Here is a 56,738-nt window from a genome sequence, read left to right as displayed (position 1 = left end):
CCTGCGCAACAACCTTTGCCGGCGCCGCCATCGAACGGCGTCCAGCAAGATGCTGCGAACGCCAGGCATTGGGAGTGGACGGTGCACGAGGTTGAAGGGTTCCCAATTGCGATCATCGATGAAGATTACGAAGGCAAGAACGCTGCTGGACGGGGCATGCAGCAGCTCGCTGCCGCAATCGAGAAAGAAGGCTTCCGCGTCGTCGGCGGCCTTAACTACGAGGATGCCCGGCGACTTGTCAAAATCTTCAACAACGAATCCTGCTGGCTGATCTCCGTCGACGGATCGGAAGACGTCGCGACGCGATGGCAGGTGCTTGAGGAAGTGCTGGCGGCCAAGCGCAGCCGCAACGAACGCTTGCCGATCTTCCTCTTCGGCGACGAACTCACCGCGGAGATGGTCCCGATCAGCGTGCTGAAGCACGCCAACGCCTTTATGCGGCTCTTCGAGGACTCGCCCGAGTTCATGGCACGAGCGATCGTGCGCGCGGCGCAGCTCTATCTCGAGGGACTTCCCCCGCCGATGTTCAAGGCGCTGATGGAGTATACATTGCAGGCCAGCTACTCCTGGCACACGCCCGGTCACGGCGGCGGCGTCGCGTTCCGCAAGAGCCCGGTCGGGCAACTCTTCTATCAATTCTTCGGCGAGAACACCTTGCGGTCCGATATCTCCGTATCGGTCGGTAAGCTAGGCTCGCTTCTCGACCACACCGGTCCGATCGCCGAAGGCGAGCGCAACGCCGCCCGCATTTTCGGGGCGGACGAGACACTGTTCGTCGTTGGCGGCACGTCGACGGCCAACAAGATCGTCTGGCACGGGACCGTGAGCCGCGGTGACCTGGTCCTGTGCGACCGCAATTGCCACAAGTCGATCCTGCACTCGCTGATCATGACGGGCGCCGTACCGATCTATCTCATCCCGTCGCGCAATGGTCTTGGCATCATCGGCCCGATATCGAGGGACCAGTTCACGCAGCAATCCATCAAGAAAAAGATCGCGACAAATCCGTTCGCCAAGGGGAGCAATGGCAAGGTCCGCCTAATGGTGATCACGAACTCGACCTATGACGGCCTCTGCTACAATGTTGATGCGATAAAGAAAACGATCGGTAGTTCGGTCGAAGTGCTCCACTTCGATGAGGCCTGGTACGCCTACGCCAATTTCCATGAATTCTACGACGGCTATCACGGCATCTCGTCCGCTGATCCGACCCGATCGCCCAACGCGATCACTTTCGCCACGCATTCGACGCACAAGCTTCTCGCTGCCTGGTCACAGGCGTCGATGATCCACGTCCAGCATGGCGAGAACAAGCGGCTGGACATGGCCCGCTTCAATGATGCCTTCATGATGCACACGTCGACATCTCCGCAATACGGCATCATCGCGTCCTGCGACGTCGCCGCGGCAATGATGGAGCAACCGGCGGGCCGTGCTCTCGTTCAGGAGACGATAGAAGAGGCGCTGAGCTTTCGTCGCGCCATGACGGCGGTCAGAAATCAAGTCAAGGACTCCTGGTGGTTCGACGTGTGGCAGCCGGACGCCATCGCCAAACGGCCAGCCGAGAGCAAGGCGGAGTGGGTCTTGAAGCCCGGCGGTCGATGGCATGGCTTCGAGGGTCTGGCCGAGAACCATGTGCTGGTGGATCCGATCAAGGTCACGATCCTTAGCCCGGGGTTATCGGCAAACGGTGACATGCAGGAACATGGCATCCCGGCAGCGGTGGTCGTCAAATTCCTGTCGGCGCGCCGCATCGAGATTGAAAAGACCGGGCTTTATTCCTTCCTTGTCCTGTTCTCAATGGGCATAACCAAGGGCAAGTGGAGCACGCTGGTAACCGAGCTCCTCAATTTCAAGGAGCTGTACGATCAGAACGCGCCGCTGAAGAATGTGCTGCCTGCGCTGGTCGACGCGCATCCCGCAGACTACGGCGAAATGGGCCTCAAGGACCTATGTGAGCAGGTGCACAAGGTCTATCGCCAGGACAATCTGCCGAGGGCGCAGCGGGAGATGTACACGACATTGCCGGAGATGGCGATGAAGCCGTGCGATGCCTATGAGAACCTCGTGCGTGGCCGTGTGGAAAGCGTTGAGATCGACGGGCTGATGGGGCGCACGCTCGGGGTGATGGTGGTGCCATATCCGCCGGGCATTCCGCTGATCATGCCTGGCGAACGCCTCACCAAAGCTACCAAGTCGATTCACGACTACCTGCTCTACGCGCGCGATTTCGACACGAAATTCCCCGGTTTCGAAACGGATATTCACGGACTGCGCTTCGAGCCGACGCCGACCGGACGCCGCTACCTGATCGACTGCATAGTGGAGGGGTGACAGATGATCCCGCGTGACGTCAAATCACCGACCACTGCGGTTCCCTTCCACAAACTGCTCAAGATCGTCGCGATTGTCGACGACACCAATCCCCAGACAAAAGTTCTGCTCGACCAGATTGCGGCCGAAGGCTTCGAGATCGAGATTGCCGACAGTCCCGATCGTGACGTCTCGGAGGATGCCTCGGTGGGCGCCTACATCGCATCGATCGACGGGGATCGCCTCGAAGGCGCACGCAGCCTGGGCAGGGCGGTGCGGGGCATCGGGTTCCGTACGCCGCTTTGGGCGCTGGCCGACACAAGGCAACTCGCCGACATGGCGGTGCTCGCCCAGACCGGCGAGGTCGACGGCTATATCTACCTTGGCCAGCAGACCCCTGCCTTCTATGCGAAGCAGGTCGTTGCCAGCCTACTGATGTACGGAAAGACCCTTTTGCCTCCATTTTTCGGGGGGCTGATGGCTTATGACGGGGAGGCCAACATCGCTTTCGACTGCCCCGGCCACCAGGGCGGCCAGTTCTACCGAAAGTCGCCAACCGGTCAGCTGTTCTTCAAACACTTCGGCGAGAACATCTTCCGCAACGATCTGTGCAACGCCGATGTCGATCTCGGAGACCTCCTCATCCACGAAGGTCCGGCGGTCGAGGCACAGCGCTACGCCGCTCGCGTGTTCGGCGCCGACAAGACATACTTCGTCCTGAACGGCACCAGCTCCTCCAACAAGATCGTTGCCAACGCCGTGCTGAAGCGCGGCGACCTGGTACTGTTCGACCGCAACAACCACAAATCGTTGCATCAGGGCGCCCTGGTGCAAGCCGGCGCGATACCGACCTTCCTGCCGACCGCGCGCAACTCGTTCGGCATGATCGGCGCCGTCGACTGGAGTGCCTGGGACGAGGACTATCTGCGCGAGCAAATCCGCAACAATCCGCTGGTCGATGACCCGGAGAGGTACAAGGCCAAGCGGCCGTTCCGCCTCGCCTGCATCCAACTCGCTACCTATGACGGCACCGTCTACAACGTTCGCAAGGTGATGGAGAAAATCGGACACCTCTGCGACTACGTACTGTGGGATGAAGCCTGGATCGGCTACAACGCTTTCCACCCGCTGTTCGAAGACCACAGTCCCATGCGTATCGAGGATCTGGGGCCAGAGATGCCGGGGCTGTTCTCGACCCAGTCCGTCCACAAGCAGGGCGCCGGTTTTTCGCAGGCCTCGCAGATCCACAAGCGCGACGAGCATATCAGCGGCCAGCGTCGGTTCGTCGAGCACAAGCGCTTCAACGAATCGTTCCTGATGAATGCCTCTACCTCGCCCTTCTATCCCTTGTTCGCCTCGCTGGAGGTGAACGCCAAGATGCATGAGGGCAAGGCCGGCGAGATGCTGTGGGACCGCTGCATCGCGCTTGGAATCGAATGCCGCAAGAAACTGCGCGAATTCAGCCGCTTCTATGAGGAGAATGGAGAGGGTGACGAAGAGAAGTGGTTCTTCGACCCATTCGTGCCGGACAGGGTGACAATCCGCAACTCGGCCTTTTCCCCGGACGTCGAAGACGTGCCTTGGGAAAGCCTGCCGACGGATGTGCTCAAACGGGAGCAGCAGTGCTGGAATTTCCATCCGCAAGCCAAGTGGCACGGCTATTCCGGCTACGTCGACGGCTACGCGATGGTCGATCCCAACAAGCTGGCGCTACTGACCCCCGGGATCAACCGCAAGACCGGCGACTATCTCGACTTCGGCGTTCCCGCGACGGTGGTCGCCAACTATCTGCGCGAGCAGCGGGTCGTGCCGGAGAAGTGCGACCTGAACAGTTTGCTGTTCCTGATGACTCCGGCCGAAGACGAGAGCAAGCTCAACACGCTGATCGCGAAGCTGGTCAAGTTCAAGAACCTGTGGGATCGCGATGCGCCATTGCCCGAGATCCTGCCGACCGTGAGCGCGGCGCACAGCCAGCGCTATGCCGGGTATACGATCCGCAAGATCTGCAAGGAGATGCACGATTTCTACCGTGCGGCGAACGTCAAGGACCTGCAGCGGCAGAGCTTCAGGGCGTCCAGCTTCCCCGAGCTCGCGATGTCTTCCGAGAAGGCATACGAGGCGCTGGTCGCGAACGACGTCGACTACGTCCCGCTGGACGCCATCAAGGGCCGCATCTCGGCCACGCTTGCGCTGATCTACCCGCCAGGCATCGGCGTGGTGGTCCCGGGCGAGCGCTGGGATGAGAAAGCCCGGCCGATGCTCGATTACTTCCTTGCATTCGAGGAGTCGTTCAATCGCTTTCCCGGATTCAATTACGAAGTGCAGGGCGTCTACCAGGAGAGGATCGACGGCCGCATCAAGTTCCACACCTACGTGGTCAAAGAGTGAGGGCCGGATCCACACCGGAGGAGGAGCACCATGCCACAAGAACCGCAGCCGAAACGCATGAATTTGATGCAGCTGACCTTCATCGTGGCGGTCAACATGATGGGCTCCGGCATTATCATGCTGCCAACCAATATGGCAAAGGTCGGTGCGATATCCCTGCTGTCGTGGATTGTCACGGCGCTCGGTTCAATGGCAATCGCGTACGGCTTTGCCCAGGCCGGCCTTTTCAATCAGCGTCCGGGCGGCATGTCGGCATACGCCGAGGATGCATATGGCAAGTCGGGGTACTTCCTCGTCTTCATCCTGTATTTCCTGTCCCTTGCGATCGGAAACGTCGCCATCGGCATATCGGCTGTCGGATACCTGTCGTCGTTCTTGCCCGCGCTTTCGGCGACGCCGGTGGCGACATGTGTCAGCCTGATCTTCCTGCTTTGGCTTACGACAGTTGCCAACTTCGGCGGCCCAAGCATAACCGGGCGTATCGGGTCGATCACGGTTTGGGGCGTCATTATCCCGGTGGGCCTGCTGTCTGTCTTCGGCTGGTTCTGGTTTAGCCCCAGCACTTTCGGCGCGGCCTGGAATCCGCACGGGCTGAGCCTGGGTGAGGGTATGGGCTCCAGCATCGCGCTGACGCTTTGGGCTTTCCTGGGGATGGAATCTGCCGCCCAGAACTCCGCCGCGGTCGAGAACCCAAAACGCGACGTGCCTTTGGCATGCCTGTTCGGAACGCTTGGGGCCGCAGCGATCTACATTTTGTCGACCACTGTGATTCAGGGCATCGTGCCGAACGAGGAACTAGCCAAGTCGACCGGGCCGTTCGGCCTGGCCTATGCGCATATGTTCAACCCGTTCGTGGGATCGATCATCATGGCTCTGGCCGTCATGGCATGTCTGGGCTCGCTGCTCGGCTGGCAATTCACGATCGCCCAGACCGGCAAGGCGGCGGCCGACGAAAGGATGTTCCCAGCATTCTTCACCAAGGTGAACCGCATGGGGGCGCCGGTTACCGGCATGATCGTGATGGCTGTCGTGCAATCGCTGCTCGCACTGATGACGATCTCACCGACACTAAGCGAACAGTTCGCAGCGTTGGTGAACCTGGCGGTCGTCACCAACGTGCTGCCATACATCATAGCGCTATCGGCTCTCGTGATCATGATGAAGTCGGCAGGCGTGTCCGGATCGAAGTACGCATTCAACGTGTTCATCGTGACGGTGGCGATGCTCTACAGCACCTATGCACTCTACGCCTCGGGCCACTCGGCGGTGATGGGCGGCATGCTGGTGACGGCGCTCGCTTTCCTCATTTGGGGTTTCCTTGCGCCTCGTTTCAGCGGGCAGGCAGGCACGCCGGCGCGTGCAGCGGCAGCCTGAACTGGGGCATGGCAATGCGCTCGACAGGAGGACAACACATGCAAGCCGCACAGCAGAAAGCCGCTCGCCGGCATGGTATCGGTGCCCTTGGCCTCCTTGCCGTGGGCATCGGCGTTGGCCTTGCGCTCCTTGACGCGATCCCGGCTTCAGCCGCTACCCTCGATCGGGTTCGCCAAGCCGGGAAACTTGTATTCGGCTATCGCGCCGACGCCCGGCCGTTCTCGTTCGACGACGGGGGCAAGCCCACCGGGTATTCGATTACGCTTTGCCAAAACGTGGCAGACGAAGTCAAAACAGAGCTTGGCATTGCCGACCTGAAAGTTGAATGGGTTCCGGTCGCTGTCGAAGATCGCTTTGCTACGCTCGAGCAGGGCAAGATCGATCTCCTATGCGGTGCAGAGGTCACGCTGGAAAGACGGAAGCAGGTGTCGTTTTCCATACCCATCTTTCCCGGTGGCATCGCTGCGATGCTCAGGTCGGATGCTCCGCGGGCGCTGCAGGATGTCCTCGCTGGCCGGCCGGCATCCGGCCCCATCTGGCGTGGTTCGCCGGCGCAGATCCTCGAGGACAAGACCTTCTCGGTCGTTTCCGGCACTACTGGGCAGTCATGGCTTGAGAAGCGGTTGAACGAATTCCAACTGACGGCAGAGGTAGTTCCTGTGGAGAGCTACGATGCCGGCACGATGCGAGTGCTGGACCGCACGAGCGACGTGTTCTTCGGGGATCGGTCGATCCTCGTTGAAGCCGCTGCCGGCAACCCGTCAGGTGCCGACTTGATGGTTCTCGACAGGCAGTTCACCTCTCAGCCGATTGCGCTAACGATGGCGCGAAACGACGATGATTTTCGCTTGGTCGTGGATCGATCCCTTAGCCTGCAATTCTCATCAAAGGAGTTTCGCGATCTGTACACGAAATGGTTCGGGGCACCAGATGACGAGGTAACAGCCTTTTTCCGTCAGAGCGCATTGCCAGAATAGTTCTCACGTAGAATATATATTACCACGCTAGATGAGCAGGTGGTGCCTATCGGCACGTCGCCAGCCAAAAAATGAGATAGCGCAGTCAATGCAGCCGCCATCCTGATTGCAGGGCGAGCCTGCGCTCATGACGAGGAGCTTGGGCCTGAGACGCCGCCGGCGCCGATGCCCCAGGATATCGTTGCAATTCCGCAGGTTCCTTCAACGTCTCTTTTGGGGCTGCCTTTACGACCGACTACGTGTCGCGCGGCATCACCAATTCCAACAGTAGACCGGCAATACAGGGCTACGTTGAACCAAGTGTCGAACTCCCGACTGTCGGACGTGAAGAGCTGGATGTCCGAGGAGTAAGACACCTGCGCATTTCATAGCTTGCAGCGCAGCTGCAGAGCGCAATCCGTGGCCAATCGCCCGCGTGCGATCATTCGCCCCTGCTCACCTGGTGCCGGAGCTCCCGGCAAGGGGCAGGGAACGCTACGGTAACTTACTCCCTGATCCTTGATTGCGACGTCGCCGACGACAATCAATGCTTCAAGCGCCAGTTCTCCTTGGTCCGATGTCAGACACAGCGAGCCGTTCGGGAGAACGAGTATTCGGTGGCGTGTGCCGTCTCGCGGCGCAGGACTTCATACGTGATCGCGGGCTGGGCCACGCCAGTACCTTGAAGGACGAGGGGCATGAGGACAGTTGGGGTGCATTCGGAGGTAGGCAAGCTGCGGACGGTCATGGTCTGCAAACCTTCTCTCGCTCATCAACGCCTGACGCCGGGGAACTGCCATGATCTGCTTTTCGATGACGTGCTCTGGGTCCACGAGGCCCAGAAGGATCATTTCGACTTCGTGCTCAAAATGCAGCAGCGGGGGATCGAAGTCCTTGAATTGCATGACCTTCTTGCCGAGACCCTGGAGCAGGCCGACGGGCGTCGGTTCGTGCTCGACAGGCTGATCACGCCGAATTCGGTCGGCTTCCAGAACGCTTCGTTTATGCGGCCTTGGCTGGACGAGCTTGAGGCGACGCGACTTGGCAAGCACCTCATCGGCGGGATTACGATCTCCGACCTGCCTGACGGGATCGGCAAGGCGATGATGGTCGAGGCCTTCGGAGGAGTTGAATTCATCCTGCCGCCGATACCCAACACCTTGTTCCAGCGCGACCCGTCGTGCTGGATTTATAACGGCGTCACCTGCAACCCCATGTACTGGCCCGCGCGCAAGCCGGAAACGCTGCTTCAGCGTGCGATCTACAAATTCCATCCGTCGTTCCGAGAGGCTGACTTCAAGATCTGGTGGGGCGACTCCGACGAGTCGTTCGCCAGCGCGTCGATCGAGGGCGGAGACGTCATGCCGATCGGTAACGGCGTCGTCCTCGTCGGCCTGGGCGAACGGACGACCCATGAGGCCGTGGGCCAGTTGGCTCTCGAGCTCTTTCGCAACAAGGCCGCCACGCGCGTCGTCGGGTGCCTCATGCCCAAGAGCCGGGCAGCGATGCATCTCGACACCGTGTTCACGTTCTGCGACCGCGATCTGGTCACGATCTTCGAGGAAGTCGTCAATCAGGTCAGGTGCTTCAGCATACACCCCCTGGACGACGAAGGGCATTTCGAAGTCCGTCGCGACGAGCAGCCGCTTCTCGCGGTCGTACAAGAGGCACTTGGCTTGAAACGGCTCCGCTCCGTGCCGACCGGCGGCAACGCATTTGAGGCCGAACGCGAGCAATGGGACGATGGCAATAATGTCGTCGCCCTCGAGCCTGGGGTGGTCGTTGCATACGACCGCAACACCTACACCAACACGCTTCTGAGAAAGGCCGGCGTGGAAGTCATCACCATCCGGGGCGCCGAGCTTGGGCGAGGCCGTGGCGGCGGGCACTGCATGACCTGTCCTGTCTGGCGTGACCCTGTCGACTGAACCGGTCACCACTTCTCAAGGGAGAGAACGCATGAGCTTCAACCTCCGCAACCGCTCGCTGTTGACGGTACAGGACTATACGCCGCGCGAGTTTCAGCATCTGCTCGACCTCGCCCGCGACCTGAAGCGCGCCAAATATGCCCGCACCGAGCAGATGCATCTTCGAGGCAAGGAGATCTGCCTGATCTTCGAGAAGACCTCGACGCGCACGCGCTGCTCTTTCGAGGTCGCCTGCTACGATCAGGGCGCCAACGTCACCTATCTCGATCCGGCCGGCTCCCAGATCGGGCACAAGGAGTCCTTCAAGGACACAGCGCGCGTGTTGGGACGCATGTTCGACGCGATCGAGTATCGGGGATCGGCGCAAAAGGGGGTGGAGGACCTCGCAAGATATGCCGGAGTTCCGGTCTACAACGGGCTGACCGACGAATACCACCCGACTCAGATGCTCGCCGACGTCATGACCATGCGCGAGAATGGCGACAGGCCGATCACCGACATCAAATACGCTTACGTCGGAGACACCCGCTCCAACATGGGGCACTCGCTCATGATTGTCGGATGCCTGATGGGAATGGATGTGCGTATCTGCGGTCCCAAGGAACTCTGGCCGTCCGATGAATATACGAGCATCGCCAAGAAGCTGGCTGAGAAATCCGGCGCGAGATTGACGATCACTGCGGACGTCAAGGCCGCGGTGAAGGACGTGCATTTCATCCATACGGACGTTTGGGTCTCGATGGGCGAGTCCAAGGAGGTCTGGGGCGAGCGTATCAAGCTGCTCAAGCCCTACCAAGTGAACTCTGCCATGATGAAAGCCAGCGGCAACCCGCAGGTGAAGTTCATGCACTGCCTCCCTGCGTTCCACGACACGGAAACCGTCCTTGGCAAGCAAATCGCCGAGAACTACGGCATGGCTGACGGACTCGAGGTTACCAACGACGTGTTCGAGTCGGAAGCCAACGTCGCGTTCGAGCAAGCGGAGAACCGAATGCACACGATCAAGGCACTTCTCGTCGCGACTTTGGGGGACTGACCGAATGCGGGTCGTGATCGCGCTTGGCGGCAACGCGCTTTTGAAACGCGGCGAACCGATGACGGCGGAAGTCCAGCGCAGGAACATCCGTACCGCGGCTATAGCTATGGCGCCGGTTGCCTCCGCACACCAGCTGGTCATCAGCCATGGCAATGGTCCGCAGGTTGGCCTGCTCGCATTGCAAGGGGCAGCCTATAAGGCGGACGAGGCCTACCCGCTGGATGTCTTGGGTGCTGAGACGGAAGGCATGATCGGCTACATGATCGAACAGGAGCTCGGCAATCTGCTGCCGTTCGAGGTACCATTCGCCACACTGCTGACCATGGTCGAGGTCGACGGTAACGACCCAGGGTTCAAGAATCCAACCAAGTTTGTCGGCCCTGTCTACGACGAGGCGCAAGCGCAACAGATCAAGGCCGAAAAGGGATGGACGTTCAAGCTCGACGGCACAATGTGGCGCCGCGTCGTTCCATCGCCGCAACCGAAGCGCATCTTCGAGATGCGGCCGATACGCTGGCTGCTGGATCAAGGTACGGTCGTCATTTGCGCCGGTGGTGGCGGCATTCCTACGATGTACGCGCCCGATTCCGACCGCAAGCTCGTTGGCGTCGAGGCGGTCATCGACAAGGACCTCTGTACGGAGCTCCTTGCCCGCGAGCTTGATGCCGACCTGCTCGTGATGGCGACCGACGCGGAGGCGGTATTCCTGGGGTGGGGCACGCCGCAGGCCAAGGCGATCCACAGGGCCAGTCCAGAAGCAATTTCGGAGCACACGTTCCCCGCCGGCTCGATGGGTCCGAAGGTCGATGCTGCCTGTCAATTTGCGAGGGCGACGGGTCACATGGCAGCCATCGGCGCACTTGCCGACATCGAGGCGATCGTGCGGGGCGAGAAGGGCACAATTATCGGTGGGGGCTTCACGGGCCTTAGCTACCACTAGGCATCTCCCGCCCAACAGATTGGAATTCTTGGTAATGCAAGCCTTGGATCCGACCAAAAGCGAAACCGCCACCGGGCGAGTCGTTTCCGCACCCGAACAGGGCCTGCCACCGCATTCGGAAAGCCGCAAAAGCCTCGGGATAGCGGCGTGCACGGCGATTGTGGTCGGTAACATGGTCGGGTCGGGTTTCTACCTGTCGCCCGCTGCCGTCGCCCCCTATGGCAACCTTGCGATCCTGACCTGGATTGTAATGGGCGCAGGGGCAATCTGTCTGGGGCTGACCTTCGCCAGACTGGCGCGTTTGGCTCCGGCGACGGGCGGACCTTACGCCTATACCCGCCTGGCCTATGGCGACTTTCCCGGCTTTCTCATCGCGTGGGGCTACTGGATATCGATCTGGGCTTCGCTGCCGGTAATCGCCGTCGCCCTTGCTGGGGCTGTGGTCGACCTGTTCCCGATGCTGCGGGGTCGTGGGATGGTCGTCGCCCTTACCTTGAGCGCGATCTGGGTTGTCGTGTTCGTCAACCTGCGAGGGGTAGGCGCCGCCGGCCTCATGTCGCAGGTCACAACCTACGCCAAGCTAGTGCCGTTCGGAGCCGTCGCGGTGGTGGGCCTGCTCTACGTCGACACCTCGCACTTCAGCGAGTTCAATCCGAGCGGCCTGCCAATCCTGCAAGCAGGCGCGGCGCTTGCGCCGCTGACAATGTTCGCTTTCCTGGGGCTCGAGTCGGCCACTGTCCCTGCCGGCGATGTCCGCGACCCGGAGCGCACGATTCCCCGCTCAACGGTGCTGGGGATCACAATCGCAGCGACCCTCTATGTGTTAGGAACGATCGTGGTCATGGGCGTCTTGCCGCGGCAGGAACTCGTCCATTCGATCGCTCCGTTCTCCGACGCAGCTCGTGTGATGTGGGGGCGCGCAGGCGCGATCTCGATTGCGATCGCGGTGATCCTGTCATCGATCGGTGCGCTGAATGGCTGGACCTTGCTGATGGGGCAGGTGCCGATGGCGGCGGCGCGCGACGGGCTGTTCCCACCGCTTTTCGGCAGCCTGTCGACGCGAAATGTCCCGGCGATCGGAATCGTGGTCTCGGCTGTGTTGGCGACCCTGCTCGTTCTCGTTCAGGCTGCCGGGTCAGGAGGCTTCTCGGCGTTCTACACACTGGTCGTTGGCTTGAGCACGATGGCAGCGGTCATCCCTTACGCCTTCTGCGCCTTGGCAGGCAGCCTTGTCTCGGCACGTGTCAGCGGCGGCGCGCGTATCCCGCGCGTGACCGCCGTCGAACTTGTGGCGTTCGTATTCGCCATGTTCACGCTCTATGGTTGTGGAGCAGAGCCGGTCCTCTATGGCTTGGTCCTGTTGCTGCTCGGTATTCCGGTGTACGTCTGGCAGCGGCGACGCGCCATCACGATGGCCTGATAGGGGCTCCAGTCATGCCGATCGGTGGTCCTCTCCTGGAATCGGACAACCCTACGCCGCTGCCCAGCGTTCCAGCGGTGACCTCGCGGCATCAGGACCTTGGGCGGATCACGTTGACCGTGCTGTTCATCGGCGGTCTGCTTGTTACCAGCATCTGGATCATGCGGCCGTTCCTGCCGGCGCTCCTTTGGGCTACGACGCTGGTTCTCGCGACCTGGCCATTGTTGCTTCGCGTACAGCACTACGCCGGCAACCGCCGTGGCATTGCGGTATTAGTGATGACCTTGGCGGTGCTGCTGGTTCTTATCGTGCCGCTTTGGGCGGCGGTGAGCACAGTCGTCACCAACATAGATGTAATCGGCGACATGGCGCGCACGCTGCTGTCCCTGCGGGTACCGCCCCCCCCGGATTGGCTGGCCGGAATTCCCGTGGTTGGGGCTCGGGCCGCCGAGGCATGGGGCAGGTTGTCTTCGGCTGGCCTGGATGAACTGGCACCCAAGCTTACTCCCTATGCTGGCGCGCTGACACAGTGGATCGCATCGGCTGCCGGAGGCCTCGGCAGCATGCTCCTGCAATTCCTGCTGACTGCCGCCATCGCGGCGGTAATGTACGCCAAGGGGGAACAGGCGGCGGCTGCGATGATACTCTTCGGCCGACGATTGGCCGGCGATCGTGGAGAGAAGGCCATTTATTTGGCGGGTCAGGCGATTCGCAGTGTGGCGCTGGGGGTAGTTGTGACGGCCTTGGCACAGAGCATCATAGCCGGCATCGGCCTGCGGCTGGTCGGCCTGCCATTCGCGGTGCTGCTCACAGCGCTGATGTTCGTGCTCTGCCTGATACAACTCGGTCCAGGCTTGGTGCTTATCCCGGCAGTAATCTGGATGTACTATTCAGGCAGCACCCTCGGCGCGACCGTTCTGCTGCTCTTCGCAATTGTCGCCATGACGATCGACCAGTTCATTCGACCGATCCTGATCCGGAGAGGGGCCGACTTGCCCTTGCTTCTGATCCTTGCCGGGGTGGTTGGCGGGCTGATTGCGTTCGGCATCCTCGGCATCTTCATAGGCCCTACCGTCCTAGCCGTGGCCTATACCCTGCTGAACGCCTGGATGCAGGAAGATCCGACGCCTGTCGTGGCGAGGCAGTGATACGCCGATAGCGCGGCGATGTAGCAAGAAGCGTCTTCGTCAACAACCTGCACGTCCGCGGGAGATCAGCGGATGGAAACGGGGGCCTGACGGGAGATGCCGGCAGCGAGCGGAGCCTCGACCGAGGAGGACAACATCTGAGCCGCCGAACGACGGCCAGCAGCTGTGCCTTGTGCTACCGTAACTTACCTTCTGCTTCTTGATCGTGGCGGGTGACACCGCGATCAATATAGCAGAGCAAACTGCAGGCTCTTTCAGCGCTCGGCTACAGCGCCCGCATAATCCGGCGACGGCCGCAGCCCACCCCACATGGGAACGGGTCATGTCGCATTTCCGCCTTTTGAAACAGACCCGACAGATGACCGAGTACTCCTGCGGCGCATCGGCCTTGCAGTCGGTGTTCAGCTATTGGGGCCAGGAGATGGAAGAGGAGGCTCTGATGAGGCTCCTCGGCACTAACCCCGAGGTTGGCACCTTTCCTCAAGATCTGGTTCGTGGTGCTCGTTCGCTGGGTTTCGATGCCGAGATGAAAGAGAACTCTAGTCTCGACGATCTGGAGCGGTTCACGTCCGCCGGTCATCCGGTGATCGCGTTGGGGCAGGTCTGGAGGAGCGAGAAGGACACGCCGGAATCGGCGGCCGACGAGTGGGATTGCGGGCACTACATTGTGGTTCTCTCGGTCGACGCCGACTACGTCTACTTCCAGGACCCGTACATACGGATGGGCAAGGGCTTCGTGCCCAGATCGGCATTCGACGAGCATTGGCATCAGATCATGGGAGGCATCGCGCATGCCAGGTCTGCCGAAATGCATCGCGTCGCAATATTCATAAAGGGAAACGAGTCGACGATACGCCCAGGCACCGATCAATTCGACTTGTCAAAGCTCGATTTGAGCCAGCTAGGTTCCATAGATCTGATAAGCATCCATTTCCCGCGATATCTGCTGCCGTTCGATTTCCTCGCTGAACTGAAACAGCTGTTCGAGGGCGGGTTGGTTCGCCCGGATGCATTCGCGATTACGAGAAAGGACAGCGAGGGCAGGATATCGGGAATGCAAGGTGGGCGCCTGGAGGACGGCGAGGACGTCGTCGAGGTCAATGCCTTGATCGCAGCGCTTGCAGCCCAAGCGCGCGGCGACACGGCAGAAATCCGGACGAGCGCAAAGGCGGCGGCGCGAGCGGCTGGTGCCGGTGACTTTGGTCTGTCTGCTGACGACCTTCGCCGGCGCGCGGAGCGACTGCGTCCTGGGCATTCCGAAGTCGTCGTTCTGTTGGAGAACCGTTGGGAGTCGCGGTTCTACGATGTGACGCGCCGTCACGGAGGCACGGTTGCCGAACAGAAGATGATCTCTGCCGCTGCCCTCGCGAAAATGGGCGGTTGGATTGTGCCATCAACCGCGTGATCCGGCGGCTCGGGCAGCGGTATTTCCGGTGAGCCGCCAGGAGTTTCGAAATGGAAGGCGCAACTGCCTCACGGCCGTTGCGCCGGCAACTGTAACTTACTTGTCGCCGCTGTGCATCCTGCAGGCGAAGGGGCAAACTAATGCGACTGTCTGCGAAGTACCAATGAAAGACCCGAGCAACAGGTCAATGCCGCTGACGGCCGCGATGGTCCGGTTCGTTGATGTGGCGGAGTTGATCAAGGCCCGCAGCATCTCGGACGAGGTCTTGCGGGATATGTGTGAAGACTACCGGCTGGCTCGCACGACGCTCACCAGACTGAAGAAAGCGAAGCCAAGGCGGCCGGCAGAGATTTCCGAATACACGACCCTGGTGTCCGAACTCGAAGACGAGATCATCCGCCGCTTGCTGGGTGACGAAGAACGGCCGACGGTTAACAAGGAGTAGCGGCGATGTCGGATGCCATACATCCTGGGGCGCGCCTCATCACATGCCTTCATTCATAACCGCGCTAGGGAGGCAAGCGTGGCTCAGCGAGGTTGCAGGGCGGCAGACAAGGCGTCCATCAATGTTTTTGCCGGACACGGCTTCTCGAGATAGGCTGCGCAGCCTGCAGCCATGGCGGCGTCTTGGGTCGCCTTATGCCCATTGCCGGTGATAAAGATGACCGGGACATCGGAACCTGATCTGCACTGCTGAAGCGCGAGTTCTATTCCCGAGATGCCGCTAAGATGGATGTCTAGGATGAGGCAGGCCGCATCGCGCAGGTCTGCATACGCTTGAAATTCCTCGGCGGAGGAATACCCGGTAACCTCGAAGCCCTTTGCTCTCAGCAGCCTCGCGATTCCCTTGAGAAAACCGGGATCGTCATCGACGACCAGTATGCGCATGGACCCTATTCATCCAGATTGGACATCCAGAGTAGCTGCTCAACTCGGTTGTCGGGGTTGATCTCGATCCAGAATAGCAAGGCGAACGCGATCGCTGCTATTGTCCAGTCGGACATGTTGGACGCAAATCTTACAGCAAATGCAAAAACGTCAGGCAGGCGACTTCGCGGACGAGCTCAGGTCGGCGTCGGCCTGCTCTGACAGAATTCCCAAGCGTTCGGCGAGCGAGACGAGGTCGGTAATCGTCCGGGCGCCCAGTTTTTCGAATATCCTGTGCCGATGTGCTTTTATCGTCCGTTCGGTAATGCCGAGAGCGTAAGCCGTTTGCTTGTTCATGCGCCCCCGCACGATGAAGTCGAACACCTGGCGCTCGCGCGGTGTCAACGTTTCCAGCAGTGCGTGCGCATCTCGCATCCGTTGCTGGTGCTTGGACTCTGTATCGTGCCGCGCGATTGCGCGTCCGATGCTTTCGAGCAAGGCCTGACCCGCCACCGGCTTGGTCAGAAAGTCCTCGGCGCCGGACTTGATCGCCGTGACCGTGGTCGGAATGTCGCCGTGACCCGTGAGGAAGACGATCGGGAACGGCGAACCAATCTCGACCAGTCGCCGCTGCAGGGCAGGCCCGCTCAAGCCGGGCAGGCTGACATCGAGGAGAATGCAGCCAACTTCCGCCCCGGCGCAAACCTGCGCCAGAAACTGGTCTGCGCTGGGGTATTCGGCAACCTCGTAGCCGTGCAGGCGCAGCAGCCGCGCGGTTGCATGACGGAACAGGCTATCGTCGTCTACAATATGAACTAGGCTGCCCATCGGATTCATATCGCACCGGCATTCGCGAGCAGCGTGATGTAGAACGCCGCGCCGCGATCCTGCTTAGTCAAGAGCGACAACCCCACAACCAGCGCCCAGCTCGCGTTCTCAGCATGAACTTGGTCGCTCAGGGCTTCATCGAAAGGTGCCCATGCCAAAATTGCCATTTGCCGTTATCTTAGGCAGAATTGCACTACCTAACTTTGTATTAACGTGAAAAGCATTCTTTCTTTTCGGCGGTGCGTTATCTGGTTGTAACTTGTCCCTAGGGACAATGTCTTGACGGCCACTGATCGCCGGTACAATTCCAATCTCCCCGCTCTAAGTTTAGAGCTTGCTCCCATTCGCGCGAATGTCAACGGTCGAGAGTCGATGAGCAGGTCTCTGCCTTCGTGGAGGGTCGAAATGATTGACGCGGACGAGATACGCTGCCTGACTACCCCTTCTCCCGCCGCTGCGTTGGACCGCTATGACGGCGCAGCGACTGCTGATCCTGCAACATCGCGCTCCGATGAAATCCACCGCGAGTTGGACCGCGTGGTGGATTCCGTTCGGTTCGACGCGTCAGAGCGCAATCGGCGGTTCCTTGCATATGTGGTCGAAGAAGCGCTGGCAGGCAGGGGAGGGCGCATCAAGGCATACAACATCGCGACCGAAGTGTTTGGCCGCGACGTCAACTTCGATCCCCAGCTTGATCCGGTGGTACGGATGGAAGCCCGCCGGTTGCGCAGATCGCTTGAGCGCTTCTATCTCACCTGCGGCGACAACAGCTCGATCAGGATTGCCATGCCGAAAGGCGGCTATGTGCCCGAGTTTCAGACTGCTGCCCTCTGGTCACCGTCAGCTGGTGACGCACAGGCGAATGCCCCCAGCGAACCGGCTGGAACGGAGCGCGCGTCGACGATCCTTGTGGCGCCATTTGATGCCGAAGGCGATCAATCTATGTTCCTGCATTTCAATCGCGGATTTGCCGAACAGGTCACAATCGGTCTAGCTCGTTTCCCCGAAATCGCCGTCTTTGAACGGCCTTCGGACGCGCATTACGCATCGGCGGCAGCCGGTGAGCAACGCCGCAATGCGAATGGGGAGTTTGTCCTGAGCGGCAGCACCGCACTCTTCGCCGGCTCTCTCAACGTGAAAGCCGTTCTAGTTCAAGCGCGGACCGGGCGGGTGCTCTGGGGGCAGAGCTTCGAACGAGACCTCCAATGCGGGAACGTGCTGAGCATCCGCGACGAGGTGGCGAATTCGCTCGTGCGCGCGTTGGCACAACCCTACGGCGTCATCAGCAGCATAGCCAATGCCGCTGCCCAAGCGAAGGAACCGCGGTCCCTAAGTCCTGTCGAGTGCGTCATCAGGTTTTACGAGTACAAGCGGACCTACCGGAGGGACCTCTTTTCAGGTGTGCGTCAGTGTCTCGAACGAACCGCAATCACCAACCCGGATTATGCCGAGGCGTTCGCCTGCCTGTCTCAACTGTACACCGATGGGCATCGGTTTGGGTTCGCACCCACGGAGTCCCCCTCTGGACTGCGCCGGCAGGCCATAGAGCTTGCGGATAGGGCGGTCCAACTGGCTCCCGATTCCAGCCGCGGCCATCATGCTCGGGGACTGGCTTATTGGTTTGCTCAGGACGTGCCCGCCAGCCTGAAGGCCATGCAGATGGCCCTCGCCTTCAACCCCAACGCGACAGACATCATGACCGATCTGGGTCTGATCTGGTCCTTGCTGGGTGAATGGGGCAAAGGAGTTCCACTGCTCGAGAAGGCCTCCGCACAACAACTGTCGCGGCTCGGCGCCAACTGCGTGGGATTGTCCCTCTATCATTTCGTGAACGGACGCTACGAAGAGGCGCTGGCCGAAGCGCGTGATGTGGACATGCCGGACGTGACGCATGGCTTTGTGGCCCGAGCGATCTCCCTCGTTCGCCTAGGGCGGAAGGAAGAGGCCGCCCGGGCTGTCCAGAGGATTGTTGAACTCGCTCCTTGTCGCGGCGGCGGCATTCTGGCCGACTTGGCCGGCGTCAACGCCAATCCCGACCTGGCCGACAAGGTCTTGGCAGCATTGCGAGAAGCCGGGCTTTCGACGGAGGTCACACGCCACTGAACCGTGTGACGAGGGCGCGGATCGGCGGCATTCGAACGACATCCTTGCGGCTCGGAGTTCGTCGCCGTCGCGGCGATGAGTTCTTCCTCCTGTCCTTACCCGCTCGCTGGTGGCACATCCACTGCACCTTCGCGACCAGCGCGCCGAACTGGCCCGATGCCGATGGCGCCGATTGCCAGCATCTTATCGGCCACCAATGTCACTTGCTCGGAAACGACAAGGAGGCCCCACGGCTGCCATAGCGAGTCCGGCCGACACGTCGCTACGCAACCAGCCCAGTCGATAGCCTGAGAGGCTCGTAAACACCGGCAACCGAGGAGCCGCAAGAGTCCAGCCAACAATCTCGCGCTCGCGCGGGCTGGCGGTCGCGCCTATCCCGCTATCGCCGGACTGCCCCCCGAGACCGGCATCTATGCCAGCATCGCCCCACTGATCGCCTACGCCGTGTTGTCATCGCCCGATGACAGGAGGTCGAGGGTGCCGTACGCAAGCAAGGCCGCCACCACATCTGGTGCCTGAAGGAGGCGGACAGCCAGTCTGATCGTAGTCCGCGAAACGGGCTCAGTGCGTCTGCTCGACCCGAACTATGCTGCCGCGCATGCTTTGTTTCACTCTGCGGCCGGGACGGTGCGTGGATCGAGCCGCAGCGACTCGGGCGTGACAGCCCGTTCGGCCGGCAGTGTCCTGAACGCCCCCTTTGCAGCCTGCGATACCGGAGCGCGGCGGCTGATACGCAGGAGAGCATATGCGGCGAGCACTGCGTGAGGGAGGGCCGTTGCGAGGAACAGGCTCTCCGGTCGCATCTTGGTCATCACCGCGGCTCCCAGCATCGGCCCGACAATTGTGCCGAACCCATAGAATAACAGCAGACCGCTCGACACCTTGACGAACTCGTCCGGGCGGGCGTGGTCGTTTGCATGCGCCACTGCGACCGAATAGAGGGTGTAGGCCAGGCCCCCGTAGGCTGCGGTGGTGACAATCACGAGTGCCGCCGATCGTGGCTGGAGTACGAAGATGAGAAGTCCGAATGCGGCCGCTCCGACCGCCGCGCCCGCCAGCACAAAGCGGCGGTCGGTGATGTCGGACAGCCGACCCGCGGGAAACTGGAGAGCGGCACCGGCGAGCACAACTACGCTTGCCATCAGTGCAATACCCGCGTTGCCAATTCCGATGCGGGCACCATAGACGGCTCCGAGCGTCCCCCAGGCTCCGTTGGCAATACCTGTCATGAGGCAGCCGACCAGAGCGATCGGGGAAGTAGCATAAAGACCTTTCAGATCGAGAGTGACATCCTCAAGCGGTTGCGGTGTCACTGCCGATGATACCGCCGTCGGGATCAACGCGAGGCAGAAGAAGATCCCCGCGACCATGAACAATGACGCGTCCCCGATGTTGCCTATGGCGACAATCATCTGGCCGGCCATGATCGAGACATAGGACACGATCATATAGAGGCCGAAGACGCGGCCGCGGTTGTCATTGGTCGCCTTCTCGTTCAACCAACTCTCGATGACCATATAGGCGCCGGCCATGGCGAAGCCTGTGAAGGCGCGCAGAGCGATCCACACATACTGCTCGATTATCAAACCCGTCAGCAGCGCGATGATTGCACCAGCCGCTGCAAAGGTGCCGAACGCACGGACGTGCCCGATCCGACGGACAAGCCTAGGTGCGAAGATGCAGCCGGCGACGAAGCCGCCCGCCCAGGCAGTTCCGAGCAGGCCAAGCGACGCTGTCGAAAAGCCCTCCGCCTGCCCACGCAACGGCAAGAGCAAGCCATGCAACCCTGTCGCTGCAAGCAGGAATCCAGTGCCGCGAAGAAGCGACAGGATCGGGCGGTAGCCGATAGGTAAGAGGTAACCCAGCATCTTCCGATCGGGCTCAACAGACTTGGCACCCACACTAACTGGCCGCCGGCCGCCCAAAGTCAACACATGAGCTATACATAAGTGCGCAAAGAGGGCACGTTATTGTCTTATGAGAAGCACGCAGCCTGAACCTCGCGCCACCTCAAGGGCATGGTTTTGAGGTATGGCTGGGCTAATCCGATCCTGAGCTATCGCGGTCCGTCACCCTCAGAGCCTGCACGCTGACAGCCGCAACGAGCCCAGTCAGCACAATCCCTGCGAAACCGATCACCAATGACAGCAACCGCGCCGAAACATGTTTGGGCGTAAAGTCGCCATAGCCGATAGTGAGCCCTGTCACGAAGGTGAAGTAGAGGGCCTCGTCGATCCGCCAACTCTCTATGCGCCAGATCATAAGCCCGGACCCAACCATGACCAGGAGAATCCCCGACAGGATGGGCCAGACCACACGAAGTTGCTGGACGAGCGCCAAGAAGAACAGACGCCTCATTTGCCTTGCTTGCGGCTTGTCGCGTGTCTTTGCCGACATGATCTCCGACCTTTCTGCTGTTCACGGTCAGGAACGCCGCCGATGGTCACGTTGACTTCACGGTATAGCCGGCGGCAGGATGTACAGCGTCATGGCGAAGATTATGTATACCATCAACACGAGGACGCCGACGAACCATGCCGACCGTCCGCTGTTCGTGACGAACATCGCGGTTAGGGTCGCGATTAGCACCATCACCACGGCACCCGGCCAGAACTGCAGGTCCATCGGCGACGGGCCGACCAGGTAACTCAGCAGCACCAGTACGGGTGCAACGAACAAAGCGATCTGGGAAGCGCTTCCCAGCGCGATCCCCACGCTCAAGTCGAGCCGGTTCTTGCGCGCGCCGGAAAACGCCGAGGCCATTTCGGCGGCGCCACCAACCAGTGCGACGACGATAAAGCCGACAAAAGCAGGGGTCATCCCCAAAGCTTCGGCTGCCTTTTGAACTGACTCGACGAAGATCTCGCTGACCAGGGCCACGAGTACTGTGACACCGACCAGCGTGGCCAGGGCCAGTCTAATCGGCCACGGTGCTTCACCTGCTTCGGCATGCTCCGCCGCGGCAAAGACCTCACGATGTGTACGGAGCGAGAACAACAGGCCTAGTCCATATCCGACGATCAGCAGAACGGCCAGGCCAAGGCTGAGCTTTTGGGTGACCGCTGCAGTTGAGGTCGAGTCCACTTCTGCGACAGCCGAAGGCATGAGGAGGGCGATTGTTGCCAAGAAAAGCAGACCCGACTGAAGACGCGCGCTGGCTCTATTGAATTCCTGGAAATGGTATCTGAGTCCGCCGAGCAGAAACGAGGCCCCCAGCATGAACAGCGTGTTGGTGACGATCGCGCCGGCAATGGATGCCTTTACCAACGTGTACTCTCCGGCGCGCAGGGCGGCCAGTGCGATGACCAGCTCGGTCAGATTTCCCAAGGTGGCATTGAGTAGCCCACCGGCGGCATCACCTGTCTCGGCGGCTACGGATTCGGTAGCGTGACTGAGCAACCCCGCCAGCGGTACGATGGCAAGCACCGACAAGACAAAGAGCGCCGTGTGGGCTTCGGGAGTGAACTTCGCGGCGGCGAACACCACCGGCACAGCGACCAGCAACCAAAGCATGGGGCTTTGGCGAATCTCCGTCAGAAGGGGGCTCAACTGTTCACTCCTGTTCGGTCGCCCAGACGGATCGGTGTTTGCCCTGACAATGCACCTGGCTACGGGTAGCGATTATAAGATCCGCCGGCGGATAACCGAAACTCACACCATAGCCGCATTTGACGCCCTCAATGATACCAGCGCTCGACGAGATAGCAAAGCGTCGTGCGCGATCTTGTTCGGCCGCCCGGCATGGCGGGCTCAGGTTTTGGCCATACGACCTGCAGATATTGCTCCGGCGGGCAGCTCTGCTGCTGCGAAACGTAGAAGGCATAGACCTCGATCCGGATGTGGCCGAATCGATCGGCTTGGTTGCTGGCGAACTGAACCTGCCACGGTCAGAAGTGCTACAGACCATCCTGCGCGACTGGTTGATCACTGGTGGCCGGCTACCAGTCGATACGATCGACCTGAAACCGCGCTTGAAAGTGTTCCGAGTGCGTATGCAAGGCATCGGGCTGACCTATCGCCGAAGAGCAACGGGGCGTGAATGTCATACTTCCAACAGAATACTACTGTTTCTTGGTAGCCAGCCAAAGGTGGGGCTTTTGGGAGGAGACTCTGACCATGAAACGCTATTTTCCGATTGCACTCGCAGTTGCGATTATCGGTTTGACCGGCCACGCAATGGCGGAGGAAGTGGACATGTCGAAGCTCACCTGCAAGGAGGTGACTGCTATGCGGCCCGCCAAGATTGCTCGCGTTGCCATGTGGGTGAACGGCTATGTCCATGGCAAAGCTGGCAACGCCAAAATCGACACTGACAAGACAGATGCCAATGCAGAGAAGATCGCTGCTTATTGCAAGAAGCACCCCGACGCCACGGTGGCGAGCGCGTTAGAGGCGGTCGCCAAGATGTAGCAGAAGATTAAATGAAGCCTAGCCGACGGGCGCCTGGACTCGACGGCCCGGTTAACCGGTGTCGGACCGGACCCTGTTCAGGAAACGCACTGGCGGGCTTCCCTGTGACGACCCGGCTACTCGCGCCCTTATGCCTTGATGGGACTTAAGCCACTGATTGAATTTGCTGAAATGTGGTAGAGGGACACGAACCCAGAACCAACCTTCTCTGCATGATCAACATCCGCTTTGCGCCGCAAATCGGACGCAGAGACGACTTTTGTCGATTCCCGAAAGCAGTCATCGTCGACGACCAAGTTGAAGTGCCCCAGGACCAGATATTGGCAGCTTCGATGCGTAGGTCGATGCGCAGGTAATCCTCATCCGGCTGGAAGCTATCTTGTAGCGGAACAGGCATTATCGGCGCGGCTCAACTGTTATGGCCGCTGTGCTCTTTAGGCAGATCATTGGGGGGCAGAACGCAAGGCACTGTCAATCGGGCGATTGGCGTGTAACAGTATCTGCTAATATCCTTCAGGCGGTAAGCAAGGCTCCCCTCAAACGGCGGGATGTCTGTTGGGGAAGAGGCCGAATGCCAAGCTTAGTCGAAATGGACCTCGTGAGCCGTCTAGGGGACGCCAACCGCAAAATAGTCGAACTGGAAATCGCAAAGGCCACTGCAGCGACTGAACTTGATAAACTTTTAGCCGAAAACCAGCGCCTACTCAGAATAGGTGAGGAGCGCACAAAGGAACTCGCAATCCTCGGTAGTGTCGGCGAAGCAATGTCGAAGACATTGACGGCAAAGACGGTGACTCGTATTGTCGGTGATAAGGTGCGAGAAATATTCGGAACCGACGTCACTGAAATCCTATTGCACGATGAAGCCTCTGGTTTGATCAGTGTCCCCTATTCGTTTTATCGAGACTATGTGGAGGTCGAACCGTTCCCTTTGGGTGCAGGATTGACTTCCCAAATTATCCTCTCGGGTAAACCGAAGATTCTCAACACCTTCGAGCAAGCGGTTGAACTGGGTGTCATTGTCCTCACCGAAGATGAGCGGTCCGAATCCTACATCGGCGTGCCGATCATCGCCGGAGACAAAACTCTGGGCGTTGTGAGCGTGCAGAGCTACAAAAAAAACGCGTTCAACGAAGATCATGTCCGTCTGTTGCAGGGGCTCTCATCGAGCATGGGCGTGGCCATCGCCAATGCTCGTCTTTTCGATGAGACGCAGCGCCTGCTGAAAGTTTCGGAGGAGCGCGCAAAAGAACTCGCGATCCTAAACAGCGTCGGCGAAGCAATGGCCAAGACGCTGAACGTCAAGACCGTCACTCGCATCGTCGGCGATAAGGTCCGCGAAATATTCGGAACGGACGTTACTGAAATCTTGTTGCGTAGTGATAGGTCTGACCTGATCACCGTACCCTATGCATTTTACAAGGGCTATCAGGATCCCGAGCCATTTGCGATGGGCGAAGGGCTTACGTCAAAGGTCATATCGTCAGGCAAACCATTGGTATTGGGTACGACTGAGCAACACGTTGCTCTGGGCGCGCTCATACCTACCGAGGAGGACAGGACCGAATCCTACCTGGGCGTGCCGATCATCGCCGGTGACAGAATTCTGGGTGTAGTCAGCGTGCAGAGCTACGAGAAGAATGTCTTCAATGAAGATCATGTGCGTCTGTTGCAGGGGCTGTCATCCAGCATGGGCATCGCCATCGCCAACGCCCACCTGTTCGATGAGACCCAGCGCCTGTTGAAAATGATGGAGGCCCGCAACGCTGAACTGGCCTTCGTGAATGGCGTTCAGGAGGTGCTCGTCTCCAATGTGCAAATGCAGGCGATATATGACCAGATCGGCGATAAGATCCATGAGATATTCGACGCCCAGGTGGTGGATATCGGACTTTTCAACCCGGACGACAACCTCCTGCATTTCCCCTACGCGATCGAGCGGAACGTTCGCTTCCCCGATGAGCCGATCCCGCTCGTTGGCTTTCGCAAGCATGTCTTAGAGACGGGGCAGCCATTGCTGCTCAATGAGGGGATCATCGCCGCGACCGAGAAATACGGCAACCCGAGCGTGGCGCAGGGAAAGGCGCCGAAGTCGATCCTGTTCGTACCGATGATCATCGAAGGACAGGCCAAGGGCGTCATCTCGCTGCAAAACCTTGATCGTGAGCACGCCTTCAATGAATCGGACGTGAACCTGCTCACGACGATCGGCAATGCGACGTCAATTGCAATTGAAAAGGCGAGGCTCTTCACCGAGACGCGGCGCTTGCTGAAAGTAACAGAGGACCGCGCAGCAGAACTAGCCATTCTCAATAACGTCGGCGAGGCCATGACGCAGTCGCTGGATCTGGACACGGTCATTCGCCTCGTAGGCGACAAGGTGCGGGAGGCCTTCGGCACCGAGGTCAGCGAAATCTTGTTGCACGACAGCGAATCCGGCCTGATCCATGTCCCTTATGCGTACTTCAGGCAATATAGAGTAATTGATCCATTTCCATTCGGCATCGGTGTAGCGTCCAAAATTATAGAAACAGGGCGGCCGTTGGTCTTTCAGACCCTCGCGAAAGGAAGAGAGATTGGCGCGTACTTTCCAAACGAAGGAGACAGGACTGCATCTTACATAGGTGTACCCATCAAGTCTGGCGAAAAAACGCTGGGGGTTATCAGTGTACAGAGCTACCTGGAGAATGCGTTTGACGAAAATGACGTACGCCTTCTGCAGACGGTCGCCTCCAACATGGGGGTCGCCATTGCCAATGCCCGCCTATTTAACGAAACACAGCGCCTGCTACGAGTGACCGAGGCCCGCGCCGCCGAGCTTGGTGCTATCAGCACGGTCAGCCAGGCGCTGATTGCGGAATCCGAACTCGAAAGCACGATCCAGCTGATCGGCGACCAGATGCAGGAAATCTTCGATGCAGATATCGTCTATGTCGCTCTGCTCGACCCGGAAACCAAGCTAATCCATTTCCCCTATCAGTTTGGCGAGGCCTTCAATACGCTAACCCTCGGTGAAGGGCTGACAAGCAAGATCATAGAAACTGGCCACCCGCTGCTTATCAATCAGGATGTTGCAGAACGCGGTGCTCAGATCGGGGCCACCCCCGTCGGCAAGGATGCCTTGTCCTATCTGGGAGTTCCGATCAAGACGGCGCAAGGCACGCTAGGAGTGATCAGCGTGCAGAGCACTACCCGGGAGGGCATATTTACCGACGACTCGCTCCGCTTGCTTTCCACCATTGCCGCCAATGCCGGTGCTGCCCTGCATAACGCGCAGCTATTTACTGAGCTCAAACAGCTATCCCTTGCGCTGCAGCAAGCAAAGGAGGCGGCCGAGGCGGCAAATGAGGCGAAGAGTTCTTTTCTGGCGACCATGAGCCACGAAATCCGCACACCAATGAACGGCGTGATCGGAATGAGCAACTTGCTGCTCGGTACAAACCTTGACCCCGAACAACGCGAGATCAGCGAGACGATCAGCCACAGCGGGGAGGCGCTGCTAACGATCATCAATGATATACTTGATTTTTCCAAAGTTGAGGCTGGCAAGCTGGAGCTCGATCCAAGGCCCTTCGAACTGCGGGAATGCCTTGAGAGCGCGATTGACCTCGTAGCCTCCAAGACCGCGGAGAAGGGGCTCGACCTTGCCTACCTGGTGGAGCCCGGTACTCCCGACGGGATTGTCGCAGACAGCACGAGGCTGCGACAGATCTTGCTTAACATCCTCAACAATGCCGTGAAATTCACCGAACGAGGTGAAATCGTACTATCGGTGATGAAAGTTCCGCACGCAACTGAGGGTGCGGGCGCAGCCCACAGCGGAAGCGCGGAGGGGTTGTCCACCCTGCAGTTTTCAGTACGCGATACCGGCATCGGTATTCCCGAGGACCGATTGGATCGCTTGTTCAAGTCATTCAGCCAGGTAGATGCCTCGACGACGCGGCGCTACGGCGGGACGGGGCTAGGGTTGGCGATTAGCAAACGCCTGGCAGAACTGATGGGTGGGCAAGTATGGGTGGAAAGTGTTGAAGGGGCGGGTACAACATTCTTCTTCACGATCCGCGCCGCCGCTGCGCCCGCTCCTAGGCAGGCGCAAATGTCCGTGGCCAAAGTTGAACTCGCGGGCAAACGGTTGCTGATCGTGGACGACAACGCAACCAACCGGCGAATCCTATCTCTGCAGGCCCAATCCTGGGCCATGGTGCCACATACAACCGAATCGCCGCTTAACGCATTCGACAGGATTGCAAGCGGCCAACATTATGACGCCGTCGTGCTCGACATGAACATGCCAGAGATGGACGGTATTGAACTGGCCAAACGATTACGTGGGCTTGGTCAAAGCGGTGATCTGCCATTGATATTGTTGAGTTCCCTCGTACCCCTTGATGAGAGGAACAAGGCGGACATCGAAAGCATCAAATTCGCGGCCATGCTTCCCAAGCCGATCAAGCCCTCGCCACTCCTCAATGCTTTCATGTCAGTCTTTGCGGAGGCTCCTGTGCGACCCGCCCGGACCGATCAGCCGAAGGGACCGGCCCTAGATAGTTCGATGGCGGAAAAGTTTCCGCTTCGCATACTGCTTGTCGATGACAACAACACCAATAGAAAGCTTGGCTTCAAAGTGTTGGAGCGCCTTGGTTACCGACCGGACCTGGCAATCGACGGCCGGTCGGCGGTATCCACATACACGCAAGGCAGCCACGACGTCATTTTGATGGATATCGAAATGCCGGACATGGACGGTCTTGCGGCGACAAGATTGATCCGGGCGTCTGGTATCCAGGATGCGCGTCAGCCGTTTATCGTGGCCCTCACCGCCAACGCCATGGCCGGCGATAGGGAAAGGTATCTGGACGCCGGCATGGACGACTATCTCAGCAAGCCGCTACGCGTCGAGGACCTCATCGCCTCGTTGAACAAGGCGGTAGTGTCTGGTGGGCGCAGACCCGCTGGCGCAGCAAAGGATTTCGCGGTGCCCGGCACACCAAGCGGTGAAGAGGCAAATTAGGCGGCTGGCGCAACAACCCCAGGCTCCGTGGCGGCATTGTTTTCGAATTATGAGCTATCACTAAATTAGAATTGCTGCGACATTTAGCTTCTTGAGCACTAGGGGACATTGATAATCTCGGGAAACGGTTCGATTTTCGATATCACTTCAATAACAAACGGGAAAAGTTCGCGGTCACGGGCTGAGGAGCCAGGAGATAGCGGCGCATTTGGGGGTCGTTTTGGCTATCGAAAGAGAGGCGCTTGCAAAGCTTCGCGAGCTTGTAGGTGGCGAGGAAGCCGATCTGGTAGAACTTGGTGGAGTCCTTCCTCGAAGAAGGGCCTTCCATCATGCAAGACCTGCAGGCTTCTGTTGCGGCCTCGGATTTGGCTGCCACCCGCAGGGCCGCGCATTCTCTCAAATCCAATGCCAGGGACATGGGGGCTATCGACCTCGCCGAAATCTGCGCTCGACTGGAGCGGCGCTGCGAAAGTCGGGAACAGCCGGATTTGCAGCAGATCGACAGCGCGCAGGACGCCTTCGACTTGGCTGTCACGGAGCTTCGAGAGATTTTCGGTCTGGGAGGACGTCGTGCGTAACCCTGGCAAGATCCTCATAGTAGACGACTCCCGGACCATAAGAATCAAGCTCAAGAAGTCGGTCGAAGCACTCGGACATCAAGCCGAGGCGGTTGAGAGTGGCCGCGAGGCTCTCGACCGGCTTGCTGGCGAAAGCTTCGATCTCATTCTTCTCGACATTATCATGCCCGTGATGGACGGCTTCGAGGTGCTCAAGAGCCTCAAGGCGTCGTCCAGGACGCGGGATGTGCCGGTCATCGTGATCTCAGCGCTCGATGATGAGATGAGCAGCGTCGTCAAGGCGATTGAGCTTGGTGCCGAGGACTTTCTGCCCAAGAACTTTGAACTCGCTCTCCTCAAGGCACGCGTTGCGACCTGCATTGAGAAGAAAAGACTCCGCGACGTTGAGACGGAATATCTGCGGCAGGTGGCCAAGCTGACCAGGGCGGCCGCTACCCTGGAGACAGGGCGGTTCAACCCTTCGAAGCTCGGCATCCGCGATGTGGCAGGCCGTCCAGATGGTCTCGGCAAGCTCGCCACGGTGTTCGCGACAATGGCCCAGAAGGTCTACGAGCGCGAACGAAAGATGCGGCAGAACATCCGCACTTTTCGTGGCGCTTTACTGCTGCTGGCATGTGGCGGGTTATGGGGCGTGGTTGTGCCACTTTCCAAGATGGCTTCGCTGGTCGAGGCTCATCCGGTCGGACTGGCAATCCTTATTGACATTATTGGAGCTGTGTTCTGCATCGGGATAAGCCTGAAGCGTAAAACAATGCCGAATCTCAAGGGTCTCACGCGGGCGGAGTGGAAGTTCATCCTTGGTTTTGCGTTTATCAGCTCCGTGATCAACCAGGTCCTTGTGTATTGGGTGGCAAGCAAGCTTCCAGCTTCTATCGTCTCCATTGTCATCGTACTCGAGGGATTTGCAGTCTTTTTGTTCGCCGCCCTGATGCGGACCGAAGCGCCGAATTTGAAGCGTTTTTTAGGGCTTGGTTTGGGTCTCGTCGGCATCTGCATCATACTTCTCTACGGAGAGCCCGGGGAAATGGCCACCAGTTGGCTGTGGCTGGTCATTGCCCTTGTAATCCCCGTCACTTACGCGACCGAGGATATCTACCTCTCGGAGTCCAAACCCGCCAATATCGATAACGTCGCGCTTTTCGGCATCACGCTCGTTGTCTCGGTTTTGATGCTGATTCCAATTGCCGTCTTTTATCAGGACTTCATACCGTTCGATCTCTTGACCGGTCGGCTTGGCGTCATCGTCGTGCTGATGGCTGCCGCCGGCAATTTGGCGATGCTGCTCTTCATCCTGTTGATCTCCAGCACCGGTGCCGTCTTTGCCAGCCAAAACGCCTACGCGGGGACAGCAGCCGGCATAGGCTGGAGTATGCTTTTGCTTGGAGAGGCCATACCAGCTGTGACATGGGCCTCTCTGGCACTGGTCGTCGTTGGTCTCCTGATGGTCGAGCCCAAGCAGGAGGCTGAGGAGGAACCCCCGCTGATTGACGACTCGCTGGAGGAATTTGTCCCGCGGCTCGATCTGATGCCGGCACCGACGGAATGAAAGATCGGACTACGATCTCGACCGCGGCCGACACGGCTCGTTCCGGGTGGCGCGAGTTCTTCCATGGTAAAAGTCGGGAAGGCTTGGCTATCGGTCGTCATTCGAAGGCCTCTTGCAGGGCTTTACGCGTCCATCTCCAATGGCTCGTGCCTTGGCTCATCGTGCCAGATGACTCGCCTCAAATCGCGCCGGTTGACCGTCTGTCCACATACCGGGCACATGTGAAAGGGGTCAATATCATCCTTTGGCTGATCGCCGTGGCGTCGGCCGACGATGGGCGGCCCGAGTTCCGAGAGCTTCGTCATGGACGCTCGAACCACCGAGCACGGTAAAGGTTCCGGAACTATTTTAGCCAAAGCTTATTTAAGGGAGAGTGGGGAGCATGATCGCCTATTCGACAAAAAGCTACGGAAGCCGGTATTTTTGACCCGTCCGAATTGGCCTTGTTAGGACGAGTTTTCGAGCAGCTCAAGGTCGCCGACCAGCCGACTCCTGCGAGGGACGCACTCGCGTCTCGGATCATCGCGAATTACATGGCCGGCGTGACTGACGAGACGGAGTTGGTATCGCTTTCAAAGCAGCCGTTGGGGCGTTAGAAGCGCCGCTCCGGCGCGTTTCACGTATTGAAGAATGGCCGGTGCGGCTGGGCTATTTTGGGATGCTGGCGGCCACACCGGCCACTGCGGGATCGGGCGTTTTTTTGGGATCGTCCCCCGCGCTGCCTAAGTTATGAGCATATTAGCAGCTGCGCAACTAAGACTATCGGCGACACCAGGCCAAGCGGGACGTGGCACGGAAATTGCGGCGGCATCATCATATCAGGGAGGAGTGAAAAATGATGCGTCAAGATGGAACAACAGCAGCGCCAAAAAGGGCAATACGGCGCGTGCCAGAATGGCGCCTCAAGAAGAGAACGTTTGAGGTTCCGTACCTCATGAAGCTCGGCAACATCAGCCGCCAGGAAGCGCTGGCTTTGATCGCTAGCCATGGTGGAGACGGAGACGAAATCACTGCTGAACTGTTTTCGCGGAGAGGTCGATCACATTAGCTGTTCAGAACATGGGCGGCGTGGCGGATGATCGAAAGCGGTCCTAAGATTGTCTGCAATTCGTGCAGAGTGCCCCTTAGCAGTGTCAGTGAGCCGCAAGGTTCCGACCTCCTAGATCAAGGATAGCCATGGTAGCTTGACAGCGTGAGCGTCCGCTCTGAGCCAGAAGCCGCCGTCGAGTTCAGCCGCTTTACGGCAGCTATTCAACCCTCGACGCCCATGAGCGGACAGTCGGCCCGCGACCCCGATGCCGCCAAGCGCCCGCTCATGGCGCAAGCCAGGCCTAGCGATGGTATGGTTGTGGTCGTTTTTGACAGGCGAGCGAACCGCAAACTGCCGCAGCAAGGCCGGCGCTAAAGCATTGGTATTGCTGTCGTCAAAACCTAGGGATTTTTAGGGCTACTCCCCAGCTTTGGAGAATGATGGGCATTCAGAGAGCGTTTTGGGGAAGAACGTCGTTTCCGCATTCCCCGGCTTTCGGCTGCACACCCCGCAAACGCTGGGCTTTCGGGAAACCGTGCGGCGACCGGAGAATTGTTTGGACTTTGAAGGTGGTAGAGGGAAAGGAACCGGAATCCAACCTTCTCCATGGAGTGGCGCCATGACGGCAACTTGAAACGTGCCTCAGATACGTTGCTGACGACCGACCTAGTCGGAACCGCACTTAGGTCGGCTCCCCAAACTCCGCCTCGCTCCTTGCCGATGGGCGTCCCTCATAGTCGACGGGCGGCAACAGCATGACCTCCGTCTCGGCGCGGCCGTATTCCCTGCCGATTTGAAACGCTGCATAGATCGCACCGAGGCGGATCAACAGTCTAAGCATGATAGTTCTCCTTCGACGGAGAAACCACGCGGCAGGCAGATAGTTCCGTATGCCGGAACCATGGTGACCGGTGCTCGTTCATCTGGTTGGTACACCGGGAAGGACGCAGAAATGGTCGTCAAGAAATCAAGCGGCGCGAGCCGGGTAGTAAAGGGCCAGGAGCTAGAGGTTCAACACCTCACTGAAGTTACGGACTTGTCGCCCAAACAGGCGCGCGGACTGCTCCGCAAGCACGGCGCGGACTGGCCGAAGTTGAAGGACCCCGCGACAACCCGCCCCGCTCTATCCGCCCAGAAAAAGCTAGGCGACCTTGAGGTCGTTGACCGCCTTCTCGAAGGCGGACTTGATCGGCTTGGATACGTCCTCGACGGCTTTGGTCGTGACGGCCTGAAGTTCCCTCGTCTGCTCGACGGCACTTTCAACCTGCTTGCGGACGAAGGCGGTCTGCAGTTCAACGAATTCGGAAGGCGACTTCACGGCAATTAGGGCTTCGAAATGCGAGAAGGCGGCTTCAGTGTTGGCGCGCAGAACGGCAATTGTCTTCAGCGACAGGTTGCTGGAAGCGGCTTTGGCGGATGCGAAGCTCGTCTCGAGAGCCTTCTGGGTCAACTCCGAATCCGCCTTGAATTTGGCGAGCACTTCTTTCGACTGCTCGACGCCCTTTTCCGTGAAAGCGCTGACCTGCTCGATGGCCTTGGATGCATCAAAAGCGGGGTACGCGTTGTCGATAAATTCAGCGGTCTTTTCAGTGGTCTTGGACATCGTTCCATCCTTCGTTTAGGGGGCGACTTTTAAGAAGCCTTCGCATTTGTATTAGCATTACCTAACGGAAGTTTGTGTGCAATGCAACATATTTGTTGCGCTGCACCATGATTCTTTGACCCACCCGTCCCGCACGGAGCGGAAACGGACTACCCGGCCGAGGAGCGCCTATCTGCCGAGCAGCCCTCTCCGGTCAAACGTCGTCGTACCGCCAAGAAGCCAGGCGGGAAGAGGAAAATTCCATGGGAAGCACCAGCGACTAGGCTTCGGGTCTCGCCAACCGGGCAGTAGGCAAAGCTAAGGAAGGCGTCGGCAAGGCCGTCGGCAATGACCATCTGCGGGCTGAAGGCCGCCGCGCAGGAAGCCAACGGCAAGGTTCAGAAGGTGTAGGCGAGGCGAAGTCCGCCGTCAAGGATGCGATAAACAAGACGGCAGCCGCGATCAACAAGAACTTCTGACCGCATTCGCCCTTTGAGGGCAATGAAAGGCCGCCGGCAAAACCGGGCGGCCTTCGTCGTTCAAGGATCTGGAATCGACAAGGAACGCAAATCCATTCGGGACATTGAGCAAGCAGTGCAGCTTGCGCGTTCACCTCAAGGGATTTCCAGCATGGCGAAGCAAACATCCAAATCGGCCGGGACGGCTGCGACAATTCATGATCAGAAACTGGCGCGTGGCGCTGGCGGTGAACTGCATCAGGTCGCATCCGGCTCGACACCGGTGCTGACAACGGCCCAGGGCGGGCCGGTTTCAGACGACCAGAACTCGCTCAGGATCGGCCCACGTGGACCGACCGTGCTCGAAGATTTTCACTTCCGCGAAAAAATCTTCCATTTCGATCACGAGCGGATCCCCGAACGCGTCGTCCATGCCCGTGGCTATGGTGTGCACGGCTATTTTGAAACCTATGAATCGCTGGCGAAATACACGCGTGCCGACATCTTCCAGCGCGCCGGCGAAAAGACACCGGCTTTCGTCCGCTTCTCCACCGTTGCCGGCAACAAGGGTTCTGCCGACCTTGCCCGGGATGTGCGTGGCTTCGCCGTCAAACTCTATACGCAAGAAGGCAACTGGGACATCGTCGGCAACAACATGCCGGTGTTCTTCATCCAGGATGCGATCAAATTTCCCGACTTGATCCACGCCGCCAAGGCAGAGCCCAACAGCGACTTCCCGCAGGCGCAGACAGCGCATGACAATTTCTGGGACTTCATCTCGCTCACTCCGGAAAGCATGCACATGATCATGTGGGCGATGTCAGACAGGGCGATCCCGCGTTCCCTGCGCTTCATGGAAGGTTTTGGTGTTCACACGTTCCGGCTGCTCAACGCCAACGATGAATCGACCTTCGTCAAGTTCCTCTGGAAGCCGAAGCTCGGTCTCCAGTCCGTCGCCTGGAATGAAGCGGTGAAGATCAACGGCGCGGATCCCGACTTCCACCGCCGCGACCTGTGGGACGCCATCCACGCCGGCAACTTCCCGGAATGGGAACTGCAACTGCAGCTGTTTGATCAGGCGTTCGCCGACAGCTTCGACTTCGATATCCTCGATCCCACCAAACTCATCCCCGAGGAGGTGCTGCCGCCGATCCCGATTGGCCGTCTTGTGCTCGATCGCATGCCCGACAATTTCTTTGCCGAGACCGAGCAGGTCGCGTTCATGACGCAGAACGTGCCGCCCGGCGTAGACTTTTCGAACGACCCGCTGCTGCAGGGCCGAAATTTCTCCTACCTCGACACGCAGATCAAACGGCTGGGCAGCACCAACTTCACCCACCTGCCGATCAACGCACCCAAATGTCCCTTCCATCACTTTCAACAGGATGGACACATGGCGATGCGCAACCCGGTCGGGCGTGCCAACTACCAGCCGAATTCATGGGAGGAAGGACCACGTGAATCGCCCGCTAGGGGTGCCCGGCCCTTTGACGAAGTCGAAGCTGGCCCAAAGGCCCGGTTGCGGTCGGAAACCTTTGCCGATCACTATAGCCAAGCACGCCAGTTCTACATCAGCCAGGAGCCGGTCGAGCAGGCTCACATCGCCTCGGCGCTCACGTTTGAGCTTAGCAAGGTGCAAACGCCGGTCATTCGCGAACGCATCGTTTCCCATCTTCTGAACATCGACGATGGGCTGGCCGGCAAGGTGGCGGACGCACTCGGTCTGAAGGCTATGCCGAAGCCTGCCGATGCGGCAGTGGCAACGCGCCGGGATCTCGGTGCGTTGGATTCGCTCAGCATCCTCAAGAACGGCCCCGGTCGTTTTGAAGGCCGCAAGCTCGGCATCCTCGTGACCGACGGGACAGACGCCGGCCTGCTGAAGGGTATGCAGCAGGCGTTGACCAAGGCTGGCGCAAGCTTCGAGATCATCGCGCCGAAGGTCGGCGGAGCCAAGGCCAGCGACGGCAGCTGGATCGATGCGCACCAGATGATGTCGGGCGCGCCATCGGTTCTCTACGACGCCATCGCGCTGTTGCCGGCAAAGCCTGCGATGGGCGACCTGATGAAGGAATCGACCGCCCGCGACTTCGTCGCGGATGCGTTCGCGCATTGCAAGTTCATCGGCTTCGTCGAGGCGGCAGGTCCGCTGTTGTCTAAGGCCGGAGTTGTCGAAGATGAGGCGGTTATCTCCCTTGGATCGGCCAAGGATATTTCGGGCTTTGTTGCAAGGCTTGGAGAGTTACGCTGGTGGACGCGCGAGCCGACGGTGAAGTTGGGTTAAGTTCCGCTAGCGACATCGGGCAATCTCAGGAGAACGACGAGATAAACAAGTTCAGTTGGTGGCGCCGCGCTGACGCGTTGCTCGGTCGGGGCCGGCAATGCCCGACGAGCCTGCCACAGGGGTGAAGTCCAGTGGCTAGCTCTTTCCTCGTGCACCCAATAAGGAACTGAACAAGAGCAACAATCCCCTCGGGAGCATTCGCCTCCGAAGGGTCAATCGCTTCCGGCGCTGGCGGCCTTCATTTCGATCTTTGGTTTCGTCGCGGATCCTGTCACGGTCGCGGATCATGTCGCCTATCTGGGCGGTTTGCTGCCGTCGGGCGGGCTCGATCTCATTCGCGACCAGTTGCAGGCCCTGGCCAAGCAGAAACCGGGTGCTCTCGGAACCGGCTTCTTCATCGGCCTTGGCATAGCGCCTCACTCTTCGCCATATTCAACCGGGATGCCCGTGTGGGCGGCCAATGCGGTAAAAGACCGTTTGGCCTGACCAAGTGTCAACTTGCCTTCGTGCGCCGCTTGCACCGCTATCCCTCAGCCTTGAAATTCTTGGCCTTTTCGGTGGCTTTTTTCTTGTCGCCGCCATGCTCGCGCAAAAGATCCTTCGCCTGCTTCGGCGACACGTCGGTCGTCTCGGCGAGGTGCATCGCCTCGCGGTCGGAATCCTGGGATTTGGTCTGGTCCTTCGGCATGGTGCTGTCTCCCGTGTGTGAAGGACAACAACAAACTCGCAGGTCGGTTCCCCTCTGCCACTCCGGAAGGCAGGTGCCCGTGCATGGCATCAAGCCATTTCCGTCGTTACTTCTGCGCCTTCTTCCGCGCGGCTTGCTGGTTTTGCCCGGTGGCAGCGGAGGTTCTTGCGTCCTTGGAGTGTGCCGCTATGGCTGGCCCGGCGCCTGTTGCCTTGCGCATGTCCCCTGTGGTCTTTTTGTCATCCGCTCTCCTGCCGGTTAGGCCCGAGAACACCTTGCCGAAAAAGCCCATTTCGTCCTCCTGCATGTCAGATGCGCGCTGTCGGGGCGCTCTATGATTGAAGCTCTTCCCGCGACTTTGGTTCCTTCGAATAAACCGAATGCTGTCCCGCAATTGGGCTCCAACGCGAGGGCTCGGGGTTCCGTACAAAGTCGATTTGGCCGACCGGAGCCGCTCATGAGCCGGCTGGACTATGACCTGACGTAAGCTTGCTATTGTGCAGTGCAGCAACGATGTTGTTGCCTGCGCATTGTGCGCGGTTTTCGTCACCTTGGCGGCTAAGGATCTCGATTTGCGAAACCTCTCAGATACAATCACTCGCTTGGCCGCTATGCGGGGCCGGCCGGGTTTGTCCGCGCACCGCGACGACCGCTTTTCCGACATAGCTGGTTTCGGATCCAATCCTGGTGCTTTGCGTGGGCGCTTCTACGTTCCAGAGAATCTCCCGCTGGGAGCCGCGTTGGTCGTCGTCCTGCACGGATGCACGCAGACGGCGGATGGGTACGATCATGGATCTGGATGGTCGAAGCTAGCGACCAACCAGGGTTTTGCAGTGCTGTTTCCGGAGCAGCAGCGCGGCAACAATCCCAATCTTTGCTTCAACTGGTTCATGCCCGAAGATATCACGCGCGACCGTGGAGAAGTGCTCTCCATCCGCCAGATGATCCAAGCCATGGTGACAAAGCATGGCCTCGACCACCGGCGCATTTTTATCACGGGTCTTTCCGCCGGCGGCGCCATGGCGGCGGCAATGTTGGCAACATATCCGGAAGTGTTCGCTGGCGGCGCAATCATAGCAGGGCTCGCCTACGGCAGCGCGTCGACGATCCCGGAAGCCTTCGATCGTATGCGTGGCCATGGGGGCCCTTCGAAGGCTGAACTCCAAAGGCGCCTTGCGGAAGCTTCGCCCCACAAAGGGATTTGGCCGAAGATTTCAATCTGGCAGGGCGCGGCCGACACCACCGTGGTCGCGTCGAACGCGGATTCCATTCTCGCCCAATGGCAAGCGGTTCACGGCGTGGGCGCCAGCCCCACCCGAAAAGAAACGGTCGATCGACAGATACGTCAGGTGTGGTGCGGCGCGGACGGCAAGGAGTTGATCGAGAAATACACGATTGCCGGCATGGGCCATGGCACGCCACTGCAGACGCTCGGTGATGATGGCTTGGGCGTTGCCGCCCCATTCATGCTGAACGTCGGCATTTCATCAACACGCCATATTGCGGATTTCTGGGGTCTTACAAGCCGAACTGAAGCCAGATCTGGGGAAGCGCCGGGAAGATCGGCGGGCAAAGCAGTGAGGACTTATGCACCTGCGGAAAATCCGCGAGCAGTACGCGCCGATGCCGCAAAGGCGCCTCAGCCTGATGCTCGCGGCGGTTCGGCCACAGGCATTACCAAGGTGATTGAGGACGCTCTGCGCGCAGCCGGCTTGATGCGTTAGCTCAAAAGCTCTTTGGCTGGGTAAGACCGACAGGCTTGATGCCAAGAAGGTCTCCCGGCCGAAAAGTCGAAATTCCGGCCGGGAAGTTTCGCGCGGTTAGATGCGATTGACGCGACGAGCGCCGTCTCGCCCAATTTCATTCGAGGCGTAGTTCTCGGCATCGGCGTCGAAACCTGTCCATCCGCCGGCCTGATATTCTCCACGACGCTCTTCCAGGTTCACGGACTTGGTCTGCCCCAGAATCCTTTCGGCGTTTGCCACCAGCGGGTCGTCTACCTTGGCGGTGACCAACGTGCCGCCACGACGCACACCCTCTGCATAGACGTGGGCATCGTCCTCTGCGACGCCGGAATCAGTGAGGGCTCCGACGATGCCGCCGGCAGCGCCGCCGACGACGGCGCCCCCAACCGCACCGACTGCAGTGGCAGCCAACCATCCGGCGGCCACCACCGGACCAACGCCCGGGATGGCCATGAGGCCAAGCCCGGTCAGCAGTCCGCCAGCGCCGCCGACAACGGCACCAAGTCCGGCGCCGCCCGCTGCATCGTCCGCAGCCTTGGATTCGTCATGGTCGCGCCGGTTGTCCGCATTGTTGGCGACGATGCTGATGTTGGAATGCGGAATGCCCGTCGCTTCCAGTTCGCCAACGGCATCGGAAGCGTCGTCATAATTGTCGAATAGTCCGGTCACAGTTTTCATTTTGGATCTCCTGATTTCTGTTTGGTTAGTTGGTGCCGGCAACGACGTTGCCCTGGTAGTCGAGCGCTACTGCCGTGGTCTTGCCGCCCTTGTTCGCCTGGCCGCGCCAGATGCCCTGATCATCCTTGGCCAGCTTGGACACATCGGAGAAGCCGGCGTCCTGAATGCGATCCTTGGCCTGATCCTCGGTGAAGCTGTTCGCACCAGGAACGGGAGCGGAGGGGTTCGCGGTGTCGGTGGTGGCTACGGCCGGGGTCGTCGAGGAGGTGGCCGCCGATTTGTCATCGATCTTGGACGCGATCTTTTCGATCATTTCCTGATGCATCTTGAGTGTCGGGACTGTCTCCTGGGCGAAGGCCTTCAGATGAGCGTTGTCGCCATCCTTGGCGTAGCTCTCGTACAGCTTGACCGCATCGGAATGCGCATCGCGCTGCATTTGGACGTAGGGTGTGTCGATCGGGTCCTTGCCATTTTGCAGAGTGTCGACATCGCCCTTGTGCTTGGCGTCCAGTTCCTTCGGGACTGTCAGCTTCAGCTCGCCGGCGATTGTCTCGAGCTTGGCGTTGGCCGCGCCATGATCGTCAATCATCTTGTGCGCGAAGTCCTTGACGCTCTGGTCCTGTGCTTTGGTTTCGGCAACCTTGCTGGAATCCACTTCGAACATTCCGCCTGCCGCGGCCTTGTCGACAAAGTCTTGCGCGCTGTCGGCAGCAAGGGCGGGCAGGGCGAAAGACATAGCTGTAGCTGTGGCCAGTGAGGCCAAAAGTAGGCGGGTTTTCATGGGATAGGTCCTTGTTTGTGCACACATGTGCTAAGGGCCTAACCTGCGCCAGTCGGCTTTGTTCCGGACGGTCAGCGATAAACTGGCATTGATCTGCGCGCCCTGTTTATGGCTCGGAGAGTGGCGACCGCGCTCTGGACCGGTCGGTTTGGCTGTCAAAAGATTGCTAATATTGGCTGAGGAACATTCTCATCGGAGTGAAGTTTTGACTGTGCCTTGGTTTGCTCCCCGTGGCCAAGGCATGGAAGTTGCCTCTACAGCTTCCACAGCCCGTCTCGGGGTGGGGCAAAACAAACCGAGGCGGGCAATTTCGGGTTCGCGAGGAGAGGGGTCGAGGTAGACGCAATTGGCCTTGGCTAAGAAGGACCAGGAGCGCATCACCTACGCTTGGATGTACGGCGTGCAGGCTCGAAAGGACGGCAAGGAGCGCGTGGTGCCCGAGGTCTGGTACGAATACGCCGATGGATGGCTGCAAGGATTTGATGGTGAACCCATCATCGGAGCGGACAAGGCCAGGTTGGTCGGCGACCAGATGGAAGCGGAAGTTGACGAAACTGGCGTGAGCGAGCCGCGTCAGTCGACCAGCTGATGAATTTAGGAACATTTTTGCCGGCTAGGAATTCATGGGTCTCTTGGCGGTGGAGGCTTTCATGACCCAACGACGCGTCGACAAGGAACGGATTGAGCGCGCTGATCGCGAATCGAAACTGACGATCGAGGCTGAGCGTCTAGCGAGAGATGCCAAGACGGCGCGACTGCGAGAGCAGCGCCTTTCCGTGGAAGCGTCTGTCGAAAAGACGGCTCCAGCGAAACGCCGTCGAGGCGCCGTCAAGACACCAGGACGAAAGATTATCGAGGTCGACTGAGCGGTAGCCCGCGAGTCGCGAAATGATGGCTGGCACCGGTGCCGCCGCGGATACAGCGCTTCGTTCAAGCGCCATTTCGTTGATCCTTGATGTCAGAACCGGAAGCGCTTCATAGCGTTTCAGCTAGGAGACGTTTGGAGCAGCACCTTTTGCAAAAGTCCCCCATCGTACGGACCGCCTCGTCTCTGCCGGTCGAGGATCGGTTTCGTGTGCCTGTTGAATCGATTACCGACGCTAAGAAAGTGGTTCACGCCCGCTGGCTTCGGCCGGCGGGCTAGCCATAGGCGAGTTTATTATTTTAGACGCAACTAATATTTCCGCAGAAAGTTACCTCTCTGCCAGCTAATGTCCCTCTGCTGGCGACTTTGGAGCCCGTCACCTTTTACCCCAAGGTGGCGGGCTTTTTTGCGTTCATGGACCGAGATCGAGGGGTTTGTGTTCGGGCCTCTCATGCCAAATGATTTGCCGAAGGTCCCGCATATCAACCAACTGGCCGCAGGTTGGGCAGGGGTCGAATGGGTCAGCCCAGGCATCACGGCGCGCGTGAAGACCTCCGCGGCGAGCCAAAGCTGCGCCACGCGTCTGTGCAGGATTTCGGGGAAGAATGAGCAATACGCACGCTAGGAAAGGAACATTAGAGGCAGCTAATAGTTCTTTAGTCAGCAGGGGCAAACCAACACCCCAAGTCGCATAGCGCTCAAACCGGGAGAAATATCATGCAACGGCTTATGTTCACATCAGTTGTAATCGCTTTGTCGGCTGGGCTGTCGTTGTCACAAGCCGCCACGCCCGTTCAACAAAAACACGGTATCAGAACAAATTATGGTGCGGCCGGCGGCATGAAGGTCGACCCCACCATAACGGGCGGCACGTCGAAACCGAATGCGGCAAAAGATTGTGCCACCGGCCAGCAGACCGGCAGTGCACAGTCTTCGGCGCCTGGCCAGGCGACAGTCGACGCGAAGGGTGCCGCCGCTGGCCAGATGGAAAAGACAGTTGCGCGCTGCTGAACCATCGCCGCGCGCTTCAAGCAGATCGGTGCGGATCGAGGAGGAGAAGCCGGGTCTGATCGGGCCGTGTAAAGCACCTACGCGGCGAGGAGGATCTGCGGCATGCCTCGCTGCAGGATTTCCGGGAAGAGACGAGCTAGCGCGAAGCACATGTCAAGTCTACCGGGATCGAACAGAGTGGAACCTTTACGAGCACGGAACCTTCTCCTTTGTGACCTAAGGGAGGAAAACAATGGCAAATCTGGGAAGACTGGCTATCGCAATGCTTGGCGTTCTGGCCTACCAAAATCGCGACAAGATCGGCGACTTGATCCGCGGCGCAGGAAATCGCGATCCCAACAATCCGCAGGGCGGGCTCCTGGATCAGCTGTCTAAGGGTGTGTCCGGAACGGCGCTTGGAGACGTCCTGGACCGTTTTAGAAATGCAGGAGTGGGATCGAAGGTAGATTCGTGGGTTGGTACCGGAGCCAACGAGCCGATTGAACCGAAAGATGTGGAGACGGCAATAGACGAGGACACCCTCACTTCCCTTTCGATGCAGACCGGTCTGTCGCGCGATGAGTTGATTGCCAGGATCACGAAAGATTTGCCCGAAGCAGTCGACAAGCTGACGCCAGAAGGGGTACTGCCCGTAGCAAATCCGACCCAGATCGATGAGCCTTCACTCCTCGATCCGGTACCAACGCCCACCCCCGGCCGGACGACCTAACGCGAAGGCGCTGCGGGAACTGGAATCCAAGCGCCTTCTGATTTCCTCAGGTGTCGCACCCTGGTTGAACAGTGCGAGGATACGCTCGGCCAAACGGTCGCGTGCCTCTTGATCTCCAGAGATACCCATATCCTTGGCGTATTCCGCTAAGAGATCGGCGAGCGCGGCCAGTTGTTCGGGGTCGGCAACGCCCCAGAGAGTCCCCATGTACGCAATCCCTTATCGAGTAGGGCGAAAGCGTGATCGACTCTCCCAAGCGCCCGTTGCCTTGCAATATCGAGCGCCAAAGGAAGTGTACGCTTCCGGACAGGATTAGCGAGTCATTCCGGCGAAGGAACCATTGCCTCTGCCCTGTCGTTGGGTCGTCAAGGGACACGATGATGACTGACGAACAGGGCAAAGCGCCTAGCAAGCCGGACGATATTGTCGTGCGGCGTCTGGTCGATGAAACCGGCATCACGGAAACGCAAGCGCGCGAGCTAATCGTATTATTGGGTGTCCATAGCTGGGCCTCGCTATTGCGGGAAGCCCACTTTCTGACCGGCCGAAACCGACGGGGCGTCTAATCGCCGACGAGCAATAGCGCGCGTGGGGAACTGAACGCTAAGCACGGCCTTGTGGATCGATGAGCACACGCGGAATCAACTTCCTCTATCAATGGATCGCCAACAACGTCCCAGAGACGGCAAGGGCCGATGTCATCTCGGTTGACGAACTCACCCACAAACTGATCGCTGACGCGGCGGTGGTCGGAATTCGGGGGATCGAGATCGGCGAAGAGGTCGACAGCCTCTATCGAACAATCCTCGAAGCCATCGTCCACTACGACGCTGGCTTGCCGGAGTGAGCCTCCTAGCGCTGCGCCCGCCATCGGCCGCTATGCGAATTGTCGGAGTCTTGAGCCGCGATACATGCTATAAACACAGGCGAAGGAACCGCTCGCTATTGCCCACTGATGCCCGTCCACTCATAAAATGGGATGCTAGACACCTCCGGCTTGCCATCGACGCGGCGGGCGTGGCGCTGTGGTCTTGGAACGTTGACACAGATCATTTCACTATGGACCAGCACGGCTATGGTCTTTGGGATCTGCCGTTCGGTCCCTTCGTGATTTTCGAAGATCTCTCTGCAAAAATTCATCCTGCGGATCGGGACAGGGTTCGTGCAGCGTTTGCTGCAACGCGCGCGATAGTTGGCCCATACGAGATCGACTTTCGGATTATGGTCGGAGACGATGTGCGATGGATTTCCGCGCGAGGCCAGGGAGATGATGCCGACATCGAAGGCCGAACGATGTTTGGAGTCTTTCTCGACGTTACCGGTCGCAAGCAAGCCGAAGAGGCCAACGAACTGCTTGCGGGAGAAATGAGCCATAGGGTCAAGAACCTGTTGAGTATCGCGACCGCGCTCACCACGATTACATCCCGCTCAGCCAAGTCAACGGAGGAGATGGCGCACGAACTAACCAGTAGGCTCGCGGCGTTGGGCAGAGCTCACGATCTGGTGCGCCCTGTGCCGGGACGTAATGAAAATGGCGCCCTGCTTGGGGATCTCCTGACGATCCTGCTGGCACCGTACGACGATATGGGCGCTTTTAGCGGCCGCGTGCGGGTGTCTGTGCCGCGAATGTCGGTTGGGGAAGCTGGCGCCACCACGTTGGCAATGATCATCCATGAACTTGCGACTAACTCGATGAAGTACGGTGCATTATCTGCCGCGACCGGAACGCTCGACGTTTCCAGCACTGTCGACGAAAATGACGTGACAGTTGTGTGGACTGAGAGGGGCGGGCCGCCCGTAGTATCACCCGCAGAGCTTGGCGGTTTCGGGAGCAAGCTTCTTCGGCGCAGCATAACCTCTCAGCTCAATGGTTCGGTCCATCACAATTGGGCGGACGAAGGCGCGATCATCACTCTGCGGATGGATAAGGACCGACTATCAATCTGAAGATATGGCCCACAGCCTATGTGGGGAGACCCGCAACGGCGCATCCCTTCCGGTGATGTCCTTGACCGTCTTCAGCAGCGCTTCATGGGTCCGTTGGAGTGCCCGGTAGTGCTCGCTGGTGGGCGATAGAAGCGGCTGGACGATGCTCTTATGAAGCCGTTCCGCCTCCACCAGGAAGCGGTCGATTTCAGCCTCTGAAAGCTGTTTGGAAAGTTTCGTTCTAGCCATCGCGACACCTTTTGAGAGTCGCCCACCCGAGACAATATTCCTATTTTGGCCTGCCCGTGTAAAGCCGGCAAAATCGGTATACGCACTCATTTCATTCTGGCGTGCCTGGCTGATAATGGACGATGGCGTCGAGGATCGTTCGATAGAGGCTGTCGACTTCTTCATCGATCTCGCCTCGCTTGATCCCGACGGATTTGGCGTCGGCGATCAGCTTATGGGTTAGCTCGTCGACCGAAATGACATCGGCCTTCGTCGTCTCCGGGACGTTGTTGGCAATCCATTGATCGAGGAAGTTGATTCCGCGTGTGCTCATCGATCCATAAGCTCGTGGTTAGCTTTCAGTTCCCGACGCGCGCTAGTCGACCTCGATAATCTTCCGACCTGGCTTCCTGGTGGCCGGTCAATGACGTTTGACCGGAGACGGCTGCTCGGGAGATGCTTCCACAGAAAGGCGCTGCTCTCGCAGCCGCGCCGTCTTGGCATCTCTCGCAAGACGCTCGGCCTTGATCGCCACTTTCGATTCGCGATCAGCACGCTCAATTCGTTCTTTGTCGACGCGTCGTTGGGTCAAGAAAGCCTCCTTTGGCTGACTGACCGATGGAATGCGGCTCAGGCTAAAATGTTCCGTGCTTTAGAGCGCTGTTATGTTCCCGAAAATCCTGCAGCGAGGCATGCCGCAAATCTTCCTCGCCGCGCAAGTGCTTCACTCGGCCGATCAGACCCGGCTTGACCCACTGCGTGGCCGGCCGTTTCATGCCCGTCGGCGCCGTGCCCGCGTGGTCCTGAACCCGGGTCCAGAGCCGTTCGCGCATCTCGCGGTTCAAGGTGATGAAAGCCGATCCGACATACCGACCGGTGCCGCGCTGCGCCAGCAGAGCGAAGGCAGGCTTGCCTGGCTCACGCTCAACCCCAAGCAACTCATATTCATCGATCGAATAGGCTTTGGTCTTCAGCCATGCCGTCGAGTTGCCGCTTCGATATTTGCTGTCCTTGCGTTTCGAAACCATCCCTTCGAGCCCTGCCTGATCGATCAGGTGAAAGATCGACGCTGCATCGCCCGGCAGAGGCTCGCTGAACTGGATGCGCGCGCCCGGCTCGATCATGCTGGCCAGGATATCGCGACGTTCCTCACAGGCCATGTCGCGTAGATCGTGGCCGTTGAGGTGGAGTAGATCGAAGGCGACGAAATAGAGGTCGTGCTGCCTCCTTGTGATCGCCTTGCCCAGCTCGCCGAAGTCGGAAAGGCCAGCGTCGTTCAGAACGATGATCTCACCGTCGATGATGGCGCTTTCTGCTCCGAGCGTTGCCGCCTCTTTCACCAGGTCGCGATACTTCGACGTCCAGTCATGACCGTTGCGCGTGTAGATCTTAGGTCCGTCTTCGTCGATGATGAGCTGGGAGCGATAGCCATCGAACTTGACCTCGTGAATCCAGGCCTCGCCTTCGGGCGGCTGTTCGACCAGGGTCGGTATCAAGGGCGCGACGAACTTCAAATGCATGCACGGAACTCTCACAAACCGCGATTCAATTAGCATGCGCTAAAATAGTTCCCGGAACATTTTAGGCAAATTGAATGTTTGATAGTGATGACAAACCTGAACGAATTCGGGCCGCCCATTCCCGGCCAGCGCCAAAGTGGCAAACCGGAGGATGAGCGGGAGTATTTCTACCCTTGCCCGATCTGCGGCCAGTCGGTCGATATGCGCGACCTTCGGCAGATCATGTGGCATGCAAGGCCCGGACACAAACCGCTCGATATCGGGCCATGAATGCAAAAGCCCGCCACGGAGGAGGCCGTGACGGGCCTCTGAAAGGTGCGCGAACAACTTTCATGCACCTGTTATGCCCCTGGTGCCGAAGCCAACGGGCCAAAAACCAAACCGTTCCACAGGCACAAAAAAGCCCGCCACCTAGGTCAGAACAGGTGGCGGGCTTCATATAGCGCCAGCGGAGGTAAGCTGACCCTAAAATGGTCCGCCTGCTTTTGCTGCATCTTTGGCCGAGGCTATAAAGGCGCTGCTGGCGCCTACAACCGAATAGACCTCGAGATCGGTAGTTCCCGCCTATAAAAGCAGTTTCGACAAAACCGGCTGCTATTGCTGACGCGCCAAGATGTTGCGAACGTTCGACACCTGCCAGTGCCCATTGCGGGCCGTGCGGACACCACGGTTGTTCAGCGCGATTGCCAGGCCGCGAAGGGTGGTGATTCCGGAACGCTGAATGGATGCGATGATCGGCAACACCGTCTCGGCAAATCGGTCAGCCTCGCTGATCGATACCGCACGTCCCTTCGCAGCTGCCTCGGCGCTGTTGGTCTTGTTGCCCAGCTTGGCTCCGTTGGTCTTGCGTGAGGCGAGGGCGGCTTTGGTGCGCTCCGAGATCAGCCGCCGCTCTTTCTCAGCGAGCGCTGCATAGAGGTGAAGCATGAATGGATCGGCATCGGTACCGAGATCGGCCACGATGAAGGGCACGCGCTGAACCATCAGCCCTGCAATGAAGGCGACGTCCCGCGACAGTCGGTCGAGCTTAGCGACAACGACCGGGCATTTGGCTTGGCGGGCGAGGGCGAGAGCGGCTGCCAGCTGTGGTCGTCGGTCCAGGGCATCTGAGCCCTTGCCAGTTTCGACCTCGGTAAACTCGTGGCAGACCGCGATGCCTTCGGTTTCGGCGAAGCGGGCAACGGCTGCTCGCTGGGCGTCGATGCCAAGTCCCGACCGACCCTGCCTCTGAGTTGAGACGCGATAGTAGGCAACGGCGCTCGACATGATGCAAATCCTCCGGGTGAGCACACTGCAAACCACCGTTTGCAGTTTGCTCACAGGGCGAAGACTAGCAAGCTATGCTGTTGATTTAACTGCAAATCGGCCGACCCTTGGCTGAGACACGCGGCGTGCCTACAGCAACTTCCGATCTTCGTAGGTGGTGATGAAGGTCACCGATGTGTCCAGTTTTCCTTCGACCTCATGAACGGAGGTCTCTTTCCACCGTGCTCGCGTCTTCAGCCAGAAGATGGCCGCTGTGACGGCTTCGCGTCCTTCGCCGGTGGCCTTGCGGTAGAGACTTTCGGCAACACGTGCGTTGGCCTTGATGTGACCGCCATCGAGTTGGGAAGCATAGGCGGCCTTCAGCGTCTCGACCTCGATGCCGAGTACCTGGGCAATGTCAGCCGGCGCGACGCCGTACCCTGCCATTGCTTCCACCTGGGCGCAGTGTGGCTTCCGTTGGTTCTCGGTGTCGGCAGCTATGGTCATTGTGGGCTCCATTTCGACCACTCAGGTTCTTCGCCGAGATCGTTCGGCGCTACCCACGCGATGCCTTTATCTCCTTCCAGTCAGGCGGTGAAATGATGATGCGGCGGATCTCGTGCACCTGCTCGATCGGCTTGCCGTCAAGGCCTGAGTGTTCGTTGACGGCGGTCTCCTTCCAGCGGCCGCGGGCCTTCAGCCAGAAGATCGCGGCGATGACCGATTCACGACCCTCGCCTGTTGCCTTGCGAAAGAGGTTCTCCGCCACCTTCGCATTGGCCTTGGTGTGGCCGAATGCCAGTTCCTGCCGATAGTGTTTGCGCAGCGTCTTCGCATCGACACCGACCATGCCGGCAATCTCGGCTTCCGGAACACCGTAGCCGGCCAGCGCCTCAACCTGGCGGCGGTGGAAGGCGTCAGGCACATGCTTGGGACGGGCCATTCAAATATCTCCGGTTCCTGTGCGCTGCCTCGCCTTGGGGGTAGGCATGCCTTGCCCGGAAGGGTCCGTGTACACGGGGGATTTGGCGAAGCCGCGAGTCCGGCTGGGGTCGGGGTCCATCCCCAACCTGAACAGCCACAAACCGCATGTGCTGACGGGACACTCCCGAACCTCGGCGGGTTGATAGACGGAGCAGTCCAGACATTTGTGGCGTATCGCCTGCAGGATCGCAGTCTTGGTGGTCATGGCCTGATCTCGCTCCGCTCAAGCTTTGCCTCGGCAAAGCTCTGAGCGTCGCCTTCCAGCACCGCTGCCTGACCGGTGAAGTCCTGCCAGCGGATGACCGCGACATCGACATAGGCGGGATTCAGTTCGATCGCATGGCAGCAGCGGCCGGTCATCTCGGCGGCGATGATCGTGGTGCCGGAGCCGCAGAACGGCTCATAGACAGCCTGTCCCGGTGACGAGTTGTTCTCGATCGGACGCCGCATGCACTCGACAGGCTTCTGCGTGCCGTGGCCCGTGTCGGATTTCCGGTGCGGGATGGCCCAGACGGTGGTCTGCTTGCGATCCCCCGCCCAGTGGCCCTTCTTGCCCTTCCTGACGGCATACCAGGCCGGTTCGTGCTGCCAGTGGTAATCGCCGCGGCCGATGACCAGCCGGGTCTTGTCCCAGATGATCTGAGAGCGAACGGCAAAGCCGCTGGCCTCCAGGCTGGCGGCCACTGTGGCGGCATGAAGGGCGCCGTGCCAAACGTAGGCAACGTCGCCCGGAAACAACGCCCAGGCCTCGCGCCAGTCGGCACGATCGTCGTTCAACACGGTTCCCTTGGCGAGGTTGGCCCCGTCACCGAAGCGCTCGCGCCAGGCCGGGTCATAGCTGACGCCATAGGGTGGATCCGTCACAAGCAGATGCGGCTTCACCCCGGCAAGAACGCGCTCGACATCAGCGGCGCTGGTGCTGTCGCCGCAGATCAGCCGGTGTTTGCCGAGGATCCAAACGTCGCCGGAAAGGGTGGTTGATAGCGCTGGGGTCTCGGGAATATCGTCCGGGTCAGTCAGTCCTGAATTGCCGGCCCCAGTCAGCGCGGCGATCTCCAGGTCATCGAAACCCGTCAGCGATAGGTCGAAGCCGAGTTCGCCGAGATCCGAGAGTTCCAGCCCAAGCAGTTCGGTGTCCCAGCCGGCATTGAGCGCCAGCTTGTTGTCGGCGATGACCAGCGCCCGCTTCTGCGCCTCGGTCAGGCCCGCCAGTTCAATCACGGGCACTTCGCTCATTCCGAGTTTGCGGGCTGCCAGCAGGCGTCCGTGACCGGCGATGATGCCGTTCTCGCCATCGACAAGGATCGGGTTCGTCCAGCCGAACTCGCGGATCGATGCCGCGATCTGCGCCACCTGCGCATCGCTGTGCGTGCGGGCGTTCTTCGCGAACGGGATCAGAGCCGCGGTAAGACGATACTCCACCGCGAGAGGAAGAGCGCCATTCTCGATGTGGTCGACCGAGTCCAAGCGTCTTGCAGTGTGGGACCCAGAGAGAGACGTCCCGTCGTTGTTGGAGCTCTGCTGATCATTCCTCATCTCCGATTAGCCCTCCTGGCCGTGCATCGCTCGAACCGAATGATAGTGTTTGTGTTGAACGGCTTTGGCCAGTCGTCGTCATATTCATGGATGCGCGACATCACTCGTGCGGCAAAAGCTTGCGACCAATCGAGAATGACAGCCGAATGCCGATCATCGGCCGGCCTATGAGGATCGAGCTTGCGCTTCATGCCGCAAGCTCCTCGTCGGGGGCAGAGTGTGTGTCCTTTTCGGATACTAATATAAGCTTAGATCCTTCTCCTCTTTCTTCACCCGCTACCGCCGGCACCCCGGCACCAAGCAGATAGAGGTGATGGTTGCGGTTCCCGCGAGGTTTCTTGTGGCAAACCAGCAGTTCAGCCTCCAAAAGAACTTGGATCGCAGCGTAAATCTGCCGTCGGCCCGCTTTCAGGCGGCCGTTTTCGCGAAGGGCGTCCGGCACGATTGCAAACGGAGCGGCCGGCTGGTGGCCATGCGCAGACACAAGGATGCCATAGAGTAGAAAGGCCAGGCCCTCGCCAAGCCGGGCAAGTTTGTCGAGTGTGGCGCGAGGGATCTGAACAACCGAAGTGGCTTTGGTCCACAGTTCGCCTTGCTCGCGCTTCTCCCAAAACCATTCCGCCAGATTGATGAGGCTATCGTCGGAAAATTCCTCTGGCTGTTCAATCTCCCAATCCCGAAACGCGAGGAGGTCGGCAACCATTCCGTCGAAGCTCTCCGCGGCCAGAACAAGCTCACGGGCGCGTCGCTTCAGTGTCGTGTGCCGGATACCGCGCGGATAGCGCCCATTGACCCTCTCGCGTTCGGTCTCGACAGAACCGGCGCCGCGGTCGACGAACGGCGGCAGAACATCCGGAGCGATCAGCCGCCCTTCGGGCCAATACACCACGCCATCGGGACGTTCCGCTTGTGGCCCGACTACGAACTCGTTCTCGCCCGACTTGAAGTCGATGGAGATGCCAGGCAGCCGAATCTGTTTCGGCTTAGGCCCAGTGTGCCGGAAGTAGAGATGATAGCCTCGGCTGGTCTTGGTCCGCGCGGACGATGTGCCGAACCGGCGCTCCACATACTGGCGTGCCTCGGGCGTGTCCGTGTCGACGTCGACAACAATCATGTCCCTGAGGCGGATGCCATAAGAATGGCTGCCGGCAGCGGCCATCTTGTCGGATACTAGCCCAAGTGGATGTCGCATCCGATTCTGATAGCCGATGATCGGCTTCTTGCCGTCGTTGCCTCCGAGCGAAAGCAGCCAGAAGCCCGCCGAATAGAGGCGAGTCATCTCCGAGGTGAGAACGGCCGGCAGGCGCGGGTGTGCCGCCAAGTCTCCTGACTGGAGGTCGGCTTCCTGCTCGAGTGGCATTGACTGAATTGTACGGTTGATAACGCTACGCAACGTCACGTGTTGGCCATGCCCCGAGAATGGATGAGTGGGTTTCTGCCCGCCGGCGCCGCTCGTAGGCTTCCACGTCTTCGATGGAATAAACGACCTTGCCGCCCAGCTTTATGTAGCTCGGCCCGGTCTTTCTCCATCTCCAACGCTCAAGAGTTCGGGCGCTGATGCGCCAGCGTTTGGCCAGTTCGCTCTGCTCAAGAAAAGCCCTGTTCAAATATGGTCTCCGGCACCAGGATCGACTCGCAACAATCTACAGGAAAACGTTCCTAGACGCTAGTTTTATCCAAAGTTTTCCAACGCTTACGCACATTTGCGACGGCCTTCGCTGTGCTGTTGAGCACGGTTGTAGGTTGGCTACACAGGTCGGCATGGCGAAAACAAAAATGCACCCACTCAGCTTCGGACCGCACCCACTCCCATCCTGCCGACTGACCGCCGCCGAGCGCCTCGCGGAGGTCGCGGAAATCCTCGCCTTAGGCCTCACGCGTCTTCGTGCCCGGCAGTCAAGCGGACTATCTGGCGAGCGGGAGAATAGTTGCGTGGACTTCACCGCCAACCAGAGCGGTGGTGCCGTCGAAACCTTTGCGACGGAGAATGCTTGATGACCGACAAAATACTGGCCCGCCTGGCCGAATTGAAGACGATAGATATCGTCGCGCTGAAGGCAACGTGGCGCGACCTGTTTGCCGCGGAACCGCCACCGTACAATCGCAAGTTCCTGGAGAGCCGGCTAGCATATCGCATTCAGGAACTCGCCTATGGCGGTCTGAAGCCGGAGACGCTGAAGCGGCTGGCTGCGTTGGCCGAGGAACTGGAGCCTCGGCGCTCTGGCGCCAGGAAAGACAACTTGCCGGTTACGGGCACGCGGCTGCTGCGCGAATGGCAGGGTGAACAGCACATCGCCACGGTGCTGACCGACGGGTTCGAATATCAGGGTCGTCCCTACAAATCGCTCTCGGCGATCGCACGCTCCATCACCGGCACGCGCTGGAATGGTTGGCTGTTCTTCGGCTTGCGAAGCCAGAAGGGAAATGGGTGACGACGATGACACTCTCCCAGCAGAAGCACGTCATCAGAAAGCTCCGCTGCGCGGTCTACACGCGCAAGTCCAGCGAGGAGGGGCTCGACATGGAGTTCAACTCCCTCGACGCGCAGAGGGAGGCCTGTGAGGCCTACGTGGCCAGCCAGCGGGCCGAGGGATGGGTTCTCGTGCCCGACCGCTACGACGACGGTGGCATCTCCGGTGGAACGCTGGAACGGCCGGCGCTGAGGCGCCTGCTGAAAGATATCGAGTCCGGGCTGATCGATGTTGTCGTCGTCTACAAGATCGATCGGCTCTCGCGGTCTCTGACGGATTTCTCGAAGCTGGTCGAGGTCTTCGAATCCAATGACGTCACCTTCGTGTCGATTACCCAATCATTCAACACCACAACCTCGATGGGGCGCTTGACGCTGAACATCCTGCTGTCATTCGCACAGTTCGAGCGTGAGGTGATTGGCGAGCGCATCCGCGACAAGTTCGCCGCGTCTCGGCGCAAAGGCATGTGGATGGGAGGCAACGTGCCGCTCGGCTACCGCGTCGAAAGCCGCAAGCTGATCATACAGGAGGACGAGGCCGCAACAGTGCGAATCATCTTCGAGCGGTTTCTCTCGGTCGGCTCGGCGACGACGCTTGCCCGGACCCTCAACGCCGAGGGTGTCACCAGCCGCGGCGGCAGGCCCATCGACAAGGGTTATCTCTACAAGCTGCTCAGCAACCGGGTGTACATCGGCGAGGCCGTCCACAAGGGCACGAGTTATCCCGGCGAACACCAAGCAATCATCGACCGGGATCTGTGGGACAAGGTGCGCTCGATCATTGCCGAGGATCCGCGCAAGCGGGCAGGACACTGCCGTCGGCAAACACCTGCGTTGCTTAGAGGACTGATCTTTGCGCCGAATGGTTACGCCATGACGCCTGCCCACACCAGGAAGAAGGGGCGCCTCTATCGTTACTACGTCACCACCAGCGTACAGAAGCTCGGGCCGGAAACCTGCACGGTACGGCGCCTGCCTGCCGGCAAGATCGAGGCCGCAGTGATCGATCAGGTCCGCGTCCTGCTGCGCTCCCCAGAGATGATTGTGAAGACCTGGGCGGCCGCGCGCGACAATAGTGAAGAGATCAGCGAGGCCGAGGTGCGCGACGCCCTGGTTCAGTTCGATAGTCTTTGGGAGGAACTCTTTCCCGCCGAGCAGGCGCGCATCATCCAGCTGCTGGTCGAGCGCATCGACGTCGATGTAGACGGCATCTCCATCCGCCTTCGCACCGAGGGCATAGCCAGTGTCATCACCGAGCTTCGGGAACGACCAAACCTGGATAGGGCCGCCTGATGAGTAACCGCGAGATCAGCCGCGACGGCAGTTTGCTAACGGTCTCCATTCCTATGGCGATCCGCAAGCGTGGCGGTCGCAAACTTGTCGTGTCCCCGGCTGGAGCAGAGCCTTGGACACCGTCGCGACCGCGCATCGACAACACGCTGCTGAGAGCCCTTGTCCAGGCATTCCACTGGCAGCATAAACTGGAATCAGGGCAACACGCGACGATAAGCGAACTCAGTGCGGCTGAGAAACTCGACCGGTCGTTCGTCTCCCATATGCTTCGACTGACGCTATTGGCGCCCGACCTCGTCGAGGCAATCCTCGACGGGCGACAGCCTCAGACAATGCAATTGCAGCCGCTGGTGCGCGGGTTTCCGGTTGAGTGGGAGCGCCAACGGCGCAATGCCTGCTGGTTGTGAAGTCTGGCTTTGGACCCAAATGGGTCTTCCGCCGGCCGCGCGGTCGGATGACCGCTTTGCGCCTCATATTGGCCGTTGAGCATGACTTTGCGATCGCCTGAAAGCGGACGTTAGCGGCGACCACTCCGGAGGTCACGGTTGGCCATCAGCGGACATACTGGTGGGCATGGTTGGCGCGACCCCCAAAGAACCGGAAGAGCGGCCTTGGATCGGTCGATCTGGGCGCATATGATCCTGACGCCAGGAGGGGACTCGGATGGAAATCGGCCGCGTCGAGCGCAAGCTCTCGGCGATCCTTGCGGCTGACGTCGCCGGGTACAGTCGGCTGATGGGCGTTGACGAAGAAGGTACCCTCGGTCGCTTGAACAGCCATCGCCGTGAGCACCTCGATCCCTGTGTTGCCAAGCATCGCGGCAGGATCATTAAAACGACGGGTGACGGGCTGTTGGCGGATTTCGCCAGTGTCGTCGATGCGGTGCGCTGCGCTGTCGAGGTGCAGGCCGGTATGGCAGAACGCAATGCCGCCGTTGCAGCCGACGAACGGCTCGAATTCCGGATCGGCATCAATGTCGGCGACATCATCGAACAGGACGGCGACGTCTTCGGCGAGGGGGTCAACATTGCCGCCCGTCTTGAGGGGATCGCGGAGCCGGGCGGGATCTGCGTTTCCGGACGCGTGCAGGAAGATGCCGCGGGAAAGATCGGCGGCCTGCGCTTTGAAGATATGGGCGAGCAGGCGCTGAAGAACATAGCCCGGCCTGTCCGCGCCTATCGTTGGAGCCCGGATGGTGCAAAGCAGCTCGGCCCATCACGTCCGACAGAGCGCCTGCCCGACAGGCCGGCGCTTGCGGTGATGCCGTTCCAGAACATGAGCGGCGACCCGGAGCAGGACTACTTTGCCGACGGCATAGTTGAGGACATCATCACCGCGCTCAGCCGCTTCAAATCGTTTGCGGTGATCGCCCGCAATTCGAGCTTCGTATACAAAGGCAAGTCCATCGACGTGCGGCAGGTCGCCAGGGAGCTCGGAGTCCGCTACGTGCTCGAAGGCAGCGTGCGACGCTCCGGCGAGCGGCTTCGCATCACCGCACAGCTCATCGAGACGATAGCCGGGGCGCATCTTTGGGCCGATAGGTTTGATGGTGTCGTCGCAGACGTGTTAGACGTGCAGGACCGCATTGCCGAAAGCGTTATCGGCGTCATCGAGCCGCAGATCCGACAGGCCGAAATCGAACGCTCCCGCAGGCAACGCCCGGAAAGCCTCGATGCTTACGATCTCTACCTGAGAGCGCTGTCGAAGACGTACAGCGCGCGGCCCGAGGACAACGCCGAGGCCTTTGAGCTATTCATGCAGGCAGTCGCGCTCGAACCGCACTACGCGGCGTTCCTCATCGGCGCCTGTTTTGCCCTCGAGTTCCGCATTGCCATGGGCTGGCCCGAGCTTACCGGCGACGACCGGTCCGCTTGTCTCGATCTGGTGCGCCGCGCCCTTGCCGATCCGCAGGGCGATGCGACCGTGCTGGCGCAATGCGGGCTGACGCTGGTGACCATGCGGGAGTACGACCGAGGCATGCAGATCGTCGCCAATGCCGTCGAGGCGAACCCCAACAGCCAGTTTGTGCTGATGGTCGCAGGCATTGCCGAACTCCATTGCGGGGATCTGGAGGACGCACTCACCCATAGCCGGCGCGCGATCCTCATGAGCCCGGGCGACCCTACGGCACCGTGGCCCATGACCACGATTGCTCATGTGCACATGGCGCGTCGCAACTATGTCGAGGCGCTGAAAGCCGCGGAGCGGTCAATGGCGTTGAACGCAGGCCTCGACCCGACTTACTGGATGCTGATCGCGGCAAATGCACAGCTCGGCCGAATGGATGAAGCACGTCGCTACCTGGCCAAATTTCGGACACTCGCGCCCGACGTTACCATCGCGAGCATCAGGGCAGGACTGCCGGAATACGATCCATCGCGCATGGCAGCGATCCTCGAGGGCTTGCGCATCGCAGGGCTGGAAGAGGGCTAGCCATTGCGCGGACAAGCCCCCCGTAGTCGAGGTATAATGCAGCTTCTCGGCGGGGGCGATCGCACACCTCCGAACGCCCATCGCCCATGACCGCTTTGCCCTTTTGTCGGCCGTTGAGGGCACCTTTGCCGCCTCGTGAAAGCAGACATTGCCGGCGACGAGGCCTACGGTCGCGGTCGCGACAGGCGCAAAGATCAGTCTAGGCTGATCCGCGTTCCCTTGGCGCCGTTGAGCAGCCGCTTGAGATGGAAGCTGGCGAGCTGGTCGTCCGGACATTTGCCGATCTGCGCGGCGAAAGCCGTAAGCGCGTTTGCATCGCCGGCCTCCAATCTGCCGAAGGCTTCGAGATAGCTCGCCGTCGAAGGATCATCATACTGCTTTGACGACAAAGGCTCGAACGCGCGCAGCGCCTCGGCCCGGCCGCGCAGCATCAGATCGCCGACCGGCCGTCCACGGAAGCCGTCGACCCTTGCAGCCGCGCTCCCGCTGACGCAGATACGCGTGCCCAGCTGCTTGTTGGCGCTTTCCAGCCGCGCCGCGATATTGATGGTGTCGCCATAGGCCGTGTAGTCGAAGAAGCGGCCTCCGCCGAAATTTCCGACCAGCGCCGGACCTGCATGGACGCCGATGCGGGTCGTACCGACCGCAACGCCCTTGTCGCGCCAACTATCGCGGAACGATTGCGACAGCGCGTCGAGCTCGAGCGCGCAGGCAACCGCGCGCGCCGCATGGTCCTGCTGCTCGCCAGGCGCGCCGAACAGCACATGCAGCGCATCGCCGACGATCTTGGCGACGGTGCCTTCATGCGCGAACACGACGTCGGTCATGCCGGCCAAATAGTCGTTCAGGAGCGCGCCTAACGTGGCAGGGTCGATCGTTTCCACCAGCGTGGTGAAGCTGGTAATGTCCGTGAACAGCGAGGCGACCTCGCGCCACTGCCCGGCTAGCGCCAACCCGTCGGCGTCGCCGGCCAGCCGCTCGGCCAGATTGGGCGAGAAGTAGCGCGACAGCGATGCATGCGCCC

General features: G+C 59.7%; 56 protein-coding genes and 2 pseudogenes (1 of these 58 only partly in view). 33 read left to right on the top strand and 25 right to left on the bottom strand.

Annotation, left to right across the window (positions count from 1 at the left end; translation table 11 throughout):
- Positions 1-81 precede the first annotated feature (81 nt).
- The 12 genes and pseudogenes from AC1D08_RS22270 to AC1D08_RS22215 all read left to right on the top strand — a co-directional run bounded on the left by AC1D08_RS22270 (position 82) and on the right by AC1D08_RS22215 (position 15,353).
- Entirely contained in the window at positions 82-2,334 is a 2,253-nt protein-coding gene (locus AC1D08_RS22270) for an Orn/Lys/Arg family decarboxylase (protein ID WP_477424009.1), read from the top strand.
- A 3-nt stretch (positions 2,335-2,337) separates the two neighbouring features.
- Complete coding sequence (gene speC / locus AC1D08_RS22265; protein WP_095084437.1) at positions 2,338-4,701, top strand: ornithine decarboxylase; 2,364 nt, start codon at positions 2,338-2,340, stop codon at positions 4,699-4,701.
- 30 nt (positions 4,702-4,731) lie between these two features.
- Entirely contained in the window at positions 4,732-6,075 is a 1,344-nt protein-coding gene (potE, locus tag AC1D08_RS22260) for a putrescine-ornithine antiporter (RefSeq protein WP_477424007.1), read from the top strand.
- 38 nt (positions 6,076-6,113) lie between these two features.
- Positions 6,114-7,052 carry an amino acid ABC transporter substrate-binding protein gene (locus AC1D08_RS22255; RefSeq protein WP_457152262.1) on the top strand — a complete coding sequence of 313 codons (939 nt, stop codon included), beginning with the start codon at positions 6,114-6,116 and terminating at the stop codon, positions 7,050-7,052.
- Between the two features lie 200 nt (positions 7,053-7,252).
- A pseudogene (locus AC1D08_RS22250) lies at positions 7,253-7,423 on the top strand (TorF family putative porin); the annotation flags it as partial.
- A 306-nt stretch (positions 7,424-7,729) separates the two neighbouring features.
- On the top strand, positions 7,730-8,959 hold the full coding sequence (locus AC1D08_RS22245; protein WP_457152263.1) for an arginine deiminase: 1,230 nt from the start codon (positions 7,730-7,732) through the stop codon (positions 8,957-8,959).
- Between the two features lie 31 nt (positions 8,960-8,990).
- Positions 8,991-9,995 carry an ornithine carbamoyltransferase gene (locus AC1D08_RS22240; RefSeq protein WP_095081987.1) on the top strand — a complete coding sequence of 335 codons (1,005 nt, stop codon included), beginning with the start codon at positions 8,991-8,993 and terminating at the stop codon, positions 9,993-9,995.
- Positions 9,996-9,999: 4 nt separating this feature from the next.
- Positions 10,000-10,935 (top strand): carbamate kinase, encoded by a 936-nt coding sequence (arcC, locus tag AC1D08_RS22235; protein WP_477228311.1) that lies wholly within the window; start codon positions 10,000-10,002, stop codon positions 10,933-10,935.
- Positions 10,936-10,969: 34 nt separating this feature from the next.
- A complete protein-coding gene (locus AC1D08_RS22230; protein ID WP_457152265.1) occupies positions 10,970-12,355 on the top strand; it encodes an amino acid permease in 1,386 nt (461 codons plus the stop codon).
- Positions 12,356-12,369: 14 nt separating this feature from the next.
- On the top strand, positions 12,370-13,503 hold the full coding sequence (ydiK, locus tag AC1D08_RS22225) for an AI-2E family transporter YdiK (protein WP_477228310.1): 1,134 nt from the start codon (positions 12,370-12,372) through the stop codon (positions 13,501-13,503).
- Between the two features lie 322 nt (positions 13,504-13,825).
- Complete coding sequence (locus tag AC1D08_RS22220; protein WP_477424005.1) at positions 13,826-14,908, top strand: cysteine peptidase family C39 domain-containing protein; 1,083 nt, start codon at positions 13,826-13,828, stop codon at positions 14,906-14,908.
- 163 nt (positions 14,909-15,071) lie between these two features.
- Complete coding sequence (locus AC1D08_RS22215) at positions 15,072-15,353, top strand: hypothetical protein (protein ID WP_477228308.1); 282 nt, start codon at positions 15,072-15,074, stop codon at positions 15,351-15,353.
- 83 nt (positions 15,354-15,436) lie between these two features.
- Here the strand turns inward: AC1D08_RS22215 and AC1D08_RS22210 are convergent, their stop codons facing one another.
- The 3 genes from AC1D08_RS22210 to AC1D08_RS22200 all read right to left on the bottom strand — a co-directional run bounded on the left by AC1D08_RS22210 (position 15,437) and on the right by AC1D08_RS22200 (position 16,770).
- A complete protein-coding gene (locus AC1D08_RS22210; protein ID WP_477424003.1) occupies positions 15,437-15,796 on the bottom strand; it encodes a response regulator transcription factor in 360 nt (119 codons plus the stop codon).
- A 150-nt stretch (positions 15,797-15,946) separates the two neighbouring features.
- Positions 15,947-16,612, bottom strand: coding sequence for a response regulator transcription factor (locus AC1D08_RS22205; protein WP_457155580.1), 666 nt, complete (start codon positions 16,610-16,612; stop codon positions 15,947-15,949).
- Complete coding sequence (locus AC1D08_RS22200) at positions 16,609-16,770, bottom strand: hypothetical protein (RefSeq protein WP_457155581.1); 162 nt, start codon at positions 16,768-16,770, stop codon at positions 16,609-16,611. The genes AC1D08_RS22205 and AC1D08_RS22200 overlap by 4 nt, the downstream gene beginning before the upstream one ends.
- A 238-nt stretch (positions 16,771-17,008) precedes the next feature.
- On the opposite strand from AC1D08_RS22200, the gene AC1D08_RS22195 reads away from it, so the two are divergent.
- Positions 17,009-18,706 (top strand): tetratricopeptide repeat protein, encoded by a 1,698-nt coding sequence (locus tag AC1D08_RS22195; RefSeq protein WP_477228304.1) that lies wholly within the window; start codon positions 17,009-17,011, stop codon positions 18,704-18,706.
- 608 nt (positions 18,707-19,314) lie between these two features.
- Here the strand turns inward: AC1D08_RS22195 and AC1D08_RS22190 are convergent.
- From AC1D08_RS22190 to cax, 3 genes are all read right to left on the bottom strand, one after another.
- Positions 19,315-20,574, bottom strand: coding sequence for an MFS transporter (locus AC1D08_RS22190; RefSeq protein ID WP_477228334.1), 1,260 nt, complete (start codon positions 20,572-20,574; stop codon positions 19,315-19,317).
- Between the two features lie 172 nt (positions 20,575-20,746).
- Positions 20,747-21,103 (bottom strand): potassium channel family protein, encoded by a 357-nt coding sequence (locus AC1D08_RS22185; RefSeq protein WP_095081969.1) that lies wholly within the window; start codon positions 21,101-21,103, stop codon positions 20,747-20,749.
- A 57-nt stretch (positions 21,104-21,160) separates the two neighbouring features.
- Positions 21,161-22,255: a calcium/proton exchanger gene (gene cax / locus AC1D08_RS22180; RefSeq protein WP_477228303.1), complete on the bottom strand. Its 1,095-nt coding sequence runs from the start codon at positions 22,253-22,255 to the stop codon at positions 21,161-21,163.
- 567 nt (positions 22,256-22,822) lie between these two features.
- Between cax and AC1D08_RS22175 the strand changes: the two genes are divergently transcribed.
- Together AC1D08_RS22175 and AC1D08_RS22170 are read left to right on the top strand one after the other, a co-directional pair.
- Entirely contained in the window at positions 22,823-23,116 is a 294-nt protein-coding gene (locus AC1D08_RS22175) for an HdeA/HdeB family chaperone (protein WP_457155595.1), read from the top strand.
- Between the two features lie 571 nt (positions 23,117-23,687).
- A complete protein-coding gene (locus AC1D08_RS22170; protein WP_477228302.1) occupies positions 23,688-28,127 on the top strand; it encodes a GAF domain-containing protein in 4,440 nt (1,479 codons plus the stop codon).
- Between the two features lie 142 nt (positions 28,128-28,269).
- Here the strand turns inward: AC1D08_RS22170 and AC1D08_RS22165 are convergent, their stop codons facing one another.
- Positions 28,270-28,458, bottom strand: a complete 189-nt coding sequence (locus AC1D08_RS22165; RefSeq protein WP_477424001.1) for a hypothetical protein — start codon at positions 28,456-28,458, stop codon at positions 28,270-28,272.
- Between AC1D08_RS22165 and AC1D08_RS22160 the strand changes: the two genes are divergently transcribed.
- From AC1D08_RS22160 to AC1D08_RS22145, 4 genes are all read left to right on the top strand, one after another.
- Positions 28,457-28,705, top strand: coding sequence for an Hpt domain-containing protein (locus AC1D08_RS22160; protein ID WP_477423999.1), 249 nt, complete (start codon positions 28,457-28,459; stop codon positions 28,703-28,705). The genes AC1D08_RS22165 and AC1D08_RS22160 overlap by 2 nt on opposite strands.
- Complete coding sequence (locus tag AC1D08_RS22155) at positions 28,698-30,251, top strand: response regulator (protein ID WP_477418881.1); 1,554 nt, start codon at positions 28,698-28,700, stop codon at positions 30,249-30,251. Before AC1D08_RS22160 ends, AC1D08_RS22155 begins: the two co-directional genes overlap by 8 nt.
- Before the next feature lie 392 nt (positions 30,252-30,643).
- Positions 30,644-30,847: a hypothetical protein gene (locus tag AC1D08_RS22150; protein ID WP_477301144.1), complete on the top strand. Its 204-nt coding sequence runs from the start codon at positions 30,644-30,646 to the stop codon at positions 30,845-30,847.
- 239 nt (positions 30,848-31,086) lie between these two features.
- Positions 31,087-31,299: a hypothetical protein gene (locus AC1D08_RS22145; protein ID WP_477418879.1), complete on the top strand. Its 213-nt coding sequence runs from the start codon at positions 31,087-31,089 to the stop codon at positions 31,297-31,299.
- Positions 31,300-31,963: 664 nt separating this feature from the next.
- On the opposite strand, the gene AC1D08_RS22140 is transcribed toward AC1D08_RS22145, so the two are convergent.
- On the bottom strand, positions 31,964-32,122 hold the full coding sequence (locus AC1D08_RS22140; protein ID WP_457155471.1) for a hypothetical protein: 159 nt from the start codon (positions 32,120-32,122) through the stop codon (positions 31,964-31,966).
- 300 nt (positions 32,123-32,422) lie between these two features.
- Positions 32,423-32,884: a phasin gene (locus tag AC1D08_RS22135; protein ID WP_477423997.1), complete on the bottom strand. Its 462-nt coding sequence runs from the start codon at positions 32,882-32,884 to the stop codon at positions 32,423-32,425.
- A gap of 609 nt (positions 32,885-33,493) precedes the next feature.
- Here AC1D08_RS22135 and katE point away from each other — a divergent pair.
- Both katE and AC1D08_RS22125 read left to right on the top strand, forming a co-directional pair.
- On the top strand, positions 33,494-35,602 hold the full coding sequence (gene katE, locus AC1D08_RS22130) for a catalase (protein WP_477423995.1): 2,109 nt from the start codon (positions 33,494-33,496) through the stop codon (positions 35,600-35,602).
- Positions 35,603-35,830: 228 nt separating this feature from the next.
- A pseudogene (locus tag AC1D08_RS22125) lies at positions 35,831-36,028 on the top strand (ribonuclease); the annotation flags it as partial.
- Between the two features lie 97 nt (positions 36,029-36,125).
- Here the strand turns inward: AC1D08_RS22125 and AC1D08_RS22120 are convergent.
- A complete protein-coding gene (locus tag AC1D08_RS22120; RefSeq protein ID WP_477226464.1) occupies positions 36,126-36,290 on the bottom strand; it encodes a hypothetical protein in 165 nt (54 codons plus the stop codon).
- Positions 36,291-36,396: 106 nt separating this feature from the next.
- Positions 36,397-36,582 carry a hypothetical protein gene (locus AC1D08_RS22115; protein WP_457155701.1) on the bottom strand — a complete coding sequence of 62 codons (186 nt, stop codon included), beginning with the start codon at positions 36,580-36,582 and terminating at the stop codon, positions 36,397-36,399.
- A gap of 280 nt (positions 36,583-36,862) precedes the next feature.
- Here AC1D08_RS22115 and AC1D08_RS22110 point away from each other — a divergent pair, with 280 nt between their 5' ends.
- A complete protein-coding gene (locus AC1D08_RS22110) occupies positions 36,863-38,014 on the top strand; it encodes an extracellular catalytic domain type 1 short-chain-length polyhydroxyalkanoate depolymerase (protein ID WP_477424035.1) in 1,152 nt (383 codons plus the stop codon).
- Between the two features lie 96 nt (positions 38,015-38,110).
- On the opposite strand, the gene AC1D08_RS22105 is transcribed toward AC1D08_RS22110, so the two are convergent.
- Together AC1D08_RS22105 and AC1D08_RS22100 are read right to left on the bottom strand one after the other, a co-directional pair.
- Positions 38,111-38,713: a general stress protein gene (locus AC1D08_RS22105; RefSeq protein ID WP_457154857.1), complete on the bottom strand. Its 603-nt coding sequence runs from the start codon at positions 38,711-38,713 to the stop codon at positions 38,111-38,113.
- Positions 38,714-38,738: 25 nt separating this feature from the next.
- Entirely contained in the window at positions 38,739-39,494 is a 756-nt protein-coding gene (locus AC1D08_RS22100; RefSeq protein ID WP_477423993.1) for a DUF4142 domain-containing protein, read from the bottom strand.
- Positions 39,495-39,846: 352 nt separating this feature from the next.
- Here AC1D08_RS22100 and AC1D08_RS22095 point away from each other — a divergent pair, with 352 nt between their 5' ends.
- The 7 genes from AC1D08_RS22095 to AC1D08_RS22065 all read left to right on the top strand — a co-directional run bounded on the left by AC1D08_RS22095 (position 39,847) and on the right by AC1D08_RS22065 (position 44,026).
- The gene (locus AC1D08_RS22095) at positions 39,847-40,083 is read left to right on the top strand and encodes a hypothetical protein (protein ID WP_477423991.1); all 237 of its coding nucleotides are present in this window, start codon (positions 39,847-39,849) and stop codon (positions 40,081-40,083) included.
- 61 nt (positions 40,084-40,144) lie between these two features.
- Positions 40,145-40,360 (top strand): hypothetical protein, encoded by a 216-nt coding sequence (locus AC1D08_RS22090; protein WP_477226468.1) that lies wholly within the window; start codon positions 40,145-40,147, stop codon positions 40,358-40,360.
- A gap of 716 nt (positions 40,361-41,076) precedes the next feature.
- The gene (locus AC1D08_RS22085) at positions 41,077-41,370 is read left to right on the top strand and encodes a hypothetical protein (RefSeq protein WP_457155921.1); all 294 of its coding nucleotides are present in this window, start codon (positions 41,077-41,079) and stop codon (positions 41,368-41,370) included.
- 232 nt (positions 41,371-41,602) lie between these two features.
- A complete protein-coding gene (locus tag AC1D08_RS22080) occupies positions 41,603-42,079 on the top strand; it encodes a YidB family protein (RefSeq protein WP_457155395.1) in 477 nt (158 codons plus the stop codon).
- Positions 42,080-42,459: 380 nt separating this feature from the next.
- The gene (locus tag AC1D08_RS22075) at positions 42,460-42,645 is read left to right on the top strand and encodes a hypothetical protein (protein WP_477423990.1); all 186 of its coding nucleotides are present in this window, start codon (positions 42,460-42,462) and stop codon (positions 42,643-42,645) included.
- Positions 42,646-42,704: 59 nt separating this feature from the next.
- Positions 42,705-42,926 (top strand): DUF768 domain-containing protein, encoded by a 222-nt coding sequence (locus tag AC1D08_RS22070; protein WP_477423988.1) that lies wholly within the window; start codon positions 42,705-42,707, stop codon positions 42,924-42,926.
- 98 nt (positions 42,927-43,024) lie between these two features.
- Positions 43,025-44,026: a sensor histidine kinase gene (locus tag AC1D08_RS22065; protein WP_477423986.1), complete on the top strand. Its 1,002-nt coding sequence runs from the start codon at positions 43,025-43,027 to the stop codon at positions 44,024-44,026.
- Here the strand turns inward: AC1D08_RS22065 and AC1D08_RS22060 are convergent.
- From AC1D08_RS22060 to AC1D08_RS22010, 11 genes are all read right to left on the bottom strand, one after another.
- Positions 44,018-44,419, bottom strand: a complete 402-nt coding sequence (locus AC1D08_RS22060; protein WP_477423984.1) for a hypothetical protein — start codon at positions 44,417-44,419, stop codon at positions 44,018-44,020. The two genes, AC1D08_RS22065 and AC1D08_RS22060, sit on opposite strands and share 9 nt — an antisense overlap.
- The gene (locus AC1D08_RS22055; RefSeq protein WP_477423982.1) at positions 44,346-44,567 is read right to left on the bottom strand and encodes a DUF768 domain-containing protein; all 222 of its coding nucleotides are present in this window, start codon (positions 44,565-44,567) and stop codon (positions 44,346-44,348) included. Before AC1D08_RS22055 ends, AC1D08_RS22060 begins: the two co-directional genes overlap by 74 nt.
- A gap of 87 nt (positions 44,568-44,654) precedes the next feature.
- A complete protein-coding gene (locus tag AC1D08_RS22050) occupies positions 44,655-44,825 on the bottom strand; it encodes a hypothetical protein (RefSeq protein ID WP_457155430.1) in 171 nt (56 codons plus the stop codon).
- A 43-nt stretch (positions 44,826-44,868) separates the two neighbouring features.
- Positions 44,869-45,753, bottom strand: a complete 885-nt coding sequence (locus AC1D08_RS22045; protein WP_477423980.1) for an ATP-dependent DNA ligase — start codon at positions 45,751-45,753, stop codon at positions 44,869-44,871.
- A gap of 594 nt (positions 45,754-46,347) precedes the next feature.
- Positions 46,348-47,073: a recombinase family protein gene (locus tag AC1D08_RS22040; protein WP_457155321.1), complete on the bottom strand. Its 726-nt coding sequence runs from the start codon at positions 47,071-47,073 to the stop codon at positions 46,348-46,350.
- A 75-nt stretch (positions 47,074-47,148) separates the two neighbouring features.
- A complete protein-coding gene (locus tag AC1D08_RS22035; RefSeq protein ID WP_457155322.1) occupies positions 47,149-47,505 on the bottom strand; it encodes a hypothetical protein in 357 nt (118 codons plus the stop codon).
- Positions 47,506-47,554: 49 nt separating this feature from the next.
- Complete coding sequence (locus tag AC1D08_RS22030) at positions 47,555-47,941, bottom strand: hypothetical protein (RefSeq protein WP_457155789.1); 387 nt, start codon at positions 47,939-47,941, stop codon at positions 47,555-47,557.
- Positions 47,942-48,183: 242 nt separating this feature from the next.
- Positions 48,184-49,449 carry a site-specific DNA-methyltransferase gene (locus AC1D08_RS22025; protein ID WP_477423978.1) on the bottom strand — a complete coding sequence of 422 codons (1,266 nt, stop codon included), beginning with the start codon at positions 49,447-49,449 and terminating at the stop codon, positions 48,184-48,186.
- Between the two features lie 65 nt (positions 49,450-49,514).
- On the bottom strand, positions 49,515-49,709 hold the full coding sequence (locus tag AC1D08_RS22020) for a hypothetical protein (protein WP_457154971.1): 195 nt from the start codon (positions 49,707-49,709) through the stop codon (positions 49,515-49,517).
- Positions 49,706-50,878 carry a bifunctional DNA primase/polymerase gene (locus AC1D08_RS22015; RefSeq protein WP_477423976.1) on the bottom strand — a complete coding sequence of 391 codons (1,173 nt, stop codon included), beginning with the start codon at positions 50,876-50,878 and terminating at the stop codon, positions 49,706-49,708. The genes AC1D08_RS22020 and AC1D08_RS22015 overlap by 4 nt, the downstream gene beginning before the upstream one ends.
- A gap of 25 nt (positions 50,879-50,903) precedes the next feature.
- Complete coding sequence (locus AC1D08_RS22010; RefSeq protein WP_457155825.1) at positions 50,904-51,125, bottom strand: helix-turn-helix transcriptional regulator; 222 nt, start codon at positions 51,123-51,125, stop codon at positions 50,904-50,906.
- Positions 51,126-51,512: 387 nt separating this feature from the next.
- Between AC1D08_RS22010 and AC1D08_RS22005 the strand changes: the two genes are divergently transcribed.
- From AC1D08_RS22005 to AC1D08_RS21990, 4 genes are all read left to right on the top strand, one after another.
- Positions 51,513-51,950, top strand: a complete 438-nt coding sequence (locus AC1D08_RS22005) for a DUF2924 domain-containing protein (protein ID WP_477423974.1) — start codon at positions 51,513-51,515, stop codon at positions 51,948-51,950.
- Between the two features lie 5 nt (positions 51,951-51,955).
- Positions 51,956-53,281, top strand: coding sequence for a recombinase family protein (locus AC1D08_RS22000; protein WP_477423973.1), 1,326 nt, complete (start codon positions 51,956-51,958; stop codon positions 53,279-53,281).
- A complete protein-coding gene (locus AC1D08_RS21995; protein WP_477423971.1) occupies positions 53,281-53,688 on the top strand; it encodes a hypothetical protein in 408 nt (135 codons plus the stop codon). Before AC1D08_RS22000 ends, AC1D08_RS21995 begins: the two co-directional genes overlap by 1 nt.
- Positions 53,689-53,944: 256 nt before the next feature.
- Positions 53,945-55,714 (top strand): adenylate/guanylate cyclase domain-containing protein, encoded by a 1,770-nt coding sequence (locus AC1D08_RS21990; protein WP_457153065.1) that lies wholly within the window; start codon positions 53,945-53,947, stop codon positions 55,712-55,714.
- Positions 55,715-55,908: 194 nt separating this feature from the next.
- Here the strand turns inward: AC1D08_RS21990 and AC1D08_RS21985 are convergent, their stop codons facing one another.
- Positions 55,909-56,738, bottom strand: the 3' portion of a protein-coding gene (locus AC1D08_RS21985) for an adenylate/guanylate cyclase domain-containing protein (protein ID WP_477423969.1). Its footprint extends 424 nt past the window's final position; the window shows 830 of its 1,254 coding nt (coding positions 425-1,254); its start codon lies beyond the right edge, outside the window; it ends in the stop codon at positions 55,909-55,911.

The sequence above is a fragment of the Mesorhizobium sp. P2_E6 genome (genome assembly GCF_056403835.1).
Note: the sequence above shows the minus strand (reverse complement) of the source record. Positions and strands in the feature narration are given on the sequence as shown.

Excerpts from the sequence above, each read along its gene's own strand:
- speC (WP_095084437.1), top strand. The coding sequence starts at position 2,338 with ATGATCCCGCGTGACGTCAAATCACCGACCACTGCGGTTCCCTTCCAC.
- potE (WP_477424007.1), top strand. The coding sequence starts at position 4,732 with ATGCCACAAGAACCGCAGCCGAAACGCATGAATTTGATGCAGCTGACC.
- AC1D08_RS22255 (WP_457152262.1), top strand. The coding sequence starts at position 6,114 with ATGCAAGCCGCACAGCAGAAAGCCGCTCGCCGGCATGGTATCGGTGCC.
- AC1D08_RS22245 (WP_457152263.1), top strand. The coding sequence starts at position 7,730 with ATGAGGACAGTTGGGGTGCATTCGGAGGTAGGCAAGCTGCGGACGGTC.
- AC1D08_RS22240 (WP_095081987.1), top strand. The coding sequence starts at position 8,991 with ATGAGCTTCAACCTCCGCAACCGCTCGCTGTTGACGGTACAGGACTAT.
- arcC (WP_477228311.1), top strand. The coding sequence starts at position 10,000 with ATGCGGGTCGTGATCGCGCTTGGCGGCAACGCGCTTTTGAAACGCGGC.
- AC1D08_RS22230 (WP_457152265.1), top strand. The coding sequence starts at position 10,970 with ATGCAAGCCTTGGATCCGACCAAAAGCGAAACCGCCACCGGGCGAGTC.
- ydiK (WP_477228310.1), top strand. The coding sequence starts at position 12,370 with ATGCCGATCGGTGGTCCTCTCCTGGAATCGGACAACCCTACGCCGCTG.
- AC1D08_RS22220 (WP_477424005.1), top strand. The coding sequence starts at position 13,826 with ATGTCGCATTTCCGCCTTTTGAAACAGACCCGACAGATGACCGAGTAC.
- AC1D08_RS22215 (WP_477228308.1), top strand. The coding sequence starts at position 15,072 with ATGAAAGACCCGAGCAACAGGTCAATGCCGCTGACGGCCGCGATGGTC.
- AC1D08_RS22210 (WP_477424003.1), bottom strand. The coding sequence starts at position 15,796 with ATGCGCATACTGGTCGTCGATGACGATCCCGGTTTTCTCAAGGGAATC.
- AC1D08_RS22205 (WP_457155580.1), bottom strand. The coding sequence starts at position 16,612 with ATGAATCCGATGGGCAGCCTAGTTCATATTGTAGACGACGATAGCCTG.
- AC1D08_RS22200 (WP_457155581.1), bottom strand. The coding sequence starts at position 16,770 with ATGGCAATTTTGGCATGGGCACCTTTCGATGAAGCCCTGAGCGACCAA.
- AC1D08_RS22195 (WP_477228304.1), top strand. The coding sequence starts at position 17,009 with ATGATTGACGCGGACGAGATACGCTGCCTGACTACCCCTTCTCCCGCC.
- AC1D08_RS22190 (WP_477228334.1), bottom strand. The coding sequence starts at position 20,574 with ATGCTGGGTTACCTCTTACCTATCGGCTACCGCCCGATCCTGTCGCTT.
- AC1D08_RS22185 (WP_095081969.1), bottom strand. The coding sequence starts at position 21,103 with ATGTCGGCAAAGACACGCGACAAGCCGCAAGCAAGGCAAATGAGGCGT.
- AC1D08_RS22175 (WP_457155595.1), top strand. The coding sequence starts at position 22,823 with ATGAAACGCTATTTTCCGATTGCACTCGCAGTTGCGATTATCGGTTTG.
- AC1D08_RS22170 (WP_477228302.1), top strand. The coding sequence starts at position 23,688 with ATGCCAAGCTTAGTCGAAATGGACCTCGTGAGCCGTCTAGGGGACGCC.
- AC1D08_RS22160 (WP_477423999.1), top strand. The coding sequence starts at position 28,457 with ATGCAAGACCTGCAGGCTTCTGTTGCGGCCTCGGATTTGGCTGCCACC.
- AC1D08_RS22165 (WP_477424001.1), bottom strand. The coding sequence starts at position 28,458 with ATGATGGAAGGCCCTTCTTCGAGGAAGGACTCCACCAAGTTCTACCAG.
- AC1D08_RS22145 (WP_477418879.1), top strand. The coding sequence starts at position 31,087 with ATGATGCGTCAAGATGGAACAACAGCAGCGCCAAAAAGGGCAATACGG.
- AC1D08_RS22140 (WP_457155471.1), bottom strand. The coding sequence starts at position 32,122 with ATGCTTAGACTGTTGATCCGCCTCGGTGCGATCTATGCAGCGTTTCAA.
- AC1D08_RS22135 (WP_477423997.1), bottom strand. The coding sequence starts at position 32,884 with ATGTCCAAGACCACTGAAAAGACCGCTGAATTTATCGACAACGCGTAC.
- katE (WP_477423995.1), top strand. The coding sequence starts at position 33,494 with ATGGCGAAGCAAACATCCAAATCGGCCGGGACGGCTGCGACAATTCAT.
- AC1D08_RS22120 (WP_477226464.1), bottom strand. The coding sequence starts at position 36,290 with ATGCCGAAGGACCAGACCAAATCCCAGGATTCCGACCGCGAGGCGATG.
- AC1D08_RS22115 (WP_457155701.1), bottom strand. The coding sequence starts at position 36,582 with ATGGGCTTTTTCGGCAAGGTGTTCTCGGGCCTAACCGGCAGGAGAGCG.
- AC1D08_RS22105 (WP_457154857.1), bottom strand. The coding sequence starts at position 38,713 with ATGAAAACTGTGACCGGACTATTCGACAATTATGACGACGCTTCCGAT.
- AC1D08_RS22100 (WP_477423993.1), bottom strand. The coding sequence starts at position 39,494 with ATGAAAACCCGCCTACTTTTGGCCTCACTGGCCACAGCTACAGCTATG.
- AC1D08_RS22090 (WP_477226468.1), top strand. The coding sequence starts at position 40,145 with ATGACCCAACGACGCGTCGACAAGGAACGGATTGAGCGCGCTGATCGC.
- AC1D08_RS22085 (WP_457155921.1), top strand. The coding sequence starts at position 41,077 with ATGCAACGGCTTATGTTCACATCAGTTGTAATCGCTTTGTCGGCTGGG.
- AC1D08_RS22080 (WP_457155395.1), top strand. The coding sequence starts at position 41,603 with ATGGCAAATCTGGGAAGACTGGCTATCGCAATGCTTGGCGTTCTGGCC.
- AC1D08_RS22075 (WP_477423990.1), top strand. The coding sequence starts at position 42,460 with ATGACTGACGAACAGGGCAAAGCGCCTAGCAAGCCGGACGATATTGTC.
- AC1D08_RS22070 (WP_477423988.1), top strand. The coding sequence starts at position 42,705 with ATGAGCACACGCGGAATCAACTTCCTCTATCAATGGATCGCCAACAAC.
- AC1D08_RS22060 (WP_477423984.1), bottom strand. The coding sequence starts at position 44,419 with ATGAAGAAGTCGACAGCCTCTATCGAACGATCCTCGACGCCATCGTCC.
- AC1D08_RS22055 (WP_477423982.1), bottom strand. The coding sequence starts at position 44,567 with ATGAGCACACGCGGAATCAACTTCCTCGATCAATGGATTGCCAACAAC.
- AC1D08_RS22045 (WP_477423980.1), bottom strand. The coding sequence starts at position 45,753 with ATGCATTTGAAGTTCGTCGCGCCCTTGATACCGACCCTGGTCGAACAG.
- AC1D08_RS22035 (WP_457155322.1), bottom strand. The coding sequence starts at position 47,505 with ATGACCATAGCTGCCGACACCGAGAACCAACGGAAGCCACACTGCGCC.
- AC1D08_RS22030 (WP_457155789.1), bottom strand. The coding sequence starts at position 47,941 with ATGGCCCGTCCCAAGCATGTGCCTGACGCCTTCCACCGCCGCCAGGTT.
- AC1D08_RS22020 (WP_457154971.1), bottom strand. The coding sequence starts at position 49,709 with ATGAAGCGCAAGCTCGATCCTCATAGGCCGGCCGATGATCGGCATTCG.
- AC1D08_RS22015 (WP_477423976.1), bottom strand. The coding sequence starts at position 50,878 with ATGCCACTCGAGCAGGAAGCCGACCTCCAGTCAGGAGACTTGGCGGCA.
- AC1D08_RS22005 (WP_477423974.1), top strand. The coding sequence starts at position 51,513 with ATGACCGACAAAATACTGGCCCGCCTGGCCGAATTGAAGACGATAGAT.
- AC1D08_RS22000 (WP_477423973.1), top strand. The coding sequence starts at position 51,956 with ATGACACTCTCCCAGCAGAAGCACGTCATCAGAAAGCTCCGCTGCGCG.
- AC1D08_RS21995 (WP_477423971.1), top strand. The coding sequence starts at position 53,281 with ATGAGTAACCGCGAGATCAGCCGCGACGGCAGTTTGCTAACGGTCTCC.
- AC1D08_RS21990 (WP_457153065.1), top strand. The coding sequence starts at position 53,945 with ATGGAAATCGGCCGCGTCGAGCGCAAGCTCTCGGCGATCCTTGCGGCT.